This is a genomic window from Rhodococcus wratislaviensis, assembly GCF_900455735.1.
Classification (GTDB): Bacteria; Actinomycetota; Actinomycetes; order Mycobacteriales; family Mycobacteriaceae; genus Rhodococcus_F; species Rhodococcus_F wratislaviensis.
Genome location: NZ_UAUI01000018.1, coordinates 1 through 57015, shown reverse-complemented (window position 1 = coordinate 57015; position 57015 = coordinate 1). Strand labels below are relative to the sequence as shown.

Annotated in this window: 55 protein-coding genes and 1 tRNA gene (1 of these 56 only partly in view); 27 read left to right on the top strand and 29 right to left on the bottom strand. The window is 68.2% G+C overall.

Translation table 11 applies throughout. The features are described 5' to 3' along the window. Positions 1-823 carry the 5' portion of an SDR family oxidoreductase gene (locus tag DTA22_RS21420; protein ID WP_037243772.1) on the bottom strand. The gene continues 17 nt to the left of window position 1, outside the view, so the window shows 823 of its 840 coding nt (coding positions 1-823); its start codon is at positions 821-823; the stop codon falls past the left edge of the window. A 140-nt stretch (positions 824-963) separates the two neighbouring features. Then, a complete protein-coding gene (locus DTA22_RS36325; protein ID WP_005561362.1) occupies positions 964-1107 on the bottom strand; it encodes a hypothetical protein in 144 nt (47 codons plus the stop codon). Positions 1108-1751: 644 nt separating this feature from the next. Between DTA22_RS36325 and DTA22_RS21415 the strand changes: the two genes are divergently transcribed. Both DTA22_RS21415 and DTA22_RS21410 read left to right on the top strand, forming a co-directional pair. Beyond that, on the top strand, positions 1752-2168 hold the full coding sequence (locus DTA22_RS21415; RefSeq protein ID WP_005238699.1) for a helix-turn-helix domain-containing protein: 417 nt from the start codon (positions 1752-1754) through the stop codon (positions 2166-2168). Between the two features lie 132 nt (positions 2169-2300). Further along, positions 2301-3719 (top strand): glucose-6-phosphate dehydrogenase, encoded by a 1419-nt coding sequence (locus DTA22_RS21410; RefSeq protein ID WP_112300815.1) that lies wholly within the window; start codon positions 2301-2303, stop codon positions 3717-3719. Here DTA22_RS21410 and DTA22_RS21405 read toward each other — a convergent pair. The 8 genes from DTA22_RS21405 to DTA22_RS21365 all read right to left on the bottom strand — a co-directional run bounded on the left by DTA22_RS21405 (position 3700) and on the right by DTA22_RS21365 (position 10740). After that, positions 3700-4719 (bottom strand): hypothetical protein, encoded by a 1020-nt coding sequence (locus tag DTA22_RS21405; protein WP_112300814.1) that lies wholly within the window; start codon positions 4717-4719, stop codon positions 3700-3702. The two genes, DTA22_RS21410 and DTA22_RS21405, sit on opposite strands and share 20 nt — an antisense overlap. Beyond that, positions 4719-5219, bottom strand: a complete 501-nt coding sequence (locus DTA22_RS21400; RefSeq protein ID WP_011597782.1) for an ImmA/IrrE family metallo-endopeptidase — start codon at positions 5217-5219, stop codon at positions 4719-4721. The genes DTA22_RS21405 and DTA22_RS21400 overlap by 1 nt, the downstream gene beginning before the upstream one ends. A 2-nt stretch (positions 5220-5221) precedes the next feature. Then, positions 5222-6094, bottom strand: a complete 873-nt coding sequence (locus DTA22_RS21395; RefSeq protein WP_112300813.1) for a cell surface protein — start codon at positions 6092-6094, stop codon at positions 5222-5224. Positions 6095-6691: 597 nt separating this feature from the next. Continuing rightward, positions 6692-6767 (bottom strand) — tRNA-Ala (locus DTA22_RS21385). Positions 6768-6864: 97 nt separating this feature from the next. After that, positions 6865-7605, bottom strand: a complete 741-nt coding sequence (gene sepX / locus DTA22_RS21380) for a divisome protein SepX/GlpR (RefSeq protein WP_037243764.1) — start codon at positions 7603-7605, stop codon at positions 6865-6867. Between the two features lie 274 nt (positions 7606-7879). Continuing rightward, positions 7880-8515 (bottom strand): GNAT family N-acetyltransferase, encoded by a 636-nt coding sequence (locus DTA22_RS21375; RefSeq protein WP_037243762.1) that lies wholly within the window; start codon positions 8513-8515, stop codon positions 7880-7882. A 25-nt stretch (positions 8516-8540) separates the two neighbouring features. Further along, positions 8541-9800, bottom strand: coding sequence for a molybdotransferase-like divisome protein Glp (gene glp / locus DTA22_RS21370; RefSeq protein ID WP_005238688.1), 1260 nt, complete (start codon positions 9798-9800; stop codon positions 8541-8543). A gap of 19 nt (positions 9801-9819) precedes the next feature. Further along, the gene (locus tag DTA22_RS21365) at positions 9820-10740 is read right to left on the bottom strand and encodes a UTP--glucose-1-phosphate uridylyltransferase (RefSeq protein WP_009478891.1); all 921 of its coding nucleotides are present in this window, start codon (positions 10738-10740) and stop codon (positions 9820-9822) included. A 105-nt stretch (positions 10741-10845) separates the two neighbouring features. Here DTA22_RS21365 and DTA22_RS21360 point away from each other — a divergent pair, with 105 nt between their 5' ends. The 4 genes from DTA22_RS21360 (at position 10846) to mscL (ending at position 13199) form a co-directional block, all read left to right on the top strand. Further along, positions 10846-11424 (top strand): 5-formyltetrahydrofolate cyclo-ligase, encoded by a 579-nt coding sequence (locus DTA22_RS21360; protein WP_112300812.1) that lies wholly within the window; start codon positions 10846-10848, stop codon positions 11422-11424. 105 nt (positions 11425-11529) lie between these two features. Continuing rightward, the gene (locus DTA22_RS21355; protein WP_005238679.1) at positions 11530-11838 is read left to right on the top strand and encodes an FmdB family zinc ribbon protein; all 309 of its coding nucleotides are present in this window, start codon (positions 11530-11532) and stop codon (positions 11836-11838) included. 97 nt (positions 11839-11935) lie between these two features. Then, positions 11936-12649, top strand: coding sequence for an SAF domain-containing protein (locus DTA22_RS21350; protein WP_112300811.1), 714 nt, complete (start codon positions 11936-11938; stop codon positions 12647-12649). A gap of 82 nt (positions 12650-12731) precedes the next feature. Further along, the gene (mscL, locus tag DTA22_RS21345) at positions 12732-13199 is read left to right on the top strand and encodes a large conductance mechanosensitive channel protein MscL (protein WP_037243754.1); all 468 of its coding nucleotides are present in this window, start codon (positions 12732-12734) and stop codon (positions 13197-13199) included. Positions 13200-13267: 68 nt separating this feature from the next. Here mscL and DTA22_RS21340 read toward each other — a convergent pair whose 3' ends face one another. The 12 genes from DTA22_RS21340 to mrf form a co-directional block, all read right to left on the bottom strand. Further along, on the bottom strand, positions 13268-13969 hold the full coding sequence (locus DTA22_RS21340; RefSeq protein WP_112300810.1) for an MspA family porin: 702 nt from the start codon (positions 13967-13969) through the stop codon (positions 13268-13270). 82 nt (positions 13970-14051) lie between these two features. Next, complete coding sequence (locus DTA22_RS21335) at positions 14052-14672, bottom strand: MspA family porin (protein ID WP_112300809.1); 621 nt, start codon at positions 14670-14672, stop codon at positions 14052-14054. A gap of 251 nt (positions 14673-14923) precedes the next feature. Continuing rightward, positions 14924-15625: an MspA family porin gene (locus tag DTA22_RS21330; protein WP_037243748.1), complete on the bottom strand. Its 702-nt coding sequence runs from the start codon at positions 15623-15625 to the stop codon at positions 14924-14926. A gap of 65 nt (positions 15626-15690) precedes the next feature. Next, positions 15691-16311: an MspA family porin gene (locus DTA22_RS21325; protein WP_037243746.1), complete on the bottom strand. Its 621-nt coding sequence runs from the start codon at positions 16309-16311 to the stop codon at positions 15691-15693. 799 nt (positions 16312-17110) lie between these two features. Next, complete coding sequence (locus DTA22_RS21315) at positions 17111-17671, bottom strand: MogA/MoaB family molybdenum cofactor biosynthesis protein (RefSeq protein WP_005567398.1); 561 nt, start codon at positions 17669-17671, stop codon at positions 17111-17113. Continuing rightward, positions 17671-19158: a S1C family serine protease gene (locus DTA22_RS21310; protein WP_112300808.1), complete on the bottom strand. Its 1488-nt coding sequence runs from the start codon at positions 19156-19158 to the stop codon at positions 17671-17673. Before DTA22_RS21310 ends, DTA22_RS21315 begins: the two co-directional genes overlap by 1 nt. Before the next feature lie 123 nt (positions 19159-19281). Next, positions 19282-20760: a sensor histidine kinase gene (locus DTA22_RS21305; RefSeq protein WP_037243744.1), complete on the bottom strand. Its 1479-nt coding sequence runs from the start codon at positions 20758-20760 to the stop codon at positions 19282-19284. After that, positions 20760-21446, bottom strand: a complete 687-nt coding sequence (locus tag DTA22_RS21300) for a response regulator transcription factor (protein WP_005238656.1) — start codon at positions 21444-21446, stop codon at positions 20760-20762. The genes DTA22_RS21305 and DTA22_RS21300 overlap by 1 nt, the downstream gene beginning before the upstream one ends. A gap of 68 nt (positions 21447-21514) precedes the next feature. Then, on the bottom strand, positions 21515-22123 hold the full coding sequence (locus tag DTA22_RS21295; protein ID WP_037243742.1) for a trimeric intracellular cation channel family protein: 609 nt from the start codon (positions 22121-22123) through the stop codon (positions 21515-21517). 24 nt (positions 22124-22147) lie between these two features. After that, positions 22148-22321, bottom strand: coding sequence for a 50S ribosomal protein L32 (gene rpmF, locus DTA22_RS21290; RefSeq protein ID WP_112300807.1), 174 nt, complete (start codon positions 22319-22321; stop codon positions 22148-22150). A 64-nt stretch (positions 22322-22385) separates the two neighbouring features. After that, entirely contained in the window at positions 22386-22640 is a 255-nt protein-coding gene (locus tag DTA22_RS21285) for a type B 50S ribosomal protein L31 (protein ID WP_037243740.1), read from the bottom strand. After that, positions 22637-23902 carry a ribosome hibernation factor-recruiting GTPase MRF gene (gene mrf / locus DTA22_RS21280; protein WP_112300806.1) on the bottom strand — a complete coding sequence of 422 codons (1266 nt, stop codon included), beginning with the start codon at positions 23900-23902 and terminating at the stop codon, positions 22637-22639. The genes DTA22_RS21285 and mrf overlap by 4 nt, the downstream gene beginning before the upstream one ends. Positions 23903-23999: 97 nt before the next feature. On the opposite strand from mrf, the gene rpmB reads away from it, so the two are divergent. Genes rpmB through rpsR form a run of 4 tightly spaced genes read left to right on the top strand, consistent with a single transcriptional unit; the run spans position 24000 to position 24985 of the window. Further along, positions 24000-24236, top strand: coding sequence for a 50S ribosomal protein L28 (rpmB, locus tag DTA22_RS21275; RefSeq protein ID WP_005238644.1), 237 nt, complete (start codon positions 24000-24002; stop codon positions 24234-24236). Next, complete coding sequence (gene rpmG, locus DTA22_RS21270; protein WP_037243738.1) at positions 24236-24403, top strand: 50S ribosomal protein L33; 168 nt, start codon at positions 24236-24238, stop codon at positions 24401-24403. The genes rpmB and rpmG overlap by 1 nt, the downstream gene beginning before the upstream one ends. Before the next feature lie 12 nt (positions 24404-24415). Further along, entirely contained in the window at positions 24416-24721 is a 306-nt protein-coding gene (gene rpsN, locus DTA22_RS21265) for a 30S ribosomal protein S14 (RefSeq protein ID WP_005259913.1), read from the top strand. 9 nt (positions 24722-24730) lie between these two features. Continuing rightward, positions 24731-24985, top strand: coding sequence for a 30S ribosomal protein S18 (rpsR, locus tag DTA22_RS21260; RefSeq protein WP_005238639.1), 255 nt, complete (start codon positions 24731-24733; stop codon positions 24983-24985). Between the two features lie 61 nt (positions 24986-25046). Here rpsR and DTA22_RS21255 read toward each other — a convergent pair whose 3' ends face one another. The 3 genes from DTA22_RS21255 to DTA22_RS21245 all read right to left on the bottom strand — a co-directional run bounded on the left by DTA22_RS21255 (position 25047) and on the right by DTA22_RS21245 (position 27226). Then, positions 25047-25631, bottom strand: coding sequence for a DUF305 domain-containing protein (locus DTA22_RS21255; protein ID WP_112300805.1), 585 nt, complete (start codon positions 25629-25631; stop codon positions 25047-25049). Between the two features lie 71 nt (positions 25632-25702). Continuing rightward, positions 25703-26092 (bottom strand): DUF6153 family protein, encoded by a 390-nt coding sequence (locus DTA22_RS21250; protein WP_245973326.1) that lies wholly within the window; start codon positions 26090-26092, stop codon positions 25703-25705. An 81-nt stretch (positions 26093-26173) separates the two neighbouring features. Next, positions 26174-27226 carry a serine hydrolase domain-containing protein gene (locus tag DTA22_RS21245; protein WP_112300803.1) on the bottom strand — a complete coding sequence of 351 codons (1053 nt, stop codon included), beginning with the start codon at positions 27224-27226 and terminating at the stop codon, positions 26174-26176. A 141-nt stretch (positions 27227-27367) separates the two neighbouring features. Between DTA22_RS21245 and DTA22_RS21240 the strand changes: the two genes are divergently transcribed. The 5 genes from DTA22_RS21240 (at position 27368) to DTA22_RS21220 (ending at position 34687) form a co-directional block, all read left to right on the top strand. Beyond that, positions 27368-28297 carry an AEC family transporter gene (locus tag DTA22_RS21240; RefSeq protein ID WP_112300802.1) on the top strand — a complete coding sequence of 310 codons (930 nt, stop codon included), beginning with the start codon at positions 27368-27370 and terminating at the stop codon, positions 28295-28297. 14 nt (positions 28298-28311) lie between these two features. Next, entirely contained in the window at positions 28312-28776 is a 465-nt protein-coding gene (locus tag DTA22_RS21235) for a hypothetical protein (protein WP_112300801.1), read from the top strand. Between the two features lie 4 nt (positions 28777-28780). Beyond that, positions 28781-29941, top strand: coding sequence for an MFS transporter (locus DTA22_RS21230; RefSeq protein WP_112300800.1), 1161 nt, complete (start codon positions 28781-28783; stop codon positions 29939-29941). 149 nt (positions 29942-30090) lie between these two features. Then, positions 30091-33273, top strand: coding sequence for an NAD-glutamate dehydrogenase domain-containing protein (locus tag DTA22_RS21225; protein WP_112300799.1), 3183 nt, complete (start codon positions 30091-30093; stop codon positions 33271-33273). Positions 33274-33325: 52 nt separating this feature from the next. Continuing rightward, positions 33326-34687: a flavin monoamine oxidase family protein gene (locus DTA22_RS21220; protein ID WP_112300798.1), complete on the top strand. Its 1362-nt coding sequence runs from the start codon at positions 33326-33328 to the stop codon at positions 34685-34687. 24 nt (positions 34688-34711) lie between these two features. Here DTA22_RS21220 and DTA22_RS21215 read toward each other — a convergent pair whose 3' ends face one another. Further along, complete coding sequence (locus DTA22_RS21215; RefSeq protein WP_037243719.1) at positions 34712-36238, bottom strand: PucR family transcriptional regulator; 1527 nt, start codon at positions 36236-36238, stop codon at positions 34712-34714. A 288-nt stretch (positions 36239-36526) separates the two neighbouring features. On the opposite strand from DTA22_RS21215, the gene DTA22_RS21210 reads away from it, so the two are divergent. Then, positions 36527-37765 (top strand): MFS transporter, encoded by a 1239-nt coding sequence (locus tag DTA22_RS21210; RefSeq protein ID WP_112300797.1) that lies wholly within the window; start codon positions 36527-36529, stop codon positions 37763-37765. A 17-nt stretch (positions 37766-37782) separates the two neighbouring features. Further along, positions 37783-39432 carry an amidohydrolase gene (locus tag DTA22_RS21205; RefSeq protein WP_112300796.1) on the top strand — a complete coding sequence of 550 codons (1650 nt, stop codon included), beginning with the start codon at positions 37783-37785 and terminating at the stop codon, positions 39430-39432. 9 nt (positions 39433-39441) lie between these two features. Here DTA22_RS21205 and DTA22_RS21200 read toward each other — a convergent pair whose 3' ends face one another. Continuing rightward, positions 39442-40065, bottom strand: a complete 624-nt coding sequence (locus DTA22_RS21200) for a TetR/AcrR family transcriptional regulator (protein WP_174233837.1) — start codon at positions 40063-40065, stop codon at positions 39442-39444. 101 nt (positions 40066-40166) lie between these two features. Here DTA22_RS21200 and DTA22_RS21195 point away from each other — a divergent pair, with 101 nt between their 5' ends. The 8 genes from DTA22_RS21195 to DTA22_RS21160 all read left to right on the top strand — a co-directional run bounded on the left by DTA22_RS21195 (position 40167) and on the right by DTA22_RS21160 (position 52345). Further along, positions 40167-41597, top strand: a complete 1431-nt coding sequence (locus DTA22_RS21195) for an APC family permease (protein ID WP_112300794.1) — start codon at positions 40167-40169, stop codon at positions 41595-41597. Continuing rightward, positions 41597-43270, top strand: coding sequence for an amidohydrolase (locus DTA22_RS21190; protein WP_112300793.1), 1674 nt, complete (start codon positions 41597-41599; stop codon positions 43268-43270). The genes DTA22_RS21195 and DTA22_RS21190 overlap by 1 nt, the downstream gene beginning before the upstream one ends. Positions 43271-43471: 201 nt before the next feature. Continuing rightward, the gene (locus DTA22_RS21185; RefSeq protein ID WP_037243711.1) at positions 43472-44902 is read left to right on the top strand and encodes a gamma-aminobutyraldehyde dehydrogenase; all 1431 of its coding nucleotides are present in this window, start codon (positions 43472-43474) and stop codon (positions 44900-44902) included. A gap of 51 nt (positions 44903-44953) precedes the next feature. After that, on the top strand, positions 44954-46294 hold the full coding sequence (gene gabT / locus DTA22_RS21180) for a 4-aminobutyrate--2-oxoglutarate transaminase (protein ID WP_037243709.1): 1341 nt from the start codon (positions 44954-44956) through the stop codon (positions 46292-46294). An 81-nt stretch (positions 46295-46375) separates the two neighbouring features. After that, positions 46376-48337: a primary-amine oxidase gene (locus tag DTA22_RS21175; protein ID WP_112300792.1), complete on the top strand. Its 1962-nt coding sequence runs from the start codon at positions 46376-46378 to the stop codon at positions 48335-48337. Beyond that, positions 48330-49784: an NAD-dependent succinate-semialdehyde dehydrogenase gene (locus tag DTA22_RS21170; protein WP_037243705.1), complete on the top strand. Its 1455-nt coding sequence runs from the start codon at positions 48330-48332 to the stop codon at positions 49782-49784. The genes DTA22_RS21175 and DTA22_RS21170 overlap by 8 nt, the downstream gene beginning before the upstream one ends. Positions 49785-49818: 34 nt before the next feature. Further along, complete coding sequence (locus DTA22_RS21165) at positions 49819-50709, top strand: universal stress protein (RefSeq protein WP_112300791.1); 891 nt, start codon at positions 49819-49821, stop codon at positions 50707-50709. A 55-nt stretch (positions 50710-50764) separates the two neighbouring features. Continuing rightward, the gene (locus DTA22_RS21160) at positions 50765-52345 is read left to right on the top strand and encodes an APC family permease (protein ID WP_112300790.1); all 1581 of its coding nucleotides are present in this window, start codon (positions 50765-50767) and stop codon (positions 52343-52345) included. Here DTA22_RS21160 and DTA22_RS21155 read toward each other — a convergent pair. Further along, the gene (locus DTA22_RS21155) at positions 52305-52916 is read right to left on the bottom strand and encodes a TetR/AcrR family transcriptional regulator (RefSeq protein ID WP_005238594.1); all 612 of its coding nucleotides are present in this window, start codon (positions 52914-52916) and stop codon (positions 52305-52307) included. The two genes, DTA22_RS21160 and DTA22_RS21155, sit on opposite strands and share 41 nt — an antisense overlap. Before the next feature lie 161 nt (positions 52917-53077). On the opposite strand from DTA22_RS21155, the gene DTA22_RS21150 reads away from it, so the two are divergent. Next, the gene (locus DTA22_RS21150) at positions 53078-54058 is read left to right on the top strand and encodes a nitrilase-related carbon-nitrogen hydrolase (protein ID WP_037243699.1); all 981 of its coding nucleotides are present in this window, start codon (positions 53078-53080) and stop codon (positions 54056-54058) included. Beyond that, positions 54058-55080, top strand: coding sequence for an agmatine deiminase family protein (locus tag DTA22_RS21145; protein WP_112300789.1), 1023 nt, complete (start codon positions 54058-54060; stop codon positions 55078-55080). The genes DTA22_RS21150 and DTA22_RS21145 overlap by 1 nt, the downstream gene beginning before the upstream one ends. A 50-nt stretch (positions 55081-55130) precedes the next feature. Here the strand turns inward: DTA22_RS21145 and DTA22_RS21140 are convergent. Next, positions 55131-57015 (bottom strand): vWA domain-containing protein (locus DTA22_RS21140; RefSeq protein ID WP_146777781.1); only part of this gene is annotated, 1885 nt, incomplete at its 5' end.

The following is a 57015-nucleotide window of genomic DNA, read 5'->3' as shown; positions in this document are numbered from 1 at the left end:
ACTGGTCGTTGGCCCTCTGCATCACGAAGTCGTACGGCGGCGAGAACTTGCGGGCCCACCAGTAGCCGAACCGGATGTCCGGCGACGTGTACACCAGGTACCGGTCCTTCTTGACGCCGGCGATGATGCAGGACGCGACCTTCTCGGGCGTGACGGCCCGCTTCTCGAAGCGGTGGATCGCCTTCTGGATGCGCGGGTCGTCGCGATCGACCCCGGCGATCTCGACGGTGCCCACCAGCGGCGTCTTGACCGCCCCGGGAACCACGAGGCTCACGCCGATACCGTGCCGTTTGAGATCGAACCGCAGAACCTCGGACACTCCGCGGAGCCCGAATTTGCTTGCGCTGTAGGCCGCATGCCACGGGAGTGCCAGCAGACCGGCGGCGGAAGAGACGTTGACCAGGTGACCGCCGCGTCCCGCCCGCACCATCGGCGGCAGGAAGCTCTCGATGATGTGGATCGGACCCATCAGATTCACGTCCACCATGGACTTCCAGTGGCGGTGTTCGAGATTCTCGACGGTCCCCCACGCGGAGATACCGGCGACGTTCATGACGACGTCGAGGCTGCCGAACTGATCGTGGACATCGGCGGCGAATGCGGCGACGGCGTCGTAGTCGGACACGTCGAGGGCGCGCGAGAAACTGACGGTGCCCCCGCGGCTGCCGACTTGTTCGACCGTCTGCGCCAGGCCGACCTCGTTGATGTCGGTGAGGAAGAGTTCGGCGCCCTCCGCCGCGGCCGCCAGTGCGGTCGCCTGCCCGATCCCGCTACCTGCACCCGTGATCAGGCACTTCTTGCCGTCCAGAGTTTTGATCGCCATAGCCGTGCGCGCCCCCGTCGTCACCGATCCGTGTCGGCTGGAAGTCTACGCACGCAATCTGATTGCGCGCACGCAACTGCACGGGCGCCTTTCCCGAGGAAAAACGCGAACCGGCCCTCTCCGGGCCGGTTCGTGACGGTTCACAACCGCTGGGTCATTTCTTCCTGATAGGTGCGAATCGTCCTCTCGATTCCGTTGGCGTCGTCGTCGTTTCCTCGGTGCCGGGCGTCGTCGGCGCGCTCGCGCAGAACTCGAATCGCCTTCCGAAGCTCGGCGTCACTCATTCTGTGTTCCATATCACAATCATCCCCGACGGCTTCAGATTTGGCCAGACTCGAGGGGTGCGCCGCAGTGGCGGAACCCCATCTGAGCTGGACAATCGTCCAGCTGGACGGAGGGAATCCACCGGGATCACCCGGCGAACGGGGGGCGGATCGGCGGCGCGCGGCCCGGCGCCCGTGCGGTTGCCCCTCCTTCACAGTACTGTTCACAAAGCCCCGCGGGCCGCGAGCGACCTCTCGACGTTGCGATGCGCAACGCAACACAATTGCCCTGAACTGGGGGTATAGGCACGGCAACCCGACGGCCGACACCCCTGCGACGTTGCCAGCTAACTCCCAGTGATTGAAAGGGCAACCACGCAGTCGTGCAGGCGGCCGCCACCGACGAGGCAGCCGTCTCGCGCCCTGCACCAACGCCTCTCTTGAACTTTCAACGGTAGAACGCGCGTGACGAGCACAGAGGGCGCCCGAATTGTCGGCGATCCGCGAGCGAGGAGCAGGCGATCGTTGAAACATATATGAGATAAGCCCGGCGTCGACGAGCGACGTTTTGCCTCTATGTCCGTGAGTTATCAATCGGTTATCATCGTGGTACGGTGTCGTTCACACGACTGACGCGCGCACGAGAGAGGACCCGGCGGCTCACAATGGCAGATTTTGCTGCGCGGTTGAACAAGCTCTTCGACACGGTCCACCCTCCGGGACGTAAACCGCATACCAACGCAGAGGTCGCGGCGGCACTCATCGCGGACGGGCATCAGATCTCGAAGCCCTACATCTCCCAGCTCCGATCAGGACAACGCACCAATCCCTCCGACGAAACGGTCGCGGCATTCGCTCGCTTCTTCAAGGTGAAGCCCGACTACTTCTTCAACGACATCTACGCCGCGAAGATCGACCACGATCTCGAGCTTCTCTCTCAACTCCAGGGATACGGACTTCGCAAGCTCTCCAGCCGCGCGTTCGACCTCTCCGAAGAGTCGCAGAACCTGCTCACCACGATGGCCGAGAAACTCCGCGCCAGCGAGGGTTTGCCGGAGGTCCCACCGGACGCGTCCCGCTGATCACCGGAGCCGTTGGGCGGCAACGAGTTCGCCGCAGGTCGCACCCGACATCCGGGTAGAAGTCACCGGGCGCACAAGACGACACCGCCGGAATGCCCTGCCCGGTGTGTCCATGTGGCGCATGATGGAGCAATGGTTGACAGACCGCAGCTCGGTCCCACGATCTTCGTCCTCTTCGGCGCCACCGGGGACCTGTCCAAACGCATGGTCATCCCCGCGTTCTTCCAGCTCGCCCAGTCAGGGCTCCTGAACTCCGAGTGGATGCTGATCGGCACGGGCCGCGGCAACGTCTCCGACGATCAGTTCCGTGACCACGTGCGCGACGTCCTGCACCAGTTCGGAGTACCGCACGACGGCACCGACTGGGAGGCGTTCGCGCGGCGGCTGAGATTCGCCGGCGGCGGTTTCACTCCCGACAACCCGGGAACGCTACCCGCAGCCGTTCGGCAGGCGCGGGAAGACCTTCACGCGGCAGACGCACAGTTGGTACACTACCTGGCCCTGCCCCCCAGTACATTCGCCGAGACCACCCGTGCGCTCGGCGCTCACGACCTGGCCCGTGGCGCACGCGTCGTCTACGAGAAGCCGTTCGGGACGTCCCAGGCGGCGTTCACCGAACTCGACGCAGCCGTGCACCACGTCCTCGACGAGAAGCAGATCTATCGGATCGATCATTTCCTCGGCAAGGAGAGCACCCAGAATCTGCACATCCTGCGCTTTGCCAACGGGATGATCGAGGGCGTCTGGAACCGGGAACACGTCGAGCAGGTGCAGATCGACGTGCCGGAGACGCTCGACATCGACGACCGCTCCCGGTTCTACGACGCCACCGGCGCCGTCCTCGACATGCTGGTGACCCATCTGTTCCAGGTCGCCGCCGAGATCGCGATGGAGCCGCCGCAGACGTTGGGCGCCGACGACCTCCAATCCGCCCGGGAATCCGTGATCGGGGCGTTCCGTCCCCTCGACACGGCCGACGTGGTGCTCGGCCAGTACGAGGGGTACCGCGACGTCGACGGCGTCGCGGACGATTCGACGACGGAGACGTTCGTCGCCGCCCGGCTGTGGGTCGACACGGACCGCTGGCGTGGGGTGCCGTTCCTCCTCCGGACCGGAAAGATGCTGGGCGTCAGCAGGCAACGGGTCAGTCTGGTCTTCCGAAGTCCCCAGGGCCCGCTCACGGACATTCCGCCGGACGGCGCCGTCCTGACATTCGATCTGTCCGGGGACGGCGAGATCGACATCTCCATGGTCGTCAAGGAACCCGGGCCCGACGACAGCCTGTCGGTGGGCCATCTGGGCCTGCCCCTCGACACGGTGCCGCTCGCCCACGCCCTCGCACCCTATTCGCGGCTCATCCTCGACGTCCTGCACGGCGACCGGTCGCTGTTCACGCGCCCCGACGGCTTGGCGCACGTCTGGACCGTCGCCGATTCGCTGCTGCGTGACCCTCCCCCGGCCAAGCCCTACCCCGCGGGATCCATGGGACCGCCGGAGGCAGAAGACCTCGCCTCGCCCTGCGGGTGGCTCGTTACCGGTTCGCCGGACTGACCGGCGGCTCCGGCTGGTCCGCAGGAATCGGGGCCGACTTCCGGAACTCGGCGTACGCGTCCGCCAGATCGAGCACCCATCGGCGCGGCGACGTGCCCTGGGGCGGCGCGATCCACTCGGTGTCGAGGACGTCCGAGGCGACCGGGTCGTCGATCCAGTGCGCGAGAATCCAGGTGCGTTCGGCCGTCGATTCCGGAAGATCCTGTTCGTCCGTATCGAGCATGCCCGCACCCGCCTGCAGGTACAGGGCATCCATGACGTGCGCGACGGCGTCGGAGGCGCGGAGAACGGTCGTGCTCCCCTTGCCGTCGCCCTCGACCACCTCGGGGAACCGTGCGACGAGCACCGAATGCAGAGTGTCCATGCGGCGCAGGTCCTGCCGTGCGCGCAGCCAGGTTTCGACGAGCACCCAGACGGTTCCGACCGACACGACCACGGCCGCGACGGTGTATGCCGAGGAGGAGCCGACCGCCCACGTCTCCCCCGACACCTCACGCACCAGTCCCACGACCGCCGCCGCCAGCACGATCGCCGATCCGACGACGATCAGTGAGATTCCGCGGCCGAGGGGTGTCCACGCGACGTGCCGGATCCCGGTCACGACCACCGCGGTCAGTGCGATCACGATGAACACGAGCGCAGGAACGGGATACCCACCGGCCAGCCCGATTCCGAGCACCACTGCCACGGTGTAGACGACCACGGCGACGGCACGCAGCGCAGGACGCGGGAGTATCGGCCACACGGAGACCGCGCCGACCGCGCTCGCGGCGGCGAACAGCGTCCACGCCAGTTCGAGGAGGATCTCCGACAGGCCGACCGTCGGGGCCACGGTGTCGAGGCGCCCGGCGACGTCCGGGACTGCCAGCGTCGATGCGAGGGCCGCACTGGACACCGCCACCACCATCGCCACGCGCAGCGGCGTCGGCTGGCGCGCGGCGACCCGGCCGATCCGGGCACCCGCGGCAGTCCAGACGACGAGCGCAACCAGCCAGCCCATCAGCCGATCGCCTCGTCGTAGCGGAGCACGGACACGGGAGTTCCGCGCCCCTGCATCGTGTTCAACCGGATGAGCAGCATCGACGCGAACGTCTCGGCCTCCCACTCGGCCACCTCGTCGGACGGCTGCTCGTCTCCCCGCCGCCGCGACCGCTGGCTCAGCATGTAGGCGATCAGATCGTCGCCGGCTTCGAGCGTCGCGGCGACGATCTCGGCTCCCTCGTGCCGAAACACGATGTGACCCAGCTCATGCGCGAGCGTGCGGTCAAGGTCCGGTAGGCCCGGCGCCAGCACGATCACGTCCCGATCCGGGTACGCGCGCCTCTGGCCGCACACTCCGGGCGCCATCGGCTTCGTGAAATCCAATTCGATGGGACGCTGCCGTTCGCGGGCCACCGCGTCCACCACGTGCCGGAGTGACACCGCTTCGGCCCGGGCCGCCGCGTCACACACCGCGTCCACGGCCGCTGCCACCCGACGATGAGATCTGTTCGCCCCCACGACTACATCCCTCCACTCGAAGCGGGCGGGAAGAATTCCGCCCGCGCGGCCGCGATGCGCGCCTGTTGTGCGCGAGCACCCTTGAAGGTCAGCGCACCCGCGCCGCCGGCGAAGCACAGCAGCACGCCGACCCCACCGAGAACGGTGATCGCAGGCAACGGCTCGCTGTGGACCACCGGAACCATTCCCGGCGGCGCAGCAGCCGGATCGCCCTGAGCCGGTGCCTCCGCGGCGGGCGGCGGTCCGCCGCTGCCCGGGGTCTCCCTGGCAGGCCGATCCTGGGGTGCGGAATCCGCGGGACCACTCGCCCCCTGGCCTGCCGCGGCGGCTCCGGGACCGGTGCCGGAACCTCCGGCCGGCGCTCCCCCGGACGCCGGGGGTGCGGCAGGACCCTCGGAGCCCGGGGCGGCATCAGCAGCATCGGAACCGGAGTCGTTTCCGGAATCACCGTCCCCGGACGTGTCCGGGCGCGCGATGTTCGGTTCGGCCACCGGCGGCAATTTGATCGGACGGGGCGGGGCGACAACGACCCGTGACGTGGAAGGAGTCGGCGTCTCCGTGGGTTCGGCGGTCTCGGACGGTTCCGTGGTCTCCGACGGCTCGGCCGTCTCGGACGGTTTCGTGCTCTCGCTCGGTTCCCGAGTCTCGCTGGGTTCCCGTGTCTCGCTGGGCTCTCCACCCCCGCAGCCGCGACGACTCTCGCACGGCGGGTGAGGATGCTGAGGCTTGCCGCCGCCGGTGGACTCCGAGGAACCGTCGTCGCAACGGCTGCTGGCGCAGTCGTGGTACTGGGGGCCGGCGGAGGCGTCGGACGGGAACACCGAGACGGTGACCCAGCCGAGCCCGGACAAGAAGGCCAGCGCCAGTCCGACCATGGTCAGCCTTCGAACAACACGACGCGCGCTCACTGTGCACCCCCCTCGTATTCACGACACGACACCACGTCTACGGCGACGTCGCCGGTGTCATGGTATCGAGCGAACCGAGCGGAGGTGCTGGTGGTGCCGGTGTCGGGGAACCGGCACCACCAGCGGTGCCCGAGCCAGGTGGGACTCGAGCAGCTTCCGAGAACCCCTGCGGGTTCGGCGTTGCCGCCTGGAGGTGCGGATCGGTCAGCGGAAGGTCGGCGTCTCCGACGCGGCCCTCGCGACGTCGGTTGGTCGGCCGGAGTTCACAGGACGTTCACCAGCAACATCGTCGCGGTGATGGTCGCGACCACCGTCGCCGGCTCCAAGAACTTCGAGATCTTGTCCATTGCCTGCATGTATTTCCACCCCGTGCGATCGACCCCTTGATGACCTACGGACAGTACACAGCATTCAGTTACCTTTTGGCAAATCCAAGAGGCGGGGGTTCGCTCTGCGCCACGCTCTTGCACCCCCGGCGACGGCGCCCACCTGGGCCGGAACGCGGAAAAGGGCGCCGGAATGCAGAAGAGGCACTCTCTCCGGATGGAGTGAGTGCCTCTTCTGTGGTGGAGCTGAGGGGAATCGAACCCCTGACCTCTTCGATGCGAACGAAGCGCGCTACCAACTGCGCCACAGCCCCGTGCGGATCCTGCGATCCGCTCGGCAAACTCTAGCAGGCCACCCGCGGCGGGAGCGAATCGCCTACACCGGCGTGGCTTTCGGCCCGATTCGGCCGGCTACTCACCGGCAGCTCGGCGCATCGTGGCCTGCTGCATCGGCGCGTCGTCGAAGTGTTCGAGATGATCGAATTCGGGGTCCTCGTCGTCCACTTCGAGGACGACGGCACCTGGACGCCGCAACCGGGCCGGGATGAGGCGGAGCTCCTCGTCACTGCGGGACTCGACACCCAACTGCGAACGATTCAGACGCGCGGTCCGCCGACGACGGATCTCCTGCTCGATCTGAACCTGCCGGCGCAGATACGCCAAGTAGCCGAAGAGTCCGATCACACCGGCCGCGAACGCCCACCACATCAGCGGGGAGATGATCAGCCCGAGCGCCGCCGACATGATCGTCGCGAACACCAGTCCGAGAACCGACCGCTGGCGGAACGCGTACCGGGCCTCGCGCGCGATGGCATCGGCCTCGGGATCGAAGCCGCCACGCCCCCGGCGCGCCGGTACGTACTCACCCACCGGTGCCCGCTCACCGTCGAACTCGTCTTCCTCTGCGTGAGTGTCCACAAGGTCCTCCGCGTCGTAGCCGTAGTGGTCCGGTTCCGGTTGCCAGTACGGGTCGCTGCGGTGTCCAGCCGCGGGTCCACGCTGCACGGGACGTTCGTCACCGCGGTGCAGCACACGCGTCGCGAGTGCTGCGTCACTGGTTTGCCGAATCCGGGGGCGGTTGTTCACCAGCATCGGGACCAGGACGAAGAGCCACACGACGACGAGCCCGATCCAGAGAAACGAGTTCGGCATACGGCGACCTCCTCCCAATCGTCTACCAGCATGGATACCGCTGTTGACCCACCCAGGCTAACCGCATGAACACGCACATCTTCGCAGACGCGCCGATCTCACCATACTCAGGTGTCACATGCGTAACGCGAAAATGTGGTGCTCGACATGCCTCGAGACGGCAGAGGAAACGATCCGGCAAAGACTCGCCGAAAGCCGAGTCCCGGTCGGGAAGCTTTGATACCGTGAGATAACTGCCGCGTAGCTGGACGTTTGTCCATGTCCGCTACGTCGGTCAGGCCCAGGTGGCTTTGCCACTCCGCACGAGCGAATCCGCGACCGTGCCGGGCACGTCCTCGACGGTCATGCCGACCAGGATGTGATCGCGCCACTGCCCGTCGACATCCAGGTAGCGCTCGAGGAGACCCTCCTCGCGGAAGCCGACGTTGCGGAGCACCGCCTGGCTCGCCAGGTTCTCCGGCCGCACGGTGGCCTCCACGCGATGCAAACCCACGGGCCCGAACGCATGGTCGAGCCCCAGCGCGAGTGCGCCCGTGGCCACCCCGAGCCCGTTGACGTCGCTGGCTACCCAGTAACCGATCCAGGCGGAGCGCAGTGCACCCCGCACCACGTTGCCGATCGTGATCTGGCCGCAGAAATTGCCGTCGAGTTCGATGGCCATCGGCAGCATGCGACCCTTCCGGGCCTCCGAACGCAGACTGCTGCACAGTCCGGGCCATCCCGAAATATGGTGGCGCGCTTCCCAGGGCGCCTCCCCCGTCGGCTCCCACGGTTCGAGGTGCGCACGGTCACGGGTGCGCAGACGGCTCCACGCGGCCGCGTCACGCAACCTGATGGCGCGCACGGTCACGACGCCACCCTTCACCCGCAGGGGCCCGAGATGCGGCGGCCAACCCGGATGCTGTGTCATCCCGTCTCACACTGTCGCGGTGTCATCAGCCCCGCTGCGCCAGGAAGGCCACGTCCACCTGGTCACCGGTCCGGACCTCGGTGATCTCAGGGTCGATGAGGACGAGGCAGTTGGCCTCGGCCAGCGTGGCGAGCAGGTGCGAGGAGGCGCCCGGCGCCCCGCCGAGAGCTTGGACGAGGTACTCCCCCGTGGCCTCGTCGCGCATGAGCTGACCGCGCAGAAACCCCTTGCGGTGCTCGATGGACGTGATCGGCGCGACGGTGCGGGCGGTGACGACGCGTCGCATCGGCTGCCTGCGCCCCAGCGCGATGCGAATCAGCGGGCGCACCATCACCTCGAACACCACCAGCGCGCTCACCGGATTGGACGGGAGCAGAAACGTCGGGACCTCGTCCCGGCCCAGCTGACCGAAACCCTGGACCGATCCCGGATGCATCGCGACCCGGTCGACCTCGAGGTTGCCGAGATCGGCGAGAGCGTCCCGCACGTCCTCGGAGGCGCCGCCGCCGACGGCACCCGCGATGACGACGATCTCGGACCGGATCAGCTGACCTTCCACCACCTCGCGCAGGCGGCGGGCGTCGGCGTTCGCGATACCGACCCGGTTGACGTCGGCTCCTGCGTCGCGGGCGGCGGCGGCCAGAGCGTAGGAGTTGACGTCGTAGACCTGGCCGGGACCGGGGGTCCGGTCGACGTCGACGAGTTCGCCACCGACCGAGATGACGGACAGCCGGGGCCGGGGATGCACGAGCACCTTGTCGCGACCCACCGCCGCCAGCAACCCCACCTGCGCGGCTCCGATGATGGTGCCTGCCCGGACTGCGACGTCCCCCGGCTGCACGTCGTCGCCGGCCCGGCGCACGTAGTCGCCGGACCGGACCGGTTTGTAGATCTTGACGCGGGCCCGGCCACCGTCCGTGCGGTCGAGCGGAAGAACGGCGTCGGCGAGCGTCGGGAGCGGAGCACCCGTGTCGACCTTGACGGCCTGACGCGGCTGCAGCCGGATCGGCTGCCGCGAACCGGCCGTGACCTCGCCGACCACGGGAAGCGACAGTTCGACGGGCGCACCGTCGTCGTCCCGGATGTCGGTTCCGGCAGCCTGGACGTCGACGCTGCGGACGGCATAGCCGTCGATCGCGGCCTGGTCGAAACCGGGAAGCGGACGCTCGGTGACCACCTCTTCGGCACACAGCAGCCCCTGGGCTTCGGAGATCGCCACACGGACCGGCCGCGGCGCCACCGCGGCCGCGGTCACGATCGTCTGTTGCTCCTCGACCGACCGCAAGTTCTTGCCTCCCGAGCTTCTAGGAATCCGTCCGCTTCAATCGGTCGATCAGCCATTCGCGCAACGATGGGCCGTACTCGTCCATGTCCAACGCAAAGTCAACCGCAGCTCGGAGGTAGCCGCCGGGATTTCCGAGATCGTGTCTCGTGCCTCGGTGCACGACGACGTGAACGGGATGGCCTTCCTTGATGAGGAGGGCGATGGCGTCGGTGAGCTGGAGCTCGCCGCCTGCGCCGGGTTCGATCCGCCGCAGCGCATCGAAGATCGCGCGGTCGAGGAGATAGCGACCTGCGGCGGCGAACGTGGACGGCGCATCCTCGATAGCCGGCTTCTCGACCATGCCGATGACCTTGAGGACGTCGGGGTTGGTGGCGTCGGGAACCGTCTCGACCTCGAAGACGCCGTACGAGCTCACCTGATCCTTGGGGACGTCGATGGCGCAGAGGACGGTGCCGCCACGCTTGCGGCGGACCCGCGACATCGTCTCGAGCACTCCGCGCGGCATCACCAGGTCGTCCGGGAGGAGCACGGCGATGGCGTCCTCGTCGTCGTCGAGGACCGACTCCGCGCAGCCGACCGCGTGGCCCAGGCCGAGAGGTTCGTCCTGGACGACGGATTCCACCTCGAGCAGGCCGGGAGCCTTGCGCACCTTCTCGAGCAGGTGATACTTGCCGCTGGCCTCGAGCTTGCTCTCGAGAACGAGGTCCTCGACGAAGTGGGCGACCACTCCGTCCTTGCCCGGCGACGTCACGATCACGAGCCGGCCGGCACCCGAATCCGCGGCCTCTCCGGCCACGAGTTCGATACCCGGGGTATCCACCACCGGGAGCAGCTCTTTCGGCACGGTCTTGGTCGCGGGGAGGAATCGCGTACCCATTCCCGCTGCGGGCACTACAGCCGTGCGAAAGGCGCTGGCGGTGTGCGGTGCGGCGTCTGTCATGCCCACACCATAACTGTGCGGACCTACTCGACAGTCACCAAGATCCTGTCAGTAACCTCCCGGAACCCGTCGGGGGCGCTCTCCGGCCGGCTCTAAGGTTGGGGCATGCACGCACGAACGAAGGACGAGTGGCGGCAACTGGTGCTCTCCGGGAGGCGCGCTCTGACCCCCGAACTCCGCACCGCCGAGGACCGGGCGCTCGTCGCACTCGTCACACAGGGAATCGCCGGCGGAGCGACCGTCTGCGCTTACGTTCCCACCGCGCTCGAGCCCGGATCGGTGGATTTTCTCGACGCCCTCCGACAGGTCGCCGGACGTGTCCTCGTGCCCGTCACCCGTGAACCGGGTCCGCTCCACTGGTCCGAGTTCACCGGCGCGGACGGTCTCACCGACGCGAGTTACGGCCTGCGCGAGCCCACCGGTCCGGTGTGGGAACCCGACGAGATACGTTCGGCCGAAACCATTTTCGTTCCCGCCCTGGCCGTCGACCGGCGGGGCGTGCGGCTCGGCCGCGGCGCGGGCTTCTACGACCGGACGCTCGGCCTCGCCGCCTCCGACGCGCGGCTGATCACGGTGGTCCGCGACGAGGAACTGGTGTCGGAGCTGCCCGAGGATCCCCATGACGTACGTATGGGATGGGCACTCACCCCCGGATCGGGCCTCGTCCCGCTCGGCGACCGCTGACGACGCGTTTCCCGCCCGGAATAGTTCTCTGATTAGCGTTGTTGGCACTGTCGACTGTAGAGTGCTAAAACCTGCGGTTTGACTACACAGTGCGGAGGAACCCCGGTGCCCACTTATTCATATGCGTGCACGGCATGCGACAACCGTTTCGACATCGTCCAGTCGTTCAGTGATGACTCCCTGACCGTCTGCCCCGCATGCTCGGGCAAGCTTCGCAAACTGTTCAACTCCGTCGGCATCGTCTTCAAGGGCAGCGGTTTCTACCGCACCGACAGCCGCGGCACGTCCGGCGCAGCAAGCGAGCCGGCCAAGACCGATTCTGCTCCCGCCGCGAAGTCGGAAAGTTCGTCGACTGCCTCGTCCAGCTCGTCGAGCACCGCGACTGCCGCACCGGCCAAGGCCGCTGCCAGCTAGTTCTCGCTTCTCCGCGAGTTATCCACAACTTCTCGTCCATCCACAGGCGGGCCCTTTCGGCGTACCCACGGGCCCGCCGGTCTCGTAGCGTCGAACCATGTCGTTCGACCCTGTCCAGACCGGTCGCCGCCGGTCGAACCGAGCACACCGAAGTCTGAGCCCGTCGTGGGCCGACCGGCTGTCGGATCTCGCCCATCCCGGTTGGGCCCGCGCCCTCGTCGCCAGACGCGTCCTGGCCGCCGCGCTGGTCTGCCTCGCACTGGCTCTCCTCGCCCGCGGAGACCCCGACTCGGCCCGCTCCGCAGTCGTGGTGGCCGCCCACGATCTGCAACCAGGCGTCGTTCTCACGCAGGCCGACGTGAAACTGGTGGAACTCGAGGTCGGGACCCTGCCCGACGGCGCCGTCACCGCAGTGTCCGACATAGACGGGCGCACCCTCGCCGGACCGACACGCGCCGGTGAAGCCCTCACCGACGTCCGAGTACTGGGACCCCGCCTGGCCGCGGCCGCGGCGGGCATGGACGACGCCCGGATCGTCCCCGTCCGGCTCGCCGATCCCGCGGTCACGGAACTTCTGCGTGAGGGCGATCGCGTCGACGTGCTCACGGTCGATCCCGACACACCAGCGAATCCGGACCGGCGGTCCGGCGCCACCGTACTGGCGTCCCGCGCCGTCGTGGTGTTGGTGACACCGTCCGAGAATGGACGTGACCAGCGCGAACGCGTGGTAATGCTGGCCCTTCCGGCATCCGAGGCCACGACGGTGGCCGCCGCATCCCCCACGAGCGCGATCACCGTGACCTTTCAGTGATCCGTCACGCGGAGCCGCGCTGATCTAGGCTTTTCTCCGAATAGTGCTGGATGACTTGCCCCCCACTCGAGGAGACGTCGACATGCTCAAGGGATTCAAGGACTTCCTGCTCCGGGGGAACGTCCTCGACCTCGCCGTCGCGGTCGTAGTCGGAGCCGCGTTCACCGCCATCGTCACAGCGTTCACGAACAACGTGATCAATCCGTTGATCGCCGTTGCGGGCGGCGCCAACGATCTGGGCTGGGGTTACCAGATTCTCTCCGACAACCCGGCCACCTTCATCAACATCGGCGCCGTCATCACGGCCGTGATCAACTTCGTGATCATCGCCGCGGTCGTGTACTTCATTCTCATCGTCCCGGCAAACGCCGCGAAGAAGCGGTTCATCACCGAGCCCGCAGACAAGAAGGCCAGTGAGGCCGACCTGCTGATCCAGATCCGCGACATCCTCGAAGTGAGCCTCCAACCCGACGGAGCGGCAGCGAGTTCCGACGGAGCGCATGCCATGACCTCCGACAAGGCAGCGAACCTCGAGCAGACTCGCGAGTAGCTTCCGACGACTCCGGGCCCGTGCAGCAGCTGCGTGCACGGGCCCGGAGTCATGGGTGGAACGAATTATCAGCCGAGGCTGAAGGGCTGTCCCCACAGTGTGACGGTGCCGTCGACCGAAGCCGTCGAGACCGCGACCTTGACGTAGGAGCGGGCCTGCGCGTAGCCAGCGCAACCGGAGACACCGAACGTCTCGTCCGAGTACGTGAATCCACCGCTCTTGCCGGTGAACTTGAAGCTGCTCTTGTGAGCCTCGGCGCCGTAGTCGTCTTCGTACTCGATGTCGAGGATCGGCACGTTGGTGGCCTGGCCGGGTCCGATCGTGATGCCGCTACCGGCGCCACCCTCGGCCGGGATCGATGCGGCAGGACCGCCGGTAGCTGCACCGATCACCTCGGACGGCGTCAGGCTGGCACCTGCTTCACCATTGACGGAGCCACCGAAGTTGAGCTGGCACGCCACGATGTACCCGGCGTCGATGGTGCCGCCCTTGGCGGTGCCACCCTCGAGCGAGACGTCGATCGAGCCCGACGTCCACACGTTGCGGTGCAGCGGGGTCGAACCCATCGACGGGCTGATGTTCGCGGTGTTGCCGGTCTGGCGCACGGTCACCACGGTGCCGTCGAGCAGCGTCTGCGTGACGGTGCCGTCCTGCAACGGAACGAAGGTGTCGGCGTTGGCCGCACCGGTGGAGAAGAGGCCGATCGCGACGGTGGCCGCGGCGACCACGCCGGCGGCCTTGGCGCCGTGGCGCAGGGTCTTGCTGTTCATTGTTCCCCTCTAGGGTTTCTTACAGTGGGCACAGTGGCAGCCCACACGACTCGAAAAGGTTGGTTGTTCGGGTGCGCGCTGATCAGCCGATGCTGAACGGCTGCCCGTAGAGGGTCGACTTGACGTAGTGGTTCCCCGGAATCTCGAGGACCGTGTACGCACGAGCCTGCGCGTAGCCGCCGCAACCCTGAACCTCGATCTGCTGGTCGCGGTACTGAATCGCGGACACACCCGGCTTCAGGTCCGTCTTGGACTTCACCTTCGCGAACTTCACCTCACCGGCGCTGATCGGAATCGACAGCGAACCACCCAGGCCGAGCGAGTCGAGACCGAGATCGGCACTCAGACCACCCTCGAGGCCGGTGATGTCGGCCTGGCAACCCACGATGTAACCGGTGGTCAGCGTGGCGCCTTCCTCGGGCACCTCGCCGCCGAGCTCGGCGAACACGTCACCCGATACCCACGCAACGCGGCCCGCACCATTGGCGGCCAGCGACGGCGACACCAGAGCGCTCTCGGCGTTGCGGGCGATCTTGGCAGTGACGCCTCCTGCGTTGACGACCTTTTCGCCACCCGGCAGCGGCACGAAGGTGTCGGCATTCGCTGCACCGGTGGACATCAGGCCGAGTGCAACAGCCGCGGCAGCACCGAGGCCGGCAACGCGGGCCCCACGGCGCAGGCCTGACTTACGGATCTCGCTCATTCTTTCCCCTCATCAGGTACCACCTACCCGGCGTTCGGTTAGGCAGTCTTTACCTCTTGACGGGATAAAGTTAGCTGAAACAACGTCCAAATGTTATAGCCACGTGTCCGAATCCGCCTCCGCGCCAGCCCCCGTGTCCTAACTGTGACATGCACAACAGCGCATAGAGCGAGGTTGGGGGCGTACGGAAGTGCCGTACGCCCCCAACCTCGAGGTACTACATTGTTCAATTTTTCTTCGGCGTCATTGCGTCAGCCGAGGCTGAAGGGCTGTCCCCACAGGGTGACGGTGCCGTCGACCGAGTCGGTCGAGACCGCGACCTTGACGTAGGAGCGGGCCTGCGCGTAGCCGGCGCAACCGGAGATACCGAACGTCTCGTCGGAGTACGTGAATCCACCGCTCTTGCCGGTGAACTTGAAGCTGCTCTTGTGAGCCTCGGCGCCGTAGTCGTCTTCGTACTCGATGTCGAGGATCGGCACGTTGGTGGCCTGGCCGGGTCCGATCGTGATGCCGCTACCGGCACCACCCTCGGCCGGAATCGCGGCAGCAGCGCCGCCGGTGGCTGCGCCGATGAGGTCGGACGGCGCCATGCTCGCGCCGGCCTCGGCGTCGACGGAGCCACCGAAGTTGAGCTGGCACGCCACGATGTACCCGGCGTCGATGGTGCCGCCCTTGGCGGTGCCACCCTCGAGCGAGACGTCGATCGAGCCCGACGTCCACACGTTGCGGTGCAGCGGGGTCGAACCCATCGACGGGCTGATGTTCGCGGTGTTGCCGGTCTGGCGCACGGTCACCACGGTGCCGTCGAGCAGCGTCTGCGTGACGGTGCCGTCCTGCAACGGAACGAAGGTGTCGGCGTTGGCCGCACCGGTGGAGAAGAGGCCGATCGCGACGGTGGCCGCGGCGACCACGCCGGCAGCCTTGGCGCCGTGGCGCAGGGTCTTGCTGTTCATTGTTCCCCTCTAGGGTGAAAGTCGCTGACGCGAGAAGTCGTGAAGTGGGATCTGCTTACGAGCAATCAGCCGATGCTGAACGGCTGCCCGTAGAGGGTCGACTTGACGTAGTGGTTCCCCGGAATCTCGAGGACCGTGTACGCACGAGCCTGCGCGTAGCCGCCGCAACCCTGGACCTCGATCTGCTGGTCGCGGTACTGAATCGCGGACACACCCGGCTTCAGGTCCGTCTTGGACTTCACCTTCGCGAACTTCACCTCACCGGCGCTGATCGGAATCGACAGCGAACCACCCAGGCCGAGCGAGTCGAGACCGAGATCGGCACTCAGACCACCCTCGAGGCCGGTGATGTCGGCCTGGCAACCCACGATGTAACCGGTGGTCAGCGTTGCGCCTTCCTCCGGGATCTCGCCGCCGAGCTCGGCGAACACGTCACCCGACACCCATGCTGTGCGGCCCGCACCATTGGCGGCGAGCGACGGAGAAACCAGAGCGCTCTCCGCGTTGCGGGCGATCTTGGCCGTGACGCTTCCCGCGTTGACGACCTTTTCGCCACCCGGCAGCGGCACGAAGGTGTCGGCGTTGGCCGCACCCGTGGACATCAGGCCGAGGACTACAGCCGCAGCGGCACCAAGGCCGGCAATGCGGGCTCCACGGCGCAGGCCGGTCTTTCGGTTCTCGCTCATTCGTTCCCCTCATCAGGATTCTGCTGGTTCCCAGTCACGACCTTCGAGACTGAGGAGTGGTCCATGTCGGGCCCAGCGCAGTATCCAGAGCTGTGATGTCCGCAGAGTGAACTACGGATGATCACAGCTCGATAACCGCGCTGAAGACGAAATCACTGACGAACTGTCAGAGTTCCGACTGGGCAACGGCACATCGACCCTGCCCTCCATCTCCAGTACTGACTCGCCGAGGACAGTAACCGGCAGGTGGTTGCCTAAGCAATTAATTCCATCGGAAACGGAATCGTGATGTATGCCACACCCGAAAACGTGTCCAACGTGTGGGATTTGCGCGAGAATTCCGACCACTTGCCACTCCCCTGACCTGCAGGTTCACTGGCTGTTCACGTTAAGTTCGGTAACGTTTACATTCGGTTCACAAGCTCGAAGGATGTCTGTTCTGACCGGAATGTGATGCCTGAAAGAACGCTGAAGAGCACCCCGCGCCCGGGAAAATTCCGCTCGGGCAGACGCACAAAAACTCAGGGTGATCGCAGGGCGCGACCGCAGATCACGATTCGCTTAAGGTGAGGGTTTCGAAGATAACTACCCGTGATGTGGGGGGCGCTGACGGCGCAGCCATTCGTCGCCGGCAGCGGCGCCGGGCCCGTCCCCGGGTTCGCGTTCGTCCGCGGTGGTGTCGGGGAAGACGTCCCCGAAGATGCGTTCGAGCCGGGCCCTGTCGATCGGGGCCCGGCTCGGAACTGCCTGCTCGTCGGGCTCGCTGGGCGAGTCCGGCTCGTCGGAACGAGAAATCGTCTCAGCCTTCCAGACCGGACAATTCGGAAATCACGTGCGCCGCGAGCGGCGTCAGGGTGGCCATGCCGTCCCGGACCGCGGCGCGGGAGGAAGCGAGGTTTACCACGAGTGTGCTGCCGGACACTCCGGCGAGCCCGCGGGAGAGCCCTGCGTCCAGGGAACCGGCGGCGAGACCCGAAGACCGGAGGGCCTCCGAGATTCCCGGAATCTCGCGGTCGAGGACCTCGGCGGTGACGTCGGGAGCGACGTCGCGGGGCGACACGCCGGTGCCGCCGACGGAGACGACGAGGTCGACGCCACCGATGACGGCCGTGTTGAGCGCGTTGCGGATCTCCACCTCGTCGGCCGCCACCGCCACGATGGCGTCGACGATGAAGCCGGCCTCGTTCAGCAGTTCCGTCACCAGAGGCCCGATGGAGTCCTTGCCGTCACCGTGAGCGGTGCGGTCGTCGACGATTACCACCAGCGCGCGGCCGGCCAGCGAGGCTTCGATGTCCATGGTCCCTACCGTAGTGGCCCCGTTCAGAACGGACTCGACCTGCCCGAGAATCCCCGTGTTCATCAGCGGCCACCCTGTTCGGCGGTTCCGAGCGTGACGTCGACGGTCTTCGTATTGGATCCGTTCCCGTCGGTGTAAGTGATGGACACGTTGTCTCCCGGTGCGTGTGAACGGATGGCGGCGATGAGTGCGTCGCCGCTGGTGATGACGCGATCGTCGACCTTGGTGATCACCGACCCCTTCGGAATTCCCGCCTTCTCCGCCGGGCTGCCCGACGTGACCTCGACGACGGTGGCACCGTTGGCGGCGTCCTGCGATGGGACCTGGATCCCGATGACGGCCTGGGTGGCCTTGCCCGTCTTGACCAGCTCGTCCGCGATGCGCCGGGCCTGGTCGACCGGGATCGCGAAGCCGAGGCCGATGGATCCGCTCTGCTCACCCGCACCGGAACCACCGATGCTCGCGATGGCGGTGTTGATGCCGATCAGCTGGCCGTCCATGTTGACGAGGGCGCCGCCGGAGTTGCCCGGGTTGATCGCCGCGTCCGTCTGGAGGGCGTCGATGACGGTGTTCTGGTTGCCGGACTCACCGCTGGTGGACACCGGGCGATTGAGCGCCGAGATGATGCCCTCGGTGACGGTCCCGGCCAGGCCGAGGGGCGACCCGATCGCCACGACCTGCTGTCCGACCTGCACGTTGCCGGACGTTCCCAGCTCGATCGGAGTGAGATCGGTCTTGCCGTCCACCTTGATGACCGCAAGATCGGACACGGGGTCGGCGCCGACCAGCTTGGCGTCCGCCGTGCGGCCGTCCGAGAAGGCGACCGTCAGCTTGCCACCCTTGGCGGCCGCGCCAGCGACGTGATTGTTGGTGAGGATCATGCCGTCGGACGAGATGACGATGCCGGATCCTTCTCCACCGGAACCGCCCGCCGTCGCCACCTCGATCTGGACGACGCTCGGGACCACCTTGTTCGCGACCGCCTGCACCGAACCGGCCGGTGCGTTCGCGGCCGGGGTCGCGGTGTTGTTCTTGGGGGCGTCGAGGGAGTTGGTCACCGCGGCGCCGCTACCGTTCCGGTCGGTTGCCAGGGAGCCCACGACGCCACCGATGCCACCGCTCACGAGGGCGAGCGCCACAGCGCCCACCACGATGGCGGTGCGGGCGGGACGCTTGGTCACGGTCGCCGTCGATCCCTCCCCGGCCTGTCCGGGGCCCTGAAGGCCGGGGAACGGGCCCTGAGGCGCACCGTGCTGCCCGGCCGCGTGCTGGGCACCCGGATGTCCCGAGGCGCCGTGCTGAGGCTGTCCGAACTGCTGTGTGGGCTGGTGCGGCGCACCGTACGGATTGCCCTGGGGGTACCCGGCCGCGCCGTAGGCCTGCTGCCCCATCGGACTGCCCGCGGGGTTCTGCGGAGTGGCCGGAAACTGCTCGGTCGGGTGGTAACCCGGCGTCGACTGCGGGTGGGCGGGCTGATCGGGGCGCGCGCCCTGGTCGCCACCGGCATTGTCGCGGCTGTTGCCGTCGTGACTGTTTCGATCTTCGGTCATCGCACCACTTCCATCTCCCGCGACCGCCCGCAGGGGGCAGTCGCACCGTCTCTGTGTACGAGAGTGCCCGGTGGGACTGAGAAGGTCCTGAGACCGGCCTTTGAGTTAGCCGAGACCCTGAGACTATTCCGCTTCGGGTTCGCCCGGAAGGACGATCCGGATGAGCGCACCGCCCCGTTCGGAGACGTCGACGGCGATCGTGCCGCCGTGCTTGACCACGACCTGCCTGACGATGGCCAGCCCCAGCCCGGAACCGGGCATCGAGCGCGAGGCCGTCGACCGGTAGAAGCGGTCGAACACCAGCTCCCGATCCTCCTCCGGAATGCCCGGTCCCGCGTCGTCCACCGTGAGTTCGAGAAGTCCGTCGCCCGCCGGCTTCATCGCCACACGCACCTGCTCACCGGTGGGACTCCACTTGGCCGCGTTGTCGAGCACGTTGAGCACCGCCCGCGACAGTCCCGCGTGGTCGCCGTAGACGAACCAGGGCACGGTGACTGCGGTGAAGTCGATCTCGTTGCGCCGGCGGCGTGCCCGCTCGAGGCTCCGTTCCACCACTTCGCTGAGATCGACTCTCTCGAAGATGGTTTCCGGCGCGTCCTCACGGGCAAGATCCACGAGGTCGCCCACCAGCTGCGAGAGTTCCTCGATCTGCGCCACCACGTCGGTACGCAACTCGGCCATGTCCTCGTCCGGAATATGCGGTGCGCCAGGACGACTCGATGCGATCAGCAACTCCATGTTGGTGCGTAGCGACGTCAGCGGGGTCCGCAGTTCGTGTCCCGCATCGGCGACGAGCCTGCTCTGCCGCTCCCGCGACTCCGCGAGCGCCCTCAGCATCGTGTTGAAACTCTCGGTGAGCCGGGCGAGTTCGTCGTTGCCCGTCACCGGCATGGGCGTCAGGTCGTCAGTCCGGGCCACCCGTTCCGTGGCGGCGGTGAGCCGGGCGATCGGACGCAGACCGGTGCGCCCCACCGTCGTTCCGGCGGCGGCCGCGAGGACCACTCCGCACCCGCCGACGATGAACAGCACCCAGGCGAGCCGGTCGAGCACGGCACCCGTCGGCGCCAGTCGCTGCGCGATCACCAGCGTGCTGCCGTCCTGGGTGCGCTCGGCCAGCACCCGCTGATTCTCCGCCGTCCGCAACGACGTGTCGCGCTCGCCGCGGGCCACCGACAGTTCGGGTTCGCCGATGGGGACACTCGACCCCGGCGGCGTGTACGTGTCGAGGTCCGGGAAGATCAGCGCCACACTGATATCCGTCGTGTACAGCGTCGCGCCCGCGATGTAGCGCGGATCGAACGTCACGAGATTGCTGTCGATGAGCGCCGACGCCCGGGTGCGCAGCTGGTTGTCCACATCCGCGTACAGCGCCCGCGACACCACGGCGTACGCCGCGATGGCCATCACGGCCACCGCGATGGCCACCACGGACGCGGCGAGCAGCGTCACCCGCCACCGCAGCGACACCGACCGCGTCAACGGCATCGGAGGCCGCATCTCGGGTGGTAACGGGATCGGACCTGTGGGGTGCCGGGAAATGTGGTGCGAGTCGTGCTTCGCCGACCCCGACTTGTCGGCGGTCTTGTGGAACGGAACTGCCATCACGGAGGAGTCTCCCGCAGCACGTAGCCGACTCCGCGGACGGTGTGCAACAGGCGGGTCTCTCCGTCCGCCTCCGTCTTGCGACGCAGATACCCGACGTACACCTCCAGCGCGTTGCCGGACGTCGGGAAGTCGTAACCCCACACCTCCTCGAGGATGCGGCCGCGGGTCAGCACCCGGCGCGGGTTGGCCATCAGCATCTCGAGAAGCGAGAACTCGGTGCGGGTGAGACTGATGGATCGCTCGCCACGCGTCACCTCGCGGGTGACCGGGTCGAGCGTGAGGTCCTCGAACGTCATCTTCTCCGAGTCGATGCCCGGCTCCGGCGCGGCGCGGCGCAGCAGGGCGCGCAGCCGGGCCAGCAACTCCTCCAGGGCGAAGGGTTTCGGCAGGTAGTCGTCGGCTCCGGCGTCCAGGCCCGACACCCGCTCCGACACGGAGTCGCGTGCCGTGAGGACGAGAATCGGGAGGTCGTCGCCGGTACTCCGCAGCCGTCGGCACACCTCGAGACCGTCCAGGCGGGGCATCATCACATCGAGCACGAGCGCGTCGGGGCGCGCGTTCGCGACCTTCTCGAGGGCATCGATACCGTCGACGGCCAGTTCCACCGAGTATCCGTTGAAGCTGAGAGACCGCCGTAAGGACTCCCTCACGGCGCGATCGTCGTCGACCACCAAAATGCGCATACCCGACAGTTTGGCCCGATCAACTGAGATATGTCTGAGAAGGGATCATCGAAGTGCGATGGCGCCGGTCACTCGAGGACCCGCGGGCCCGGCAGACCCCAGTTCCGCCACAGCGCCAGCACCCGCAGCGCCGACGCGAACACCGTGCCCACCACCAGCGCCACGTCGGTGCCCGAACCCCACTCGCTCACCACGACCACCAGCGCCGAACCGAGCAGCGCCGGCACGGCGTAGAAGTCCCGCTGCAGCAGCAACGGGACCTCGTTCACCAGCACGTCGCGCAAGATCCCGCCGCCGATCGCCGCCGTCCCGCCGATGAGACACGACGCGAGCGGACTCGCCCCGTGCTCGAGCGCGATCACCGCGCCCGTGCTCGCGAACAGGCCCATGCCCAGAGCGTCGAGCACCAGGATCTCCCGGCGCAGTCGCCCGACAGTCGAATGCAGGAAGAACACCAGCAACGACATGCCGAACGACGTACCGAGGTTCGGCCAGCTGCCCAGCGACGTCGGCGGGTGGATGCCCAGCAGGACGTCGCGGACGATGCCGCCACCGAGAGCGGTGAAGACACCGACCACGCACACACCGAAGATGTCGAGGCGCTTCGTCACCCCCACCAGGGCGCCCGAGGCCGCGAACACCGCGATGCCCACCAGTTCCAGGATGTACAGCAGCACCCGCCAAGGTTCGCACGAGGAGCGTCATTTCCCGGCCGGGTCCACCAATCCCAGCTTCACGGCCTTCACCAGCCGGCGCGGCACGCGATGCGTGGCGCCGCCCACCGTCACGTCGACGAGGTCGGGCGCCTGGGCCTTCCACTGCGATCTCCGGCTGCGCGTATTGGACCGCGACATTCTGCGTTTCGGTACTGCCATGGTGTGTCTCCTCCTTCGTCGTCGACCCGTGAGTACTTGTTAACCGCGGGCGGTTAACAAGTACTCACGGGCGCTTGCGCACTCCGTAGCGGCGTTCGAATTTCTCGACGCGGCCCGCGGTGTCCATCACGCGCTGCGCGCCGGTCCAGAACGGGTGCGACTCGCTGGTCACGTCCACGACCACGAGCGGATAGGTGTTACCGTCCGCCCATTCGAGGGTGCGGTCGCTGGTCACCGTCGACCGCGTGAGGAACGTCGTTCCGGTGCTCGCGTCCTGGAACACCACGGGGTGGTAGTCGGGGTGGATGTGGGGCTTCATTCGTGTCCCTCTCTCGATTCGGGTTCTGCGTAGGGTGATTCGCTGCTCTCGCAGGGGTCTTCGTGGAACTGCCCGAACGGGTCGGGCCACGACTGCCAGGAGGCTTCGTCCGCGAGTTCGTCGTCGGTGACGAGCGCCCACTGCAGCGTGCGGTCGATCTCGGTGGGGTCGGCGGCATGCACCAGCACGACCATCGACGTGTGCCGGTCGCCGAAGCGCTCGTCCCAGCACAGCGCTGCCATCGCGCGGCGCGCGACCCCGACCTGTTCCTGTTCCTCCGGGGTCATCGCGGCCAGCCATCGGTCGGCACCGGCCACCCGCAGTCCCCCACCGGCTGATTCGAGCCACAGCGCCTCGTCGGGCTGCGTCGCGACCCATATGCGCCCGCGAGACGTGACGACTCCGTCGAGGAGCACGTCGACGGCCTCGTGTAGTCGCTCCGGATGGAAGGGCCGGGTGGCGGTGAACTCGACGAGCATGACGCCGCAGTCGTGGGACAGCGGCGGCTGCCCGCGCAGCAGTGGTGAGTGGGCGTGGGACGGTTCACCCCGCCTCGCGCCGACCGAGATGTCGAGGAGCAGACGCTCGACGTCGGGAGGGTGACCGCCCCAGACGATCGGCGCGCCCGGTGCGAGCCGGGACAGGACGGCGTGGAGCCGGGCCTGCTGCCAGCCGTCGCCTGCACTGCCCGACACCACCAGGGCGTCGGCGAAGTCCACCTGCCCGACCGTGACCTGCGCAACGGTGCGGTCGTCGTCCAGCGCTTCGTCGCCGGTGGCGTCGGCCAGCCACGATCCCGCGTCGAGGCAGGTGACGACGCCGTCGACGCGCACGTCCCGCGATGCCGGACCGTCGATCTGCCCCACCACGCCGGACACCGCCACGTGCTCGACCGCCCAGCACACTGCCTCGGGTTCGAGCCTGCGGTCGAGGTGCAGCACGATGCGCTGCACCGAACTGCGGGTGTGCAGGCGGCGGAGCAGCGGGAGAAGGTCCTCGCGGAGCGTGCAGGAGATGCAGCCGTGCGCCAGTTCGAGGATGCCGAGGCGCTCGCGCGGCGCCCCCGACTCCAGCGTGGTGACGGTCCGGCGGACGACGCCTTCGTGCACGAGGTCGAGGTCGTGATGCACGACGACGGTGCCTTCGCGGAGCAGCGACCGCGCCGCGTCCTCGGTGGGGCCGTTCCACCCGGAAACCAGGATCAGCGGCGTCCGGCCGTCGAGTATCTCACTCACGAGCACCCTTTCGATAACGATTGTCATTACGTGGCCAGAACGCTACATTGGAATCTCGTCGTTGTCGAAAATGATTGTCATAACCTCTCGTGGCGGTTCCGCGAGGGGACAGGAGAGGAACACCATGTCGGCGCACTGCCAGGTGACCGGACGCCAGCCAGGATTCGGCAAGTCCGTGTCGCACTCCCACAAGCGAACCAACCGGCGCTGGGATCCCAACATCCAGAAGAAGACCTACCTCCTGCCCAGTGAGGGCAGGCGGGTCACCCTCACGCTCTCCGCCAAGGGCATCAAAACCATCGACCGGGACGGCATCGAGGCCGTCGTCGCCCGGATCCGCGCCCGCGGGGACAAGATCTGATGGCCACCCGCAACGAGATCCGCCCGATCGTGAAACTGAAGTCGACGGCAGGCACCGGGTACACGTACGTGACCCGCAAGAACCGCCGCAACGATCCCGATCGTCTCGTGATGAAGAAATACGACCCGGTCGTGCGGAAGCACGTCGATTTCCGAGAAGAGAAGTAGCAGACACCGCACATGGCCAAGAAGTCGAAGATCGCAAAGAACGAGCAGCGAAAGATCGTCGTGGCACGCTGGGCCGAGCGCCGCGCGGAGCTGAAGGAGACCATCCGCCGTCCGTCGAGCAGCGAAGACGAGCGCGCGGAGGCCCGGGCGGCACTGCAGCGTCTGCCCCGCGACGCGAGTCCGGTACGATTGCGCAATCGAGACGCTGCGGATGGACGTCCGCGCGGCCACCTGAGGAAGTTCGGGCTCTCTCGCGTGCGTGTTCGCGAGATGGCGCACCGCGGGGAGCTGCCAGGCGTCCACAAGTCGAGCTGGTAAAGGAAGAAGATGGCAGTCAAGAGAGCACCGTCGAAGAAGCCGCGTCCCGTCGAGGGCCGCAAGCCCAAGAAGAACCCGTTGTTCGCGGCCAAGATCGAGTACGTCGATTACAAGGACATCAACCTCCTCCGCACGTTCATCTCGGACCGCGGCAAGATCCGTAGCCGCCGCGTCACGGGCCTGACCCCGCAGCAGCAGCGTCAGGTTGCCGTCGCCGTCAAGAACGCTCGCGAGATGGCCCTGCTGCCCTTCACGAGCCGGTAACTCACGTAGGCACCGAAAAGGCCGCGTAATCCTCGGATTACGCGGCCTTTCGTCGTTCCGGTCAGCCGAGCGCGGCCTGCATGTCGGCGATCTCCTTCTGCTGGGCGGTCACGATGTCGGTGGCCATCTGCGTGGCCTCCGGGTTCTCACCGTCGGCCAGTTCGGTGTTCGCCATGTCGATCGCGCCCTCGTGGTGCTCGATCATCATGGTCAGCCATTGCCGGTCGAACTCCGTGCCCGACAGTGCCGTCAGGGCGTCCATCTGATCGGCCGACATCATTCCGTCGCCGTGACTCATGCCGTGCATGTCGGGCGTCGGAACCGGTTTCCCCCACTGCTGGAGCCAGGTCGTCATCCGGTCCATCTCGGGTTGCTGCGCCGCCTCGACCGCGGCGGCGAGAGCAACCACGTCGGCGTTGTCGGTGCGGCCGGCGACCAGGTCGGCCATCTCGACCGCTTGCGCGTGATGCGGGTACATCCCTTCCAGGAACGCGACATCGGCGTCGTTGAACCGCGCCTGCGATTCGACCACGGACGTCGAGGCACCGGACGTCGACGAGGTGCCTGCCGAGTCGGTGCCGCAGCCGGTCAGGACGAGAGCCGCGCCTGCAGCGGCGGCGATCAGGACAGTGTTGGTGGTACGCATGAGGAACTCCTCGAGATCAGTTCGGGAAAATGACAGTCGGATCCGCCGGGGCACACGCCCCGGGCCCCCTGTCACACCCGCAGAATCGAGAGTTCCGCCAAAGAGAACACCGTCCACGGTGGTGGACCGCGCCCCGACTGCACACGGGCGGCGCTCACCCGGGACCGTCGGCCGACGGGATCCGCGGAATGCCACCACAGCAACATCACCGACGTCAGCGCGGCGATCACCACGATCATCCCGGCACACTGATGTCCGGTGAGATGGGGTTGCTCGCAGCCGTCCCCGCCGCAACCGTGGGGGTCCTCGGCCTGGGACGCGGCGGCCGGGGGCTGCTCGTGCACCGCCGCGATCGCGGTCGGCGCGATCAGGCTGTGCATGAGGAGCACCCCGGCGGCGACGGCGATCAGCAGCGCGGCACGCGCCACCACTGTGCGCCTCCGCCCGGTTGCCGTCTCCACACCACCCACTGTAACCGGACATACCCAGCGGGGGTATCGACGCATGTGAGTGGCGTTGTGTGTCCCGGGACGCGGAAGCACTCACATGGGGGTGTGGGCGAGGATCTCCAGACCCTGCTGCTCGAGTCCGCCGATGGTGTCGGTGAGGATGACGAGCCCGCGGTCGTTCGCGCGGTCGAGCACGACGGTGCACTGGAAACCACCGGTCGCGCCGCCGTGCAATGTGTAGTCGCGACCTTCGAACGGGACGATCGACCACGTCAGCGCGCGGTAGTTGTCGCCGATCCACCGCGGGTCCATGGCCGCGGCGCCGGGGACCGTCCCGTCGAGGAGTGCCCGGACGTACGTCGACATGTCGTTCGCCGTGGACCGCAACCCGCCGGCCGGGGCGTACGCGTCCAGCGGCCACGGGTCCTGCGACCGGTGCAGGACGTCGAATCCGCGGGTGACGTTCGGGGGCAGGTCGGCGGCGGTGAGCGGCATCCACGACTGCGACAGTCCGAGGGGGACGAGCATGCGCTCGCGGAGCAGCGACGGGTAGTCGGTGTGCGCGGCCGCGGCCAGCGCCTGACCGAGCAGCGCGAAGCCGACGGTCGAATACGAGTAGCTGCCGCGGGTGGTGAGCGGCGCCGACTGCAGTTGCTGCAGCAGCGTCGCCCGGTCGTAGGTGAACGGGTTGGACGCGACCACCCAGTGCCCGACGGCCACCACGGTGTCGGTGCTCATCGGGAACTGCGCCAGCCCGGACGTGTGGGATGCCAGCTCGAGCAGCGTCACGTCGCCGACCGGTGCGCCCTGCAGCGGCAGCAAATCTCCGACCTTCGTGTCCTCGCGCACCTCGCCCCGGGCGACGGCGTCGACGAACAGCTCCGCGGTGAACGTCTTGGTGACGGAACCGATCTCGAAGTCGGTGTCCTCGGTGGCCCCGAAATTCGCGAACCGGGTGCCGGACGCGTCGATGTACGCGACGCTCGCGTTCTCGCGGTAGCTGCGGCCGAGGACCTGCCCGGCGAGTGCGATCAGTTGCGGATCCCCACTCGACGGCGGGGCGAGCGCCGACGCCACGGGAGCGGCACCCCAGGCGAGGGTCCACGCGCAGAACAGCGCACAGAGGACGGTCGTTCGACGCAGCATTGCGACTCCTCGAGCGCGACGGAACACGCGCACAGACGATCTCCCCGACCGGAGGCTATTGTCACCCACCCGAATGCCGAGCACTAGACTTCGGAAGGTTTGCCGACAGGAGGCTGACCTGTCGAGGAGGTGCCCCGCAGCGTGTCGGGAGTGGTTGCGGGATTCACCGTCATATTCGTCATCATCGCCATCGGCTACATGCTCGGCCGTCGCGGGACGCTGGGCGCGGAGGGCGAATCCGTCCTGGGCAGGCTGGTGTTCTTCGTCGCCACACCGGCGCTGCTGTTCGATTCGCTCGCATCGTCCGACCTCTCCGTGATCTTCTCGCCCACTCTGGCCGTCGCGGCTGTCACGGCGTTGACGGTCGGCGCACTGTACATGTTCGTCGCGCGGGTGTGGCTACGCAGGTCCCTTCCGGAACTGACGATCGGCGCACTGTCGGCGTCGTACGTGAACTCCGCGAATCTCGGGATTCCCATCGCGGTGTTCGTCCTGGGCGACGCGTCGTTCGTGGCGCCGCTGCTGCTGTTCCAGATCATCGCGTACTCCCCCATCGCCCTCACCATCCTCGACGTCACCACGCTCCGCCGCGGTGCGTCGCGACTCGACACGATCACCGCGCCGTTCAAGAACCCGATCGTCGTGGCGGGCGCCGCGGGACTGCTGATCGCTCTCCTCGGCTGGACACCCCCGGAAGCCCTGATGCAGCCGTTCCGGCTCATGGGTGGCGCGTCGGTTCCGGGTGCGCTGCTCGCATTCGGCATCTCGCTCTACGGGGTGCGGGTGCTGGAGAAGGGGACGAGTCCGCGACGCGACGTCGCGCTGGCGTCGGTGCTCAAGATCGTCGTGCAACCGGTGCTGGCCTACCTGATGGCGCGCTATCTGCTCGGGCTCGACGGCCACGAACTGTTCGCCATCGTGGTGGTGGCGACGCTGCCGACGGCACAGAACGTCTTCGTCTACGCCAGCCGGTACGGGGTGGGAACCGTCCTGGCGCGGGACACCGCTTTCGTCACCACTTTAGCTGCGATTCCGGGGATTGCGCTGGTCTCCGGCCTCCTCGCGGGATGAGGTTACCGTGGCATATGCGCGTAATCGCCCTCGCAGTGCTGGCCTGCCTCGCCCTCGCCGGATGCGGGTCCGGTTCGAGCACCGACGAACCGACGATTCCCCCGGAGATCGCGTCCGCAGTGGATCCCAGCCCGACCAATCCGTCGTCGGGGATGCCCATTCCCTCCGAAGTGCCCGGCGACGAGTTCGGCACCGTCTTCGAGTCGCGCCCCGACATCGTCCGGGCCAATCCGACGCCGTTCGAGTCGTGGTCCCGTACGGACGGCAACATGGTGGCGATCCACTTCGTCACCGGAACCCCGGAGTGTTACGGCGCCGCCGCGACGGTCACCGAGACCGACACCACGGTCACGATCTCGCTGCGCACCGGCACTCTCCCGGAGGCGGCCGACAAGATGTGCATTCTCGTCGCCGTGTTCGGCACCCTCGAAGTCCCGTTGCAGGCGCCACTCGGCAATCGCCAGGTGATCAACGGATGACCCGGTGAAGCACTGGTTCCTCAACGTCTGCATCGCCACTGCTCTGCTCCAGGCCGTCTATCACGCCGTCCGCGTTCTCGTCTCCTACCGCGTCCTCGCGCTCGGCGGCGACGCCGTCACGATCGGCATCGTCACCGCCCTGTTCTCGCTGGCACCGCTGCTCGTGGCGGTCCGGATCGGACGCGCCGTGGACCGGCGGCACGCCGCCGCGATCCTGCGGACCGGTGTGGTGCTGACGTCGCTCGGTGTCCTGGTGATCGCCGTCAGCAGCGACCTGATCGTCCTCGGGCTCGGCAACGTGATCCTCGGATTCGGCCAGATCCTCGTGACCGTCGCCGCGCAGGGATTCGTCACGCTCCTCTCCCCACCCGGTGAGCTGGACCGGGGATTCGCCGGATTGACGCTCGGCGTCTCGGTCGGCCAGGCCGTCGGAGTTCCGCTGGTCGGGCTGATCGCGGCGGGAAGCTCGGACGGCGGCGGCGTCGAGACCACTCTGGCGTTGACGGTGATGGGGGTGGTGTCGCTGGCCGCGATCCCGTTCGCCTGGCCGATCCGCGAACGCCCGCAGCCGGCGGAGTCGGCGTCCAAGGGCGACCGGCAGTCCGTGGTCAGCATGATCTCGACGACAGGGATGCGGCCTGCCGTGTTCAGCAGCCTGATCGTGCTGGCGTCGGTCGACGTCGTCGTCGCGTATCTCCCCGTTCTCGGGCACGAGTTCGGGTTCAGCGTTCTGCTGGTGACGTTGCTGCTGACCGCGCGGACCGCGGCGTCGATCGTGTCGCGCGCGTTCCTGCCGTGGCTGCTCACCCGCGTGCCGCGGCAGAAACTGCTGATCTCCGCCACGCTGTGCTCGGCACTGCCCACCGCCCTGCTGCCCTTTGTCCCAGACCCGGTCGGGATGGCGTTGCTCCTCGTCGTGGCCGGATTCTTCTGGGGCATCGGTCAACCACTGACGATGACGTGGGTGGCCGGGCTCGTCACCGCCGCCAACCGGGCGGCGGCGCTGTCGCTGCGCCTGACCGGCAACCGGCTCGGGCAGGTACTGATTCCACTGACCGCGGGCGCCGCGGCGGGGGTCGCGGGCACGTCGTCGATCTTCGTGATCACCGGCGGGCTGCTCGGCACGGCAGCGGTCTCCACCTGGCGAGCTGTGAGTACTTGTTAACCGCCCGCGGTTAACAAGTACTCACAGCTCCGAAACGTCGCGTCCGCCGCGGCACGACGCTCCACTTCGTCGGATGTGGCGTGCGTCTCTTCTCGACACACTGGTTCCCAAGTCACGCGTTTGCCAGATCAGGGGTCAGGAGCCACACGATGAGCTATACCGGTGTCATTCCGAGCACGACCGACACACCCCGTCCACGCCAGGACGAGGCCGCCGTGTCGAGCGCGGTCCTGGCGTCCGGAGGGACCACTCCGCGGCTGCGGTTCGTCGACACGGCGGATGCACCGCCCGAACCGGCCGCCGTCATGGTCTGGCCGCAGGGCACCCCGTTGCTCGCCGAGTTGGTCGCGCTGTTCGCGGACCTCGGTTTGCGGGTCGCGTCCCACGAACAGCTGCCCGCGGGTGAGCCCGGCAGCCCGCTGGTCCACCGGTTCGACTTCAGCACCGGCGACTTCGCCTGGGACGCGGACACTCCGGGCCTGCTGTCCGACGCGTTCGAGGCCGCGGCCGCCGGTCATCTGGAGGTCGACGGATTCACCCGGCTCGTCGCCGCGGCGAACCTGACGTGGACGGACGCCGTCCTGGTCCGGGCGGCCTGCCGCTACCTCCGCCAGGTGGGGCTGGGACTGTCGGAACCCAACATCGTGGCGATCCTGTTGCGGCACACCGATTTCGTGCGCGGATTCCGCGACCTGTTCACCGCCCGTTTCGACCCCGCCGTCACCGGCACCGACCGCGACAGCGCCGTCGCGGACGCGGAGCGCGTGCTGCTCACCGCGATCGATCGCACCGCGACGATGGACGAGGACCGTCTCCTCCGCGGCCTGCTGTCGTTCACGTCGGCCGTGCTGCGCACCAACTGGTTCCAGCACGACCGCACGATCAGCGCCGCCCCCGCGGCGTTCAAGATCGACCCGTCGCTGTTGTCGCTGTCCGCGGCCGTGACTCCGTATCGTGAGATCTTCGTGCACTCGCCGATCGTCGAGGGCAGCCATGTCCGCAGCGGTCCGGTCTCGCGCGGCGGTCTGCGGTGGTCGGACCGCAAGGACGACTTCCGCACCGAGGTTCTGGGTCTGATGAAGACGCAGCACGTGAAGAACTCGCTGATCGTCCCGATGGGCGCGAAGGGCGCGTTCGTGGTGCGCACCGAGACGACCCCGGACGCGGTCCGCGCGGCGTACACGAGCTTCATCGACGGACTGCTCGACGTCACCGACGACATCGTCGACGGTGAGGTGGTCCATCCCCGCGACACGGTGATCTACGACGACGCCGACCCGTATCTGGTGGTGGCCGCGGACAAGGGCACGGCCCGATTCTCCGACCTGGCCAACAGCATCGCGACGCGTCGCGGATTCTGGCTCGGCGACGCGTTCGCGTCCGGCGGCTCCGCCGGCTACGACCACAAGGCGATGGGCATCACGGCGCGCGGTGGATGGGTCTCCGTTCGCAGGCATTTCGCGGAGATGGGCAAGAACGTCGACACCGACGCGTTCACCGTGGTCGGCATCGGCGACATGTCCGGCGACGTGTTCGGCAACGGCATGCTGCTCAGCCGCGCCATCCGGCTGGTCGGCGCGTTCGACCACCGGCACATCTTCCTCGACCCCGAACCGGATTCCGAGGCCTCCTACCGCGAACGCGAGCGCCTCGCGTCCGTGTCCGGCAGCAGCTGGGACGACTACGACCGGAACCTCGTCTCGGCGGGCGGCGGCGTGTGGCCGCGGACCGCGAAGAAGATCCCGCTGTCGCCGCAGGTGCGTGAACGCCTCGGCGTCACCGCCACCGAGCTGCCCCCGCACGAGGTGGTGAAGGCACTGCTGACCGCGGATGTGGACCTGCTGTGGAACGGCGGAATCGGCACGTACGTCAAGGCTTCCACCGAGGGGCACGCCGACGCCGCGGACCCGGCCAACGACGCCGTCCGGGTGGAGGCGAGCGACGTGCGCGCCGCGGTGATCGGCGAGGGCGGCAACCTCGGTCTCACGCAGCGCGCCCGGATCGAGTACGCGCTGAACGGCGGCCGGATCAACGCCGATTTCATCGACAACGCCACCGGGGTCGCCACCTCGGATCGGGAAGTGAACCTGAAGGTCGCGCTGGACGCGGCCGTGGCGGCGGGCGAACTGCCCGCCGCGGAACGGAACACGCTGCTCGCCCGCGTGCAGGACGAGATCGGCGAATCGGTGCTCGCCGACGCCGCCTCCCAGACGCTCGCCATCAGCCTCGCCGAGGTCCACGCACCGTTCCTGCTCGGACGTCACGAGCGGCTGATCGAGAACCTCGAGCGGGACGCCGGGATCAGCCGGGCCGCGGAGGTCCTGCCGTCGGCGGCGGAATTGTCGGCGCGGCACCGCGCCGGCCAGGGACTGGTCCGGCCGGAGATCGCGGTTCTGCTCGCACAGTCGAAGAACCTCGTCGTCACCGAACTGCTCGCCTCCCCCGTGCTCGACGACGCCGTGTTCGACGGTGTTCTCGCCGACTACTTCCCGGCGTCCATCCGCGAACGCGTTCCCCAGCAGATCAGCGGTCACCGGCTCGCCCGGGAGATCGTGGCCGTCATCGTGGCCGGCGACATGATCGACCGTGTCGGACCGGGCCTGATCCACCGCCTCGAGGAGCGGCTCGGCGTCGGCACCCCCGAGATTACCGTCGCGTACGCGGTGGTGCGGCAGGTGTTCGACATCGACCGCCTGTGGAACGAGGTCCTCACCCTGCCCGGCGCGTCCCACCGGACCCGGCTGAATCTGCACTTCGGCATCCAGGACCTGATCGAGCGCACCACGTCCTGGCTGCTGCGGCATCGCGCCGCGGGCACGGACGCGCAGCAGCTGATCGAGCGCTTCGCGAAGCCGGTCCAGGAACTCGCCGCGGCGCTGCCCCGGCTCACGGGTGCCCCCGCCCAGGACCTGGGCACGCTGCGGATCCTCGCGCAGGCCTTCGCACTGGAGACCACCGCGCAGTCACTCGACCTGCCGATCACCCAGGTCGCCGAGACGTACCGCGAATTCGGCCGTGTCGTGGGCCTCGACTGGCTGTCGGAACGGTTCTCCGTCGGCGAGACCGGGACCGCCTACTGGGAGGCGATGGCGGGCGCCGTCCTCGTCGACAATTTGCAGGAACACTGGCACGGCCTGATCGGACTGGTGCTGCGCGACGCCTCGCCCGCGACGTCCGCCGCCGACGCCGTCGCCCAGTGGCTGACCGAACACACCACCGCCGCGGACCGCCTGGCACAGATGCTCGGCGAGCTGCGGAGCCACGACCGCGTGGACAACTCGAGCATCTGCGTCATCGACGCCGAACTGTCGCTCGCGCTCACCCGCTGCTAACAGAACCCCCCTTTCACGAACCCGTCAGCACTTCAACCAAAGGAGCTCGAAAGTGCCTACTCTCCAACGTGATGTCGCCATCGTCGGCGCCGGCCCGTCCGGCCTGGCCGCAGCCACCGCGCTGCGCAAGGCGGGGCTGTCCGTCGCGGTCCTGGAGGCGCGCGACCGCGTCGGAGGTCGGACCTGGACCGACACCATCGACGGCGCGATGCTGGAGATCGGCGGCCAGTGGGTCTCCCCCGACCAGACGACACTCATCACCCTGCTCGACGAACTCGGCCTCGAGACGTTCGACCGGTACCGCGAGGGTGAGTCCGTCTACATCTCCGCCGCGGGCGAACGCACCCGCTACACCGGCGAATCCTTCCCCGTCGACGAGACGACCCGCAAGGAGATGGACCGGCTGATCCAGATCCTCGACGACCTCGCCGCGCAGGTCGGGGCCGAGGAGCCCTGGGCGCACCCGCTGGCCCGCGAACTGGACACGATCTCGTTCAAGCACTGGCTGATCGAGCAGTCCGACGACGCGGAGGCCCGCGACAACATCGGACTGTTCATCGCAGGCGGCATGCTGACCAAGCCCGCTCACTCGTTCTCGGCGCTGCAGGCCGTGCTCATGGCCGCGTCCGCCGGATCGTTCTCGCACCTGGTGGACGAGGACTTCATCCTCGACAAGCGCGTCATCGGCGGCATGCAGCAGGTGTCGATCCGGATGGCGGCCGCCCTCGGCGACGACGTCTTCCTGAACGCGCCCGTGCGCACCGTCCAGTGGAGCGAGGACGGCGCAGTAGTGCTGGCGGACGGGGACATTCGCGTGGAAGCGTCCCGCGTCGTGCTCGCCGTCCCGCCGAACCTGTACTCCCGCATCTCCTACGACCCGCCGCTGCCGCGCCGCCAGCACCAGATGCACCAGCACCAGTCGCTGGGACTCGTCATCAAGGTGCACGCCGTGTACGAGACCCCGTTCTGGCGTGAAGACGGCCTCGCCGGCACCGGATTCGGCGCGTCCGAGGTCGTCCAGGAGGTGTACGACAACACCAACCACGAGGACACCCGGGGAACCCTCGTCGCGTTCGTGTCGGACGAGAAGGCCGACGCGATGTTCGAACTGAGCGAGGAGGAGCGTCGCGCCACCATTCTCGGCTCGCTCGCCCGCTACCTCGGACCGAAGGCCGCCGAGCCGGTCGTCTACTACGAGTCCGACTGGGGCTCCGAGGAATGGACCCGGGGCGCGTACGCCGCGAGCTTCGACCTCGGTGGCCTGCACCGGTACGGCAAGGACTCGCGGACGCCGGTCGGACCGTTCCACTTCTCCTGCTCGGACATCGCCGCCGAGGGCTACCAGCACGTGGACGGCGCCGTGCGGATGGGTCAGCGCACCGCCGCAGACATCGTCGCCCGCCTCGGAAAGTAGTCCCGTCCGATCATCGCCCGGCAGTCACGACTGCCGGGCGATGATCGCGAGCAGCAGTTCGGCCCGCACCCGCGCCACGTCCAGCCGGCAGTCGATCAACGATTCGATCCGCGCCATGCGGCTGCGCAGGGTGTGCCGGTGCACGCCCATCGCCGCCGCCGCCGACTCCCAGTGCCCGTTCGCCTCGAGAAACGCCCGCAGCGATCCCAGCAGTTCCGTGCCGTTGGTGCGGTCGTAATCGTCGATCGGCGCGATCATCGTGTCCGCCAGGGAGTTCAGCACCTCCCGCGTCGAGCTGAAGGCGAGCAGCGCGCTACCGGTCAGCGCCGCGAACTCCAACGGCTCCGCCCCCGCCTCGGCGGCCGACGCGGCCAGCTGGGACTGTTCGATGGCCGCCACCAGACCGGCGACCTCCCGCCTCCCGCTCAACCCCGCACGGATCGCCTTCCGCGCCGGCGCGGGCAGTCCGCGCAGCATCGCCCGCGCGAAGTCCACGTCGTCGGTGCCCCGCAGCAGAACGGTGACCCGCGTATCGTGACGGCGCGAGAAGAGTTGCCGTCCGGCCTTGTTCATGGCGACCGCGACCGCCGACTCCACCCGTTCCGCGAGTGCCGGTGTCTCGGCCACGACCGTGAGTCCGCGGACCATCCCGTCCGCGTCCGCGGCGTGCCGGATCTGCGACCAGGCGGGCGCGAGGTCGCGGTCCTCGGTGAGCAGCAGGCCGAGGGCGTGCGAATTGAGCCGGTTCTGTGCGGTCCTGAGCCGTACCGGCTTCTCGAAATCCAAGGCGAGCAACGAGTTCGCGTGGCCGAGCAGGATCTGGTCCACGTGGCTGAGCGCGGTGGGACTGATCACGGCGAGATGTCCGTGCGGGGTGCTGCCGACACTGATCTGCTGCACCGTGATCGACGCGCCCGACCGTGCCAGCGACACACTGCTCGACGCTCCGCCGGTGCCTGCCTCGAGCACTTCCCGCAGTTCCCCGAGCACGTCCTCCGCGGGCTGCGCCGGATGGGACTCCAGCACCCGGCCGGACAGGTCGAGGAGCAGGACGGTGGCCGACGTGGCGACGGCCAGCTCGCGCACGGTGGCGCCGGTGCCGCCCTGGATGACGGCGCGGGTCATCCGCGGTTGCGCCCGGGACGCGCGCAGCACCGCCTCGTACTCCTGCTCCGCGAGTCGGTTCATGACCCGCTTGACCACGGCCGCGAACGGTGTCGGCAACGGCACCTCGAGCAACGGCAGCCCGATCTCGTCGGCGACGGCCACCAGGTCCTCGGGCACCTCCGGGTGCGAGAGGCCGGTGCCGAACCCGACCGCGGCCACCCCGGCTTCACCGAGGCCGCGCAGGTATCGCGCCCGGTCGGCGGCGGTCAGCGGAAGCCGGATGCCGGTGGTGAGGAGCAATTCTCCGCCGGAGAGCCACCGGAAGGGGTCTTGCAGTTCGGTGGTGTGGGCGAACGTGATCTCGTTGCCGAGACCGGCGGCGCCGCCCTTCAACTCGAGAGCCAGGTCCGGCTGGGACAACATCCAGCGAACGGCAACGGTCATGTCGGCTCCTGCGCAGTTGCGGTCGGGTCCGTGCCACCCTGACCGGTCGGAATCGGGATGGCGCTGGACAAGTTGGCCAGCGGGGCCCGAGCGACTACTCCATTGTGTCAGACGTCGACCTCGGGCAACGCCGAAACCCAACATTAACGAATTGAGTTCGTTTGCCCCCTTGCGTATGGCGCGCGCCCTCCGCATACTTAACGAATCCAATTCGCTAAGTGACCCACGTCTCACGCGGGCCGCCACCCGAGACACGGAGTTGTCGTTGACCCACCCCAGGAATCCCACGTGACCGCCGCCGTCCGCGTCCCACTGACACTCGGCCGCGGTATCGCCACGTTCAGCGTCTTCGTCGTCGGCTACATCACGGCCAATCTGATCCCGCTCATGATCATCGCGATGGTCGACGATCTCGGCATCACCCAGACCGTCGCGGGCGCCGTCCTCACCGGCTCCCTGCTGGCTACCGCGCTCGTCTGCCTCGCGACCACCCGGTGGGCTGCGGGGCGCTCGCGCCACCTGCTCGGCCGCGTCAGCCTCGTCGTGATGGCCGCCGGATTCGCCGTCGCCGCCACAATCCACTCGGCGCCGATCGCGTGCACCGCGATCATCGTCGGCGGGATCGGTGCCGGCGGCGCGGTCGCGGTCGGCGGGGCGGCCCTGGCCGCGCTGAACAATCCGAACCGGGTGTCCGGGATCAACGGGCTCGTCAACCGCACCGCGGTCACCGGGATCCTGGCACTGATCCCGATCCTCGGCCTGCACATGACCAATGCCTTCGGGATCGTCGCGGTGCTGGCGGTGGCGACGGTGTTCACGATCACCTGGTTGCCGTCCGCCCCCGCCGTCGAGGACGACGAGGCGAGCACCGCGCGCACCCGGACCCCGTTGCCCGAGGGCGTCACCGAGAAGAAGCTGGCCGTCGCCGGATTCACCCTGCTCGTGCTCTTCGCGATCTGGGCGATCGGCGAGGACTCGCTGTGGGCCGTGTCCGGCATCATGGGCGCCGAACACGCCGCCCTGACGGAACAGCAGATGGGTCTGGCCCTCAGCCTCTCCACCGCAGGCGGCATCGGCGCCGCCCTCGTCCTGACCGCGCTCGGTTCCCGCCTCGGACGCACCGTCCCCACCGCCGTCCTCCTCGCACTCGGCGCCGCCCTCAAACTGGGCTCGTGCCTCGCCACCGATTCGACGACGTATCTGGTGCTCATCATCGCCTGGAACACGGTGTACGCCGCGGCGTTCATCTACGTGGTGGCCATCGCGGCCGCGCTGGACTCGTCCGGCCGCTGGTCCGCCCCGCTCCTCGGGACGTATCTGGTGGGGTCCGCGTTCGCCCCGCTCTTCGGCACCCTCGTGACCGGCGCAGTCGGCTACGTCGCGTTCGGGTTCGTCCTGGCGGGCATCAGCCTCGTCCTGCTCGTGCCGATCGTGTCGATCGCCCGCCTGTCGACGCGCACCGAGCGCGCGTCCGCGTCACCCGGACAGGATCCCACTGCCCGGTACACCACCTCGGTCGTCGTCTGACGGAAAGAGAGAACACCATGAACACCGACACGACGACCCACTACCGCGGCGGCCGGATCTTCACCGCCGCCGAACCCGCCTGGGCCGAGTCGATGATCGTCCAGGGCGATCGCCTCACGTATGTCGGCGACACCGCCACCGCCGACACGCTGTCCGGCGACGCCCGCGTCGTCGAACTCCGCGGAGCCTTCGTCTTGCCCGGCTTCATCGACGCCCACACCCACCTGCTGATGACGGGCCAGGCCCTCCAGAAGGTGGACCTGCAGAGCGCCGCGGATCTGAACGACATCCAGGACCGTCTCCGCCGGTTCGCCGCCGAGAACCCGGACGCACCCCGGCTCCTGGGACGCAGCTGGCTGTTTCCCGCGCTCGACGGGCACGCGCCGACACGGCAGATGATCGACGCGGCCGAGGCCGACCGACCGGTGTACCTCGATTCCAACGATGTGCACTCGGCGTGGGTGAACACGGCCGCGCTCCGCGAACTCGGGATCGACGCGGACACCCCGGACCCGATCGGTGGCCGGATCGAGCGCGATCCCGACACCGGCGAGGCCACCGGCATGCTCTACGAGACGGCGGTGACCCAGATCGTATGGCCCACCCTCGCGAAGCTGGTCAGCGACACCGAGCGGGACGTCGCCCTCGCGGCAGCGTTCGAGCAGTATCTCGCGGACGGCGTCACCGGGGCGGTCGACATGGCGCTCGGCGCGGACGAAGTCGAGGCTCTCGAGCGCGCACTGGCCGCGGGCGGGGGCACGCTGCCGCTCCGGGTGGCCGGGCACTGGCTGATCGAACGCACCGACTCGGACGAGGAGAACGTCCGCCAGGTGCACGAGGCGGTGGAGCACCAGAGACGCCTGCAGGGTCCGTGGCTGCGGATGGCCGGGATCAAGATCATCATCGACGGCGTCATCGACAGCTGTACCGCGGCGATGAAGGAGCCGTACTCGGACGGCACGAACGCCGAACCGATCTGGGACCTCGCCTCGCTGGCACCGGTGGTCGTCGCGGCGGATGCCGCCGGCCTGCAGGTGGCCCTGCACGCCATCGGCGACGAGGCGTCGGAGATCGCGCTCGCCGCGCTCGAACAGGCGATCGCCGCCAACGGGATTCGCCCGCGTCGGCACCGGATGGAGCACCTGGAGACGATCACGAAGGACAACGTGCAGCGGCTTGCGCGCCTCGGCATCGTCGCGTCGATGCAGCCGGTCCATGCCGACCCGGCGATCCAGGACAACTGGCGGGCGATGCTGGGCGACCATCGGGTCGAGCGGGCGTTCCCGTGGCCCGAGATGACCGCCGCGGGCGCCGTCCTCGCGCTGGGGTCCGACGCCCCCACGGCGCCGCATCCTCCGCTGCCCAACATGTACATCGCGACGACGCGCAAGTCCGCTATCGATCCGGCGCTCGCGCCGAACCTGCCCGAGTACGCCCTGCCGATGGCGGACGCGCTCGCGCACGCCACCCGCGACGCCGCCTACTCGTGCCGCTGGGACGACCTCACCGGTCAACTCGTCGCGGGCAAGGCCGCCGACTTCGTCGTCCTCGACGGGGATCCGTTCACCGCAGGCGCCGATTCCCTCCTCACCGCGCGGGTGCAGCTGACCGTGGTGGCCGGCGCGGTGCGTCACGAGGTGGAGGTGGCGGGCAGCCACCCTGCGTAGCCTTCCCGGTCAGTCCCGTTCGGCTGCGGCGTCTTCCGTGACGCCGCAGCCGATCTGCTCGCAGAACCCCAGCATCGCCGTGCGCGCGGCATCGACGGTGATGAGACTGTTTCCGCCGACGATGTGCAGGCCGTACGCGTCTTCGAGGGCAACCAGATTCATTGCCGCCTGGTCGATGTCGCCGCGCACGGCGAACTGCCCCGAACTGTGCCCGTCACCGAGGATGGCGCGGTACGTCGCGAGCTGCCGCAGGTACATCTTCTGCACCAGTTCGTCGTGCAGCGCCGAAGTGCCTGTCATGAAGTCGAATTCGTAGAGCAATCGCATCAGGGTGTCGTCGGGACCGCTCGGCAGCCCGGCGTCGATGGCCGTCCGCAGCTTGGCGGCGTACGACGTCTGCGCGGCCACCGCCTCGTCGCGCAGGTCGCAGTAGCGCTCGGTGCCTGCCCGGTGCGCCTCGACGAGAAGCGAATCCAGATCGTCGAAGTAGTAGAGGAGTGCGCCGCGCGTCAGCCCCGCTCGCTTCGCGACATCGGTCAGGGACAGCGACCTGAGCCCGTGCGCGGATCCCGCCTGCAGCGTCGCCTCGATGAGCTCGGAACGCCGCTGCTTCTGAGTGTTCGGTCGTGCCATGCCGTTGACACTAGCCGACGTGATCTGTGACACTCGGCCCAGTTGTTTGACGGATCTGTCAAAAAACTCTTTCGCACCTCACCACCCCGAACGGACAGCTCATGGACCAGACCGCCCGGCCACCCACCGCCACTCCCCCCGCCGCACCCGGCACCTACGAGGCCTCGCTCTCCCGGAGCATCGGCGTCGGCGGAAACATCCTGATCACCCTGTCGTCGATCTCGCCGGCGTCGAGCGTCTTCATCCTCGGCGGCTCGGCGCTCGCCCTGTTCGGCACCGGCGTGTTCTGGGCCTTCCTCATCGCCGGCATCGTCAGCATTCTCATCGCCTTCTGCTACGCCGAACTCGCCTCCGCGTATCCCGTTGCCGGCGGTGACTACTCGCTCGTGTCGCGAGCACTCGGACCGGCCTTCGGCATCGCCACGTTCTTCATCAGCCTCATCTCCCTGCCGCTGATCATCGCGGTCTTCGCCCTCGGGGTCGCCGACTACCTGGGCGTCGCGATCCACGGCCTGTCCCCGCAGCAGACCGCACTCGCCGTGGTCGTGATCACCACCGTGACCGCATGTTTCGACATCCGCACGAACGCGTGGCTCACCGGGGTCTTCCTGGGCGTGGAAATGGCGGCGCTGGCTCTGCTCACCGTCCTCGGGTTCGTCCACATGGAACGTCCGCTGACCAGCCTCCTCAGCCCGGAGGTTCTCGATCCCGGCACCGGCAACCTCGCACCGCTGGCAATCTCGGGACTGATGCTGGCCGTCACCCAGGGAATCTTCGCGTACAACGGGTACGGCGGCGCCGTCTACTTCGCCGAGGAGACCAAGAACGCCGCCCGCTCGATCGCGAAGGCCGTGATCTGGAGCGCCGCCATCACCGTCGCCACCGAACTCGTCCCGCTGATCGCGATCCTGGTGGGCGCACGCTCGCAAACCGAACTCTTCGGTTCCAGCCTTCCCGTCGAGGCGTTCCTCACCGAACGCGCCGGTCACGCCGTCGCCATGGTGGTCCTGCTCTCGATCGCCCTCGCCGTGATCAACGCGATCATCGCGATCACCCTGCAGGCAGGCCGGCTTCTCTACGCCGCCGCCCGCGATCGCGCCCTCCCCGAGACCGTCGCCGCGCCGCTGCAGACCGTCAGCACCAAGGGCCGCGTCCCCGTCCTCGCCACCGTCGTGATGGGCGCCATCGCGTTCGCCGCGTGCTCCGTCCCGCTGGACGTCCTGCTCACCGCCACCGGGTCGACCCTGACGTTCACGTACCTGTTCATCGCACTGGCCGCGATCAACCACCGCCGCGGCGGAGCAACCCGAACCGGCTACCGCATGCCGTTGTGGCCGCTGGCCCCGGGAGTCTGCATCGCCGCACTCGGCCTCGTCTTCGTCGTCACGCTGCTCGACCCGGAGCAGTGGCTCAGCCTCGGCATCTCCCTCGGACTCGTCGCCGCCGGCTTCGTCTACTACGCCCTGTACCTGCGACCGCGCAAGAACACCCACCTGCTGTTGCTGAACGCCGCCCCCGAGGAGAACTGCTGATGCTCGACCTGCTTCTGACCAACGGCGTCGTGCGCACGTTCGACCCCACCTGCCGGGCCGAGGCCGTCGGCATCGAGGACGGCCTGATCCGGTACGTCGGGGCCGCCGCGGACGCCCCCGTCGCCCTGCGCACCATCGACCTGCGGGGCCGACTGGTCACCCCCGGCATCATCGACAGCCACAACCATCTGCTCCTCGGATTCGATCCCGACGCCGTGAGCCTCGAAGGCGCACAGGACCTCACCGAGGTTCGGCGACGGATCGGCGCGCACGCGGCCGCCCGCCCCGACCTCGACTGGATCTGCGCCGAGAACGCCGTCTACTCCGTGGTGACCGGGCGCCGCCCGAACGCCGCCGACCTCCGCGGCCTCACGGACCGCCCGGTCTTCATCACGACCTACGATCAGCACTCGGTGTGGCTGAACGACGCCGCGCTGCGGGTGCTCGGAATCGACCGCGGCACCCAGATCCCCTGGGGACGACCGGAATTCGACGACCACGGCCTGCCCACCGGCTGGGTGACGGACTTCTACACCAGCGCGATGACGCGGGCCGGTCTGGCCGGTCTGCAGCGCGACATCCCGATGTACTCCCCCGACCGCCGCTATCGGCGCATCACGTCCAGTCTGGAGATGGCGACCGCGAGCGGCATCACCACCGTCGTCGAACCGCAGGTCCCGCTGGCCGAACTCGATCTGATGTACCGGGCCCGCGCCGAGGGACGGATGAACTCGCGGGTGATCACCGCCCTGTTCCACCCCGTCGGCGCGGACGCCGAGTTCCGCCGGGACCTGCGGGAGGCCGTCGACAGCGCACCCGTCGACGACATGCTGCGGCTCGGACCGGTGAAGCTGTACGCCGACGACGTGATCGAACCGCACACCGCCGCCATGCTCTCCGACTACGCGAACCGGCCGGGGCACCGCGGCGCGCCCAGCCTGCCGCCGCACGAGTTCACCGCGATGCTCACCGAACTCGACCGCCTCGGCTTCCAGACGCACACCCACGCGACCGGCGACTGGGGGATCCGGCTGGCGCTCGACTCGATCGAGCACGCCGGCCGCGTGAACGGCACGGCCGACCGACGGCACGGCATCGTCCACGTCGAATGCCTCCATCCCGAGGACCTTCCCCGGTTCCGGGAACTCGGCGTGGTCGCGGCGATGCAGCCGCGGCACTGCTCGCCCGACCTCGTCGCGGGAACGTGGATGGAGAACGTCGGCGAGGACCGGTGGGACCGGGCGTGGCGTTTCCGTTCGCTCGCCGAGTCGGGGGCGGCGCTGGCGTTCTCCAGCGACTGGCAGGTCGGGGAGATGGATCCGCTCGTCGGCCTGTACTCAGCCCTCACCCGCTCCGGTCTGGACGGCCGGACCGATTGGACGCCGCGCGAGCGGATGGACCTGGATTCGGCGTTGCGGGCGTACACCCGCGGCGGCGCGTGGGCGTGGCACGCCGAGGACGAGCTCGGAGTGATCCGTCCGGGTGCCCGCGCCGACCTGGTCGTCTGGTCGGCGGACCTCTACAGGCTCGAGCCCGGGCAACTGCTGGACCAGCGGGCCGATCTCACCCTCGTCGGCGGCGCTGTCGTGCACGACGCCGACTCCGTGAGCGCCGGCGCGGACGTGCCGTTCGCCGGCTCCGGCGCCGCCGGGCACACCTGCTCGCACGGGTGACCTCCGGAGTGGACAACTCGGCGCGGCGGGGGGCGCGTCTTTCACCATTTTGTCAGCTGCCCTCGGCTTGTGAGGCAGCGCACACTTGTTTTCAGATGTTCTGCAACTGCGGGACACGGCCGGACCGTTCGACCGACGGTCCGTTCCGGCCCACGAGTTTCGACCCCACGAGTTTCGACCCCACGAGAGGAACCGGTACGAATGTCGATCGACGTACTCGAGAACTACATCAACGGTGAGTTCGTCGCCTCATCCGCGACGGAGACGCTGGACTTGATCAGCCCCGTGGACGAGAGCGTCGTCGGGCGTGCGCCCGTCTCCACCAAGGCCGACGTGGATGCCGCCGTCGAGGCTGCCGAGCGGGCCTTCGTCTCGTGGGGCAAGACCACTCCGAGCGTGCGGCAGACCGCGTTGCTGAAGCTCGCCGACGCGATCGAGGCGCACAGCGACGAACTCGTCGAGGCCGAATGCCGCAACACCGGGCAGCCCAAGCAGGTCATCGCCGACGAAGAGATCAAGGTGGGCGCCGACCAGCTCCGCTTCTTCGCGGGCGCGGCCCGCATGCTCGAAGGCAAGGCCGCCGGCGAGTACATGGACGGCTTCACGTCGTACGTGCGCCGCGAGCCGATCGGCGTCGTCGGTCAGGTCACCCCGTGGAACTACCCGTTCATGATGGCGCTGTGGAAGATCGGCCCCGCGCTCGCGGCAGGCAACACGATCGTGCTCAAGCCCAGCGACACCACCCCGAACAGCACGCTCGTCCTGGCTCGGCTGACCAAGGGGATCCTGCCGGACGGCGTCTTCAACGTCGTCCTCGGCAACGGTGAGACCGGCGCCACCCTCGTGGAGAATCCGGCCCTCGGACTGGTGTCGATCACCGGATCCGTTCGGGCGGGCATCGCTGTCGCCGTCTCGGCCGCACGCCAGCTCAAGCGCGCCCACCTCGAGCTGGGCGGCAAGGCCCCTGCGATCGTCTTCGGTGACGTCGACATCGAGAAGACCGCCAGTGGCATCGCCGAGGCCGCCTTCTTCAACGGCGGCCAGGACTGCACCGCCGCCACCCGCGTCCTCGTCCACGAGTCCATCCACGACCAGCTCGTCGACGCGCTCGTCCGCAAGGCCGAGACGCTCAAGCCCGGCCTCCCGGACGACCCGGACACGTTCTACGGCCCGCTCAACAACGTCAACCACTTCAACGCGGTCACTTCCAAGATCGCCGCGCTCCCCACCTCGGCCAAGATCGTCACCGGCGGAAAGCGTTCGGGAGAGCAGGGATTCTTCTTCGAACCCACCGTGATCACCGGCGTCGACCAGCGCGACGACATCGTGCAGGAGGAGACGTTCGGTCCCATCCTCACCGTGCAGAGCTTCTCCGACGAGAAGGAGGCCGTCACCCTCGCCAACGACGTCCGGTACGGTCTGGCGTCGAGTGTGTGGACGAACGATCACGGCGTCACGCAACGGCTCTCGGCCGCACTCGATTTCGGTGCCGTGTGGATCAACTGCCACATCCCGCTCGTCGCCGAGATGCCGCACGGCGGATTCAAGTACTCCGGCTACGGCAAGGACCTCTCCGGCTACGGCGTCGAGGACTACACCCGCATCAAGCACGTCATGAGCTCCAACGACTGACGTCGCCCACCCCCTACCCATCCACGTCACGACCCTGAGGACTGCACCATCATGAACGACATCCAGTACCGGCTGCCGCAGAAGCGCGCCCTGGTCACCGAGCTCCCCGGCCCGAAGTCGGCGGCCCTCACCGCACGTCGCCGCGCCACCGTGGCCGCGGGCGTCGGCTCCAGCGTCCCCGTGTACGCGGCGGATGCCGACGGTGGTGTGGTCGTCGACGTCGACGGCAACTCCCTGATCGACCTCGGCTCGGGCATCGCGGTCACCAGCGTGGGCGCGTCCGATCCGGCCGTCGCCGAGGCGGTCCGGGAGCAGGTCGGGCACTTCACCCACACCTGTTTCATGGTCACCCCGTACGAGGGCTACGTCCGCGTGGCGGAGGAACTCGCCGCCCTCACCCCCGGCGACCACGAGAAGCGCACCGTCCTGTTCAACTCGGGCGCCGAGGCGGTGGAGAACGCGATCAAGGTTGCTCGCCTCGCCACCGGCCGCGACGCCGTCGTCGCGTTCGACCACGCCTACCACGGTCGTACGAACCTGACGATGGCCCTCACCGCCAAGTCGATGCCCTACAAGGCCCACTTCGGTCCGTTCGCTCCCGAGGTGTACCGGCTCCCCATGTCCTACCCCTACCGGGACCAGGACGGACTGACCGGCGAGCAGGCCGCCCAGCGCGCCATCAGCCAGATGGAGAAGCAGATCGGCGCCGATTCACTCGCGGCGATCATCATCGAGCCGATCCAGGGCGAGGGCGGATTCATCGTTCCCGCCGAGGGATTCCTCCCCACCCTGGTGAACTGGGCCCGCGCCAACGGCGTCGTGTTCATCGCCGACGAGGTGCAGACCGGGTTCTCCCGCACCGGCGCCTGGTTCGCGTGCGAGCACGAGGAGATCGTCCCGGACATCATCACGATGGCCAAGGGCATGGCGGGCGGCATGCCGCTGTCCGCGATCACGGGCCGCGCCGACCTCCTCGACAAGGTGCACCCCGGCGGTCTGGGTGGCACGTACGGCGGCAACCCCGTCGCGTGTGCCGCTGCGCTCGCCGCGATCGACAGCATGCGGAAGTTCGACCTGCCCGCTCGCGCACAGCACATCGGCGACCTGGCCCTGCCGCGGCTGAAGGCCCTGGCCGCCGACGTCGGCGTCATCGGTGACGTGCGCGGGCGCGGCGCGATGCTCGCGATGGAGTTCGTCAAGCCCGGCACCGACGAGCCGGACGCCGAACTGACGAAGGCGATTGCCGCACATGCGCTCGAACAAGGTGTCATTCTGCTGACGTGCGGTACCTACGGAAACGTCATCCGACTGCTTCCGCCGCTGGTGATCAGCGACGACCTGCTCGACGACGCCCTCACCGTCATCGAGCAGATCGTGCGCTCGCTCGTCTGACCCGTGCGCCTTTTCGGTAGTCATTGCGACCGAAAAGGCGCACGAGCACGAAATGCCCACCCCACGACCAGAGGAGACACCATGACCCGGACGACCACCGGCACGTTCCATCCTCTGGACCCGTTGGGGGCGGACGAATTCGCGCAGGCCGCGGCCGTCCTCGCCCGGGAACACGGGGTCGGGGACGGCTGGCGGTTCGCGTCGATCGAACTGGCCGAACCGGCCAAGGCCGAGGTGTCGGCGTTCGATACGTCCGGCACCGTCCCGGACCGCCGGGCCGTCGTCGTGTGCTTCGACCGCGGCAGCGGAGACACCTACAAGGCGCTCGTCTCGCTCACGGGAGACAACGTGGTCTCCTGGGAACACATCCCGGACGTCCAGGCGAATTTCACGGTGGACGAATGGGAAGAGTCGGACGCCTTCCTCCGCGGGCACCCGGACGTGATCGCGGCGCTCGCGAAGCGCGGGATCACGGACATGAGCCTGGTGTTCATGGACGTCTGGACGTACGGCGACGCGGTGACCCCGGAGAAGTACAAGGGGCGCCGGCTCGGCTGGTCGGACACCTGGGTCCGGGCGGCCGAGGGCGCCAACCCGTATGCGGGCCCGGTCAACGGTTTCCACTGCGTGATCGACGTCAACAAGATGGAACTGCTCGAGATCGAGGACACGTTCAGCGTCGAACGTCCCGAGGTCATGGGCGAGTACGTGCCCCGGCACATCCCGGACCGGATCCGCGCCGCGAGCACCCGGCCGCCGTTGAAGCCGTTGGACATCGTCCAGCCGGAGGGACCGTCGTTCACGTTCGAGGGCAACAAGCTCGAGTGGCAGAACTGGTCGCTGCGGGTGGGGTTCAACTACCGCGAGGGCATGACCCTGCACGCGGTGACCTACAACGACAACGGCCGGGTGCGCTCGATCGCGAACCGGATGTCGTTCGCGGAGATGGCGGTGCCGTACCGCGACACCAGCACCGATCACTACCGCCGCACCGCCTTCGACATCGGCGAGTGGGGCATCGGGTTCATGACCACCTCGCTCACCCTGGGCTGCGACTGCCTGGGTGAGATCCGGTATCTCGACGCAGTACTCCACGACAGCCACGGTGTGCCGTTCACGATCGAGAACGCGATCTGTATCCACGAGGAGGACAACGCCGTCCTCTGGAAGCACGTCGACCACGATGCGGGCGCCGAGGTGCGCCGCATGCGGCGGCTGACGGTGTCGACACACGTGACGGTCGCGAACTACGAATATCTCGTCTACTGGCGGTTCTACCAGGACGGCAACATCGAGTGCGAGGTCCGGGCCACCGGGATCATGGTGGTCAGCCACTTCCCCGAAGGCGGGGAGCACCCCAGTGGGACGCTCGTCGACAACCGCACGTACGCGCCGTTCCACCAGCACTTCCTGGTCGCCCGCCTCGATCTCGACGTGGACGGCACCGAGAACACGGTGTACGCGACCGAGACCGAGGTGGTGCCGATGGGCCCGGACAACCCCCTGGGTCTCGCGCTGCGGCAGAAGAACACCCCGCTGCGCACCGAACTCGAAGGCCGGCAGGACTTCGACTGGCAGAGCCAGCGGGCGTGGAAGGTGGTCAACGACAACACGACCACCGGGCTCGGCACCGCCCCCGCCTACAAGCTCGTTCCCGGCGGCGCGATCCCGTCGATGTTCGACCCGGCGTCGCCGATCTTCCAGCGCACCGGCGCGATCGGCCACACCGTCTGGGTGACACCCAATTCACCCGACGAGCGCTGGCCCGCCGGGGAATTCGTGAACCAGAGCAAGGTCGATCACGGGCTTCCCGCCTGGACCGAGGCGAACCGGCCGATCGAGAACACCGACGTGGTGCTCTGGTACACGTTCGGCATCCACCACATTCCCCGGCCGGAGGACTGGCCGATCATGCCTGCGGACACCGTGTCCTTCTGGCTGAAGCCGGTCGGATTCTTCGACCGCAACCCCGCCCTCGACGTCGCCCCCACCCCGGAGGCGTGCGATCACCACCATTCCCACCACGAGGACTCCGATGACTGATTTCGAACGGCTCCGCGCCACCCTGCCCACCGGTCTGTGGATCGACGGCGCCCAGACCGACCCGATCGACGGCGGCACGTTCCCGGTCTACGACCCGGCCACGGGAACCCTCATCGCCGACGTCGCGGATGCGGGCGGCAAGGACGCGATGCGCGCACTGGACTCCGCGGCGGCGGTCCAGGAGGACTGGGCGGCGACCGCGCCGCGGCAGCGGTCGATCATCCTGCGCTCGGCGTGGGAGAAGGTCATCGAGCGCACCGACGACCTCGCGTTGCTGATGACGATGGAGATGGGCAAGGCCCTGCCGGAGAGCCGCGGCGAGGTGAACTACGGCGCCGAGTTCCTGCGCTGGTTCAGCGAGGAAGCCGTCCGCATCCAGGGCCGCTACACCACCTCACCGTCGGGCAGTGGACGGATCATGGTCACCAAGGTTCCGGTCGGACCCACCCTGGCCGTCACGCCGTGGAACTTCCCGCTCGCGATGGGCACCCGCAAGATCGGCCCCGCGCTCGCCGCCGGCTGCACGATCATCGTCAAGCCCGCCGAGGACACCCCGCTCACCATGCTGCTGCTCGCCGAGATCTTCGCCGAGGCAGGCCTGCCCGCCGGTGTGCTGTCGGTGCTGCCCGCATCGAACGCCGCCGCCGTCACCGAACCGCTGCTCGCGGATCCGCGGCTGCGGAAGGTGACGTTCACCGGATCCACCCGGGTCGGCAAGATCCTCATCGAGCAGTCCGCCCAGCAGGTTCTGCGCACGTCGATGGAACTCGGCGGCAACGCCCCGTTCGTGGTGTTCGACGACGCCGACATCGACGCCGCCGTCGAGGGCGCGATGGCCGCGAAGATGCGCAACGGCGGCGAGGCCTGCACCGCCGCCAACCGCCTGATCGTGGCCAACTCGGTGCGCGAGGAATTCACCACCAAGCTCACCGACCGGATCGCCGCGCTCACCGTCGGACCGGGCAGCGAAGACGGCACCAACGTCGGTCCCCTCGTCAACGAGAAGCAGCGCCGCAACGTGGCGTCCCTCGTCGACGATGCCGTCGCCGCGGGCGCCCGGGTCCGCACCGGCGGCAAGTCCGTCGACGGTCCCGGGTACTTCTTCCAGCCCACCGTCCTCGACGAGGTGCCCGCGAACGCGCGCATCGTCCGCGAGGAGATCTTCGGACCCGTCGCCGCGATCACCGGTTTCGACACCGAGGCCGAGGGCGTCGCCGCCGCGAACGACACCGAATACGGTCTCGCCGCGTACATCTACACGCAGAACGTCGACCGTGCGTTCCGCGTCGCCGACAAGCTCGAGAGCGGCATGGTCGGCGTCAACCGCGGAGTGATCTCCGACGTCGCCGCGCCTTTCGGTGGAGTCAAGCAGTCCGGACTCGGCAGCGAAGGCGGCACCGAAGGCATCGAGGAGTACCTCGAGACCAAGTACGTCGGCTTCGCGTAAACCACCCGCCCCGAGACAGATCGGAACCGTCACCATGCGTTTGGTCGTTGGATATCTCGCCACCCCCAGTGGGGAGGACGGTCTGGCCCTCGGGGCGCAGCTCGCCCGCAGTCTCGGCGCACAGCTCGACATCTGCATGGTGCTCCCGCCGGACCGGACGGTCCCGGCGAGAGTTCCGGCAGAAACCGGCTACGACGACATCCTCGCCTCCCGCGCCCAGCGCTGGCTGGACGAGGCGAAGTCGTCGGTGCCGAGCGACATCGACGTGGACGTCCACCTGAGCTTCCACGAATCGTTCGCGCAGGGTCTCATCGACGAGGTGTCCCGGCTGGGGGCGCAGGCGATCGTCGTCGGCGCCGCCGGGGACGGCCTGCTGGGGCGGCACTCCGTCGGCTCCGTCTCGACGGAACTGCTGCACTCGGCGCACGTTCCGCTGGCCCTCGCACCTCGCGGGGCGCGGCACTCTTCCGCGAAGAAGATCCGCGAGGTCACCTGCGCGCTCGGGACCCGGACCGGGGCCGACGTGTTGCTGCGGACGGCGGTGCGGACGTGCGAGCGGATGAAGACCCCGCTCCGCCTCGTCTCGCTCGTCGCGCTCGACCCGCAGAACGACCTCCGCGATCACCGGGACACCCCCGACGACATCCGCGACCGGGCCGTCGCCCACGCGCAGAGCACCCTCGAAGTGGCGAAATCCGCTCTTCCCGAAGACTTTCCCGTGTCCGTCACGATCGCCGACGGATCCTCCGTGGAATCGGCGGTCCGCAAACTCGACTGGCAGGACGGCGACCTCGTGATGGTCGGCTCCAGCCGGCTCGCCCAACCTCATCGACTGTTCCTGGGATCCACCGCGGCCAAGATGCTCCGCGTCCTGCCGGTGCCCATGGTGGTCGTCCCCAAGCAGGAGTTCCAAAACAGTGAGTAAACCGTCCGCGACACCCGCCCCGGATCCACGCTCGTTCCCGACCGGAGGTTCAGACATGACGAACAGCGAAGGCGCACCGGCGTCGGCCGACGCCGCCGTGAGCGCCAAGGGGCTGGCCACCGGCGCTGTCGGGACCTTCTCCGGGGCGATCCTCGGGATCTCCTCCGTGGCACCGGGTTACACGCTGACGGCCAGCATCGGACTGATCGTCGCGGCGGTCGGGTTGAAGATGCCCGCCATCTTCATCGCCGGCTTCATCCCCATGTTCCTCACGGCCTACGCCTACCGTGAACTCAACTCCGAATCACCCGACTGCGGCGCGTCGTTCACGTGGTCGACCAAGGCGTTCGGTCCGTACGTCGGCTGGATGTGCGGCTGGGGCATGGTGATCGCCACGATCATCGTGCTCTCGAACCTCGCGGCGATCGCGGTCCAGTTCTTCTATCTGTTCATCGCGAAACTGTTCGACGCCCCGAGCATCGCCGATCTCCCCGGCAACAAATTCGTGAACGTCGGGACGACACTCGTGTTCATCGCGCTGGCCACCTGGATCGCCAGCCGCGGCATCACCACCAGCGAGCGCCTGCAGGTCGCGCTCGTCGGCTTCCAGATGGTGCTGCTCATCGCCTTCGCGGTGGTGGCGCTGGTTCACGTCGGCAACGGGGACGCCCCCGCCGGGCTCTCGTTCGACCTGAGCTGGTTCAACCCGTTCACGGGACTGGCGCTCGGCGCGTTCGTGATCGGCCTGACGGGTTCGATCTTCGCGTTCTGGGGCTGGGACACCTGCCTGACCCTCGGCGAGGAATCGAAGAACCCGAAGAAGACCCCCGGTCGCGCCGGACTGCTGTGCGTCGCGACGATTCTGCTGACGTACCTGCTCGTGTCGGTCGCGGCGATGATGTACGCCGGCGTCGGCGAGGACGGCCTCGGCCTCGGCAACCCGGACAACTCCGAGAACGTCTTCGGTGCCCTCGCCGATCCGGTTCTCGGCAACTGGGGCGGCATGCTGCTGTTCCTCGCCGTGTTCGTCTCCTCGGTCGCGAGCCTGCAGACCACGTTCCTGCCCGCGGCGCGCACGATGCTGGCCATGGGCGCCTACGGCGCGTTACCGAAGAAACTTGCCGAGGTGTCGCCGCGATTCCTGGTGCCCTCCTACGCGACCGTCGTCGCAGGCGTGGTGACCGCGGTCTTCTATACCGTCGTCACGTTCCTGTCCGAGCGCACGCTGCTCGACACGATCGCCGCGCTGGGCATCATGATCTGCTGGTACTACGGCATCACTGCGTTCGCCTGCGTCTGGTACTTCCGGGACAGGTTGTTCACGAGCGTGCGCAACGCCGTCTTCCGGTTCGCGTTCCCGCTGCTCGGAGGGCTGATGCTGCTGGCCGTGTTCGTCATCTCGATCGACGAGAGCATGGACCCGGAGAACGCGAGCGGTGCGTCCATCGGCGGCATCGGGCTCGTCTTCTACCTCGGCTTCGGCATCCTTCTGCTCGGCGCAGTGCTGATGATGGTCATGCGCTTCCGCAGTCCCGCCTTCTTCCGGGGTGAGACCCTCAACCGCGACACGTCCGCGTTGCGGGACGAGGGCGATCTCACGGCTCGATCGGAGCCTGCGCCACCAAGCCCGCGATAAGCGTCCGCAGCCCGAACTCGAATGCTGCATCCGCCCGTCCGGGGTTCGGCCCGGACGTGGCGAGGGCGGCCAGCATGGCCTCGTTCGCCTCCGGCGCGGTCGCCCAGACCACTTCGGGGGCGGCGAGGTCCAGCGCCGACCCCAGCACGAAGCTGTCCACCGTCGTGATGGCGTGCAGGATCTCCTCGGGTGTGAAGCCACCGTCCGAGAATGCCTGCGCCAGCGCGTTGTACAGCCCGAACGCCACACCGGACTGCACTGTGTGCGCGGTGAACAGAGGAATCAGCCGAGGATGCTCGGCGTAGTTGCGCCGATACTCGCGCGCCAGCCCGGCCACCGTCTCGCTCCACTTGCCGTCGGGGTCCGCCACCACGATGCCCGCCATCATGCGGGCACGCATCAGTTCGATGATCTCCGCCCTCCCGGACACGTGGTTGTACAGCGAGGAGGGCCGTACCTTCAGCCGTTCGGCGAGACCCGGCATCGTGAAATCACCGGTGAGGTCCACCATGCGCATGGCAGCTTCGGTGATGATCTCCGGCGACAGCAGTCGCTGTGATGGCCGTGGCATGGGTGCCCTCCTGGTCGGTGTGTGTCACGGCGACCAGGGTCGATACCGAAGGAATCGAAATCGTCACGTCCCACCCCTTGATCGCCGAGCATTCACCCACCATACTTAACGAATCCAATTCGTTTTAGGCGCTCGCCGAACCGAACATCCGAGGAAACACAATGTTGACGATTACCGCCCTCACCCCTCCCGAGTCCCTGTCGAGGACGCGCGAGACCGGACGCACCCCGCTCCGCGTCGGCCTCGTCCAGCACCGCTGGCACGAGAACGATCAGGATCTGCGGGCCGAACTCGACGAGGGCATTGCCGAGGCAGCGAAACTCGGGGCGCGCGTGGTGTTCCTCCCCGAACTCACGCTGAGCCGCTACCCGGCGTCGACTCCCGGTGGCGACAACCCGGGACGTACCGCCGAGGACCTCCTCACCGGCCCCACGTTCACTTTCGCCGCCAAGGCCGCCGCGGAACACGGCGTCCTCGTCCACGCGTCGCTGTACGAGCGGAACGACACCGAGGACGGTGTGCAGTACGAGGACGGGCTCGGTTTCAACACGGCCATCCTCGTCGCCCCCTCCGGTGAACTGCTCGCCCGCACCCGCAAGCTGCACATCCCCGTGACCGCCGGCTACTACGAGGACACCTACTTCCGCGGCGGTCCCGCAACCGATCCGTACCCCGTCCACACTGCCGAGGCACTCGGCGGCGCGAAGCTCGGACTGCCGACGTGCTGGGACGAGTGGTTCCCCGAGGTCGCCCGTGCCTACTCCCTCGGCGGCGCCGAGATCCTGGTGTACCCCACCGCGATCGGCTCGGAGCCCGACCACCCGCAGTTCGACACCCAGCCGCTGTGGCAGCAGGTGATCGTCGGCAACGGCATCGCGAACGGCACGTTCATGGTGGTCCCCAACCGCCACGGCAGCGAAGGCCTCATCACGTTCTACGGCTCGTCGTTCATCTCCGATCCCTACGGCCGGATCCTCGCGCAGGCCCCACGCGACGAATCCGCGGTACTGGTCGCCGACCTCGACCTCCAGCAGCGCGAGGACTGGCTGGCCCTGTTCCCGTTCCTGGCCACCCGGCGCCCCGACACGTACGGCGTCCTCACCGAGCCGGTCGATCACGCCTCCCCGTTCGGGAGGGCCTGATGACCTGGCGCATGCCCGCGGAAGGCGAACTGCACGAACGCACCTGGATGGCCTACCCCAGTGAGGGCTACTCCCTGGGCGACACCCCCGAGGAGCACCACGAGGCCCGCACCACGTGGGCCGAGGTGGCACACGCCGTGGCCCGGTTCGAGCCCGTCACCGTCGTCGTCGATCCCGGTCAGGTGTCGGCGGCCGAGGAGTACCTCTCCGCCGACATCGACATCGTCGAGGCGCCGCTGAACGACGCCTGGATGCGCGACATCGGACCCACCTTCGTGCTGTCCGAGGACGGACGCCTCGGCGGCGTCGACTGGATCTTCAACGGCTGGGGCGGCCAGGACTGGGCTCAGTGGGACAAGGACTCGAAGATCGGCGCACTGGTGGTCGAGCGGTCGGGGGCCGAACTCGTCGACTCGCGGATCGTCAACGAGGGCGGCGGCATCCAGGTCGACGGCCTCGGCACCGTGCTGGTGACCGAGACCGTGCAACTCGACCCCGGCCGCAACCCGGAACTGTCGAAAGCCGACATCGAGGCCGAGCTCGACCGGACGATCGGTGCCACCAAGGTGATCTGGCTGCCACGCGGACTGACGCGGGACCAGGACACGTACGGCACGCGCGGGCACGTCGACATCGTCGCCGCCATCCCGTCACCCGGCGTCGTCCTGGTGCACGACCAGCGCAACCCCGAACACCCCGACTTCGAGGTCAGCAAGGCCGTCATCGACGTGCTGAAGCAGACCACGGACGCCCGCGGTGAGTCGTGGGAGATCATCACCGTCCCCGCGCCGACGGTCCTGCGCGACGACGAGGGCTTCGTCGACTACAGCTACATCAACCATTTCGTCGTCAACGGCGGCGTCATCGCATGCAGCTTCGACGATCCCGCGGACGAGGAAGCGGTCGCGATCCTGTCGGCCGCCTACCCCGGACGCACGGTCGTGTCGGTCGACGCCCGCCCACTCTTCGCGCGCGGCGGCGGAATCCACTGCATCACCCAGCACCAGCCCGCCGTGCGCTGACGCACCCGTGAGTACTTGTCAACCGCGGGCGGTTGACAAGTACTCACGGGCTAGCGCCTGCGACGCATGTAGTCGCTGACGACGGCGGCGCCGAGACCGTCCAGCCCGGGCGCCACGACGCGTCCGCCGACCCGCTCGGCCATCCGGTCCACCACCCGCGCGAGCCCGGGATCCTCACCGAGCCGGAAGAACGTGACGTGAGCGCCGAGCCGGGCCAGGGTGTCGAGTTCCCGGACCGTCAGACCGAGGGTCCGGGCGCTCGGCGGGTAGTCGAAGTACGCGAAGCCGTCCGGCTCCAGGTGGGCCGTCGGCTCACCGTCGGTGACGATCAGGACCACCGGCTGGGCGTTGGGATGCCTGCGCAGATGCCGAGCCGCCAGCAGCAGCGCGTGGTGCAGATTGGTGCCCTGGTCCCACGCGCCGTCCAGGCCGGCCAGCTCCGACGGTGTCAGCACCTGCGCGTGCCTGCCGAACGAGATGAGCTGCAGTTCGTCGCTGCGGAACCGGGTGCTCACCAAATGGTTCAGGGCGAGGGCGGTGCGTTTCATCGGCACCCACCGCCCCTCCATCACCATCGAGAACGACGTGTCGACCAGCAACGCGACCGCCGCCTGCGACCGTTGCTCGGTCTCCATCACCTCCACGTCCGACACGGACAACCGGACCGGGACACGACCGCGCTCGACCGGATCGGATGCCGCCCGCAGCACGGCATTGGTGATCGTGCGCGTGACGTCCCACGGCTCGGTGTCGCCGAACGCCCACTCGCGGGACGCACCCGTCGGCTCCCCCATCGCCCCGGCGCGGCGCGTCTCCCGTTGCCCGCCACGCGAAGACAGCTGCTGCGCCACGTCCCGCAGAGCCGTCTGACCGAGTTGGCGCATCGCCTTGGGCGACAGGCGCCACTGGCCGTCCGCCCCACGGTCGAAGAAGCCCTGATCGCGCAGGGCCTTCTCGAGTTCGGCGAGGGTCTGCGCATCGGCTGCCGCCTCGTCGCCCAGTTGCCGGGCCAGAGTGTCCGCGTCGATGTCGTCGAGTTGTGCGCCCGCGTACTGCTGCGACAGTTGCTCCGCGAGCGACTCGAGTTCCGCGATGTCCTGCAACGCCCCGGTGCCCTCGCCCAGGCCCATGCCGTCGTCGCCGCGGAACCGCTGCGCGCCCTGCCAGTCCTCACCCGGCCGCGCAGCCTGCAGATGCTGGTCCAGACGGTCCAGCTGTCCGATCAGCGATGGATCGCCGAACGCCTGCTGCGCCAGCGCATCCAGTTCGTCGCGCTGCTCCTGCGACAACGAGTTCCGCAGGCGCTGCGCCGCCGCCGCCCGCTGCGCCAGCGAATCGAGCAGCTCCTCGACGTTCTGCGGGTTCTCGGGGAAGTACTCTCCGTGCTTGTCCATGAACTCGTCGAACTGTTCCTGCGTGTCCTCGCCGCGCGAATGCTTGTCGAGCAGGTCGTTGAGGTCGGCGAGCATCTCCCGGATGCGTTCGCGGTCTTCTTCCGTGGCACCCTCGAGGGCCTGTTTCATGCCGGCGAACCGCTGGTCCAGCATTTCGCGGCCCAGGAGGTCCCGGATCTTCTCGTAGTCCTCGCGGGCTTCCGAACTACGCCAGTCGTAGTCGGCGAGTTCCTGCACGGCCTGCGCGGTGGACGGCGGCAGTTCCTCGAGGCGCATCTCCGAGAAGCGGGCGTCGTCGTCGAGCGCGCGGGCCAGCGTCTTGCGTTCCTCGAGCACCGCGCGGTCGAGGAGTTCCCGGACCTCTTCGAGTGTGCCGTTCAGGTTGTTCCGCTTCAGCAGTTCACGGCGACGCCGATTCGCCTCGGCCGCAAGCTCGTCCAGGCCGCGCATGTCCCGGTTGCCGCGCCGGAGCATCTCGCGCAGCGCCTGCCGCGGGGACGTTCCCGCGAACACGTCGTCACCGATCGCGGCCAGGGCCTCA

Coding starts and splice junctions, on each gene's coding strand:
- DTA22_RS21365 (WP_009478891.1), bottom strand. CDS start 10,740: ATGACAGACGCCGCACCGCACACCGCCAGCGCCTTTCGCACGGCTGTA.
- DTA22_RS21170 (WP_037243705.1), top strand. CDS start 48,330: ATGACTGATTTCGAACGGCTCCGCGCCACCCTGCCCACCGGTCTGTGG.
- rpmB (WP_005238644.1), top strand. CDS start 24,000: ATGTCGGCGCACTGCCAGGTGACCGGACGCCAGCCAGGATTCGGCAAG.
- DTA22_RS21195 (WP_112300794.1), top strand. CDS start 40,167: ATGGACCAGACCGCCCGGCCACCCACCGCCACTCCCCCCGCCGCACCC.
- DTA22_RS21160 (WP_112300790.1), top strand. CDS start 50,765: ATGACGAACAGCGAAGGCGCACCGGCGTCGGCCGACGCCGCCGTGAGC.
- DTA22_RS21310 (WP_112300808.1), bottom strand. CDS start 19,158: ATGACCGAAGATCGAAACAGTCACGACGGCAACAGCCGCGACAATGCC.
- DTA22_RS21190 (WP_112300793.1), top strand. CDS start 41,597: ATGCTCGACCTGCTTCTGACCAACGGCGTCGTGCGCACGTTCGACCCC.
- DTA22_RS21340 (WP_112300810.1), bottom strand. CDS start 13,969: ATGAACAGCAAGACCCTGCGCCACGGCGCCAAGGCCGCCGGCGTGGTC.
- DTA22_RS21155 (WP_005238594.1), bottom strand. CDS start 52,916: ATGCCACGGCCATCACAGCGACTGCTGTCGCCGGAGATCATCACCGAA.
- DTA22_RS21330 (WP_037243748.1), bottom strand. CDS start 15,625: ATGAACAGCAAGACCCTGCGCCACGGCGCCAAGGCTGCCGGCGTGGTC.
- DTA22_RS21255 (WP_112300805.1), bottom strand. CDS start 25,631: ATGCGTACCACCAACACTGTCCTGATCGCCGCCGCTGCAGGCGCGGCT.
- DTA22_RS21360 (WP_112300812.1), top strand. CDS start 10,846: ATGCACGCACGAACGAAGGACGAGTGGCGGCAACTGGTGCTCTCCGGG.
- DTA22_RS21245 (WP_112300803.1), bottom strand. CDS start 27,226: ATGCTGCGTCGAACGACCGTCCTCTGTGCGCTGTTCTGCGCGTGGACC.
- DTA22_RS21150 (WP_037243699.1), top strand. CDS start 53,078: ATGTTGACGATTACCGCCCTCACCCCTCCCGAGTCCCTGTCGAGGACG.
- DTA22_RS21215 (WP_037243719.1), bottom strand. CDS start 36,238: ATGACCGTTGCCGTTCGCTGGATGTTGTCCCAGCCGGACCTGGCTCTC.
- DTA22_RS36325 (WP_005561362.1), bottom strand. CDS start 1,107: ATGAGTGACGCCGAGCTTCGGAAGGCGATTCGAGTTCTGCGCGAGCGC.
- rpsN (WP_005259913.1), top strand. CDS start 24,416: ATGGCCAAGAAGTCGAAGATCGCAAAGAACGAGCAGCGAAAGATCGTC.
- DTA22_RS21235 (WP_112300801.1), top strand. CDS start 28,312: ATGCGCGTAATCGCCCTCGCAGTGCTGGCCTGCCTCGCCCTCGCCGGA.
- DTA22_RS21225 (WP_112300799.1), top strand. CDS start 30,091: ATGAGCTATACCGGTGTCATTCCGAGCACGACCGACACACCCCGTCCA.
- DTA22_RS21185 (WP_037243711.1), top strand. CDS start 43,472: ATGTCGATCGACGTACTCGAGAACTACATCAACGGTGAGTTCGTCGCC.
- DTA22_RS21395 (WP_112300813.1), bottom strand. CDS start 6,094: ATGGTCGGACTGGCGCTGGCCTTCTTGTCCGGGCTCGGCTGGGTCACC.
- DTA22_RS21200 (WP_174233837.1), bottom strand. CDS start 40,065: ATGGCACGACCGAACACTCAGAAGCAGCGGCGTTCCGAGCTCATCGAG.
- mscL (WP_037243754.1), top strand. CDS start 12,732: ATGCTCAAGGGATTCAAGGACTTCCTGCTCCGGGGGAACGTCCTCGAC.
- DTA22_RS21410 (WP_112300815.1), top strand. CDS start 2,301: ATGGTTGACAGACCGCAGCTCGGTCCCACGATCTTCGTCCTCTTCGGC.
- mrf (WP_112300806.1), bottom strand. CDS start 23,902: ATGACAATCGTTATCGAAAGGGTGCTCGTGAGTGAGATACTCGACGGC.
- DTA22_RS21175 (WP_112300792.1), top strand. CDS start 46,376: ATGACCCGGACGACCACCGGCACGTTCCATCCTCTGGACCCGTTGGGG.
- DTA22_RS21375 (WP_037243762.1), bottom strand. CDS start 8,515: ATGACACAGCATCCGGGTTGGCCGCCGCATCTCGGGCCCCTGCGGGTG.
- sepX (WP_037243764.1), bottom strand. CDS start 7,605: ATGCCGAACTCGTTTCTCTGGATCGGGCTCGTCGTCGTGTGGCTCTTC.
- DTA22_RS21285 (WP_037243740.1), bottom strand. CDS start 22,640: ATGAAGCCCCACATCCACCCCGACTACCACCCCGTGGTGTTCCAGGAC.
- DTA22_RS21305 (WP_037243744.1), bottom strand. CDS start 20,760: ATGGCAGTTCCGTTCCACAAGACCGCCGACAAGTCGGGGTCGGCGAAG.
- rpmF (WP_112300807.1), bottom strand. CDS start 22,321: ATGGCAGTACCGAAACGCAGAATGTCGCGGTCCAATACGCGCAGCCGG.
- DTA22_RS21145 (WP_112300789.1), top strand. CDS start 54,058: ATGACCTGGCGCATGCCCGCGGAAGGCGAACTGCACGAACGCACCTGG.
- DTA22_RS21315 (WP_005567398.1), bottom strand. CDS start 17,671: ATGAACACGGGGATTCTCGGGCAGGTCGAGTCCGTTCTGAACGGGGCC.
- DTA22_RS21350 (WP_112300811.1), top strand. CDS start 11,936: ATGTCGTTCGACCCTGTCCAGACCGGTCGCCGCCGGTCGAACCGAGCA.
- DTA22_RS21165 (WP_112300791.1), top strand. CDS start 49,819: ATGCGTTTGGTCGTTGGATATCTCGCCACCCCCAGTGGGGAGGACGGT.
- DTA22_RS21325 (WP_037243746.1), bottom strand. CDS start 16,311: ATGAGCGAGAACCGAAAGACCGGCCTGCGCCGTGGAGCCCGCATTGCC.
- rpmG (WP_037243738.1), top strand. CDS start 24,236: ATGGCCACCCGCAACGAGATCCGCCCGATCGTGAAACTGAAGTCGACG.
- DTA22_RS21405 (WP_112300814.1), bottom strand. CDS start 4,719: ATGGGCTGGCTGGTTGCGCTCGTCGTCTGGACTGCCGCGGGTGCCCGG.
- rpsR (WP_005238639.1), top strand. CDS start 24,731: ATGGCAGTCAAGAGAGCACCGTCGAAGAAGCCGCGTCCCGTCGAGGGC.
- gabT (WP_037243709.1), top strand. CDS start 44,954: ATGAACGACATCCAGTACCGGCTGCCGCAGAAGCGCGCCCTGGTCACC.
- DTA22_RS21335 (WP_112300809.1), bottom strand. CDS start 14,672: ATGAGCGAGATCCGTAAGTCAGGCCTGCGCCGTGGGGCCCGCGTTGCC.
- DTA22_RS21205 (WP_112300796.1), top strand. CDS start 37,783: ATGAACACCGACACGACGACCCACTACCGCGGCGGCCGGATCTTCACC.
- DTA22_RS21300 (WP_005238656.1), bottom strand. CDS start 21,446: ATGCGCATTTTGGTGGTCGACGACGATCGCGCCGTGAGGGAGTCCTTA.
- DTA22_RS21415 (WP_005238699.1), top strand. CDS start 1,752: ATGGCAGATTTTGCTGCGCGGTTGAACAAGCTCTTCGACACGGTCCAC.